Origin of the sequence: Streptomyces sp. CB01249, from assembly GCF_001905735.1 — a bacterium.
GTDB lineage: Bacteria > Actinomycetota > Actinomycetes > Streptomycetales > Streptomycetaceae > Streptomyces.
In genome coordinates this window covers 554740-612199 of sequence record NZ_LISW01000002.1, presented here as the reverse complement: position 1 = coordinate 612199, position 57460 = coordinate 554740, and the positions used below count along the sequence as shown (strand labels likewise).

At 72.2% G+C, this 57460-nt stretch carries 48 protein-coding genes and 1 riboswitch (2 of these 49 running past the window's edge); of the genes, 21 read left to right on the top strand and 27 right to left on the bottom strand.

The genetic code is table 11. The features are described 5' to 3' along the window. Window positions 1-235: the final stretch of a DUF5691 domain-containing protein gene (locus AMK18_RS11290; protein WP_073862687.1), read on the top strand. 1430 nt of this gene lie to the left of the window's left edge; the window shows 235 of its 1665 coding nt (coding positions 1431-1665); its start codon lies off the left edge, out of view; the stop codon is at window positions 233-235. A 574-nt stretch (window positions 236-809) separates the two neighbouring features. Here the strand turns inward: AMK18_RS11290 and AMK18_RS11285 are convergent. Continuing rightward, a complete protein-coding gene (locus AMK18_RS11285) occupies window positions 810-1223 on the bottom strand; it encodes a cobalamin B12-binding domain-containing protein (RefSeq protein WP_073862686.1) in 414 nt (137 codons plus the stop codon). 326 nt (window positions 1224-1549) lie between these two features. Between AMK18_RS11285 and AMK18_RS11280 the strand changes: the two genes are divergently transcribed. Continuing rightward, window positions 1550-2395 (top strand): esterase/lipase family protein, encoded by an 846-nt coding sequence (locus AMK18_RS11280; RefSeq protein WP_073862685.1) that lies wholly within the window; start codon window positions 1550-1552, stop codon window positions 2393-2395. Between the two features lie 199 nt (window positions 2396-2594). Beyond that, window positions 2595-4010, top strand: a complete 1416-nt coding sequence (locus AMK18_RS11275) for a M23 family metallopeptidase (RefSeq protein WP_073862684.1) — start codon at window positions 2595-2597, stop codon at window positions 4008-4010. 57 nt (window positions 4011-4067) lie between these two features. Here the strand turns inward: AMK18_RS11275 and pcrA are convergent, their stop codons facing one another. After that, window positions 4068-6506: a DNA helicase PcrA gene (pcrA, locus tag AMK18_RS11270; protein WP_073862683.1), complete on the bottom strand. Its 2439-nt coding sequence runs from the start codon at window positions 6504-6506 to the stop codon at window positions 4068-4070. 161 nt (window positions 6507-6667) lie between these two features. After that, window positions 6668-6818, top strand: a riboswitch (cyclic di-AMP (ydaO/yuaA leader). Here pcrA and AMK18_RS11265 point away from each other — a divergent pair. Further along, window positions 6817-7971: a C40 family peptidase gene (locus tag AMK18_RS11265; protein WP_073862682.1), complete on the top strand. Its 1155-nt coding sequence runs from the start codon at window positions 6817-6819 to the stop codon at window positions 7969-7971. Its footprint overlaps the riboswitch before it by 2 nt. Before the next feature lie 58 nt (window positions 7972-8029). Here the strand turns inward: AMK18_RS11265 and AMK18_RS11260 are convergent, their stop codons facing one another. Then, a complete protein-coding gene (locus tag AMK18_RS11260; RefSeq protein WP_073862681.1) occupies window positions 8030-8383 on the bottom strand; it encodes a hypothetical protein in 354 nt (117 codons plus the stop codon). Between the two features lie 309 nt (window positions 8384-8692). Between AMK18_RS11260 and AMK18_RS11255 the strand changes: the two genes are divergently transcribed. Beyond that, a complete protein-coding gene (locus AMK18_RS11255) occupies window positions 8693-9739 on the top strand; it encodes a C40 family peptidase (protein ID WP_018101138.1) in 1047 nt (348 codons plus the stop codon). 42 nt (window positions 9740-9781) lie between these two features. Continuing rightward, on the top strand, window positions 9782-10543 hold the full coding sequence (locus tag AMK18_RS11250; RefSeq protein WP_073862680.1) for a GNAT family N-acetyltransferase: 762 nt from the start codon (window positions 9782-9784) through the stop codon (window positions 10541-10543). A 13-nt stretch (window positions 10544-10556) separates the two neighbouring features. Here the strand turns inward: AMK18_RS11250 and AMK18_RS11245 are convergent, their stop codons facing one another. Together AMK18_RS11245 and AMK18_RS11240 are read right to left on the bottom strand one after the other, a co-directional pair. Further along, entirely contained in the window at window positions 10557-11261 is a 705-nt protein-coding gene (locus tag AMK18_RS11245) for a LuxR C-terminal-related transcriptional regulator (protein WP_018101140.1), read from the bottom strand. Continuing rightward, entirely contained in the window at window positions 11245-12543 is a 1299-nt protein-coding gene (locus AMK18_RS11240; protein WP_073862679.1) for an ATP-binding protein, read from the bottom strand. Before AMK18_RS11240 ends, AMK18_RS11245 begins: the two co-directional genes overlap by 17 nt. 198 nt (window positions 12544-12741) lie before the next feature. Here AMK18_RS11240 and AMK18_RS11235 point away from each other — a divergent pair, with 198 nt between their 5' ends. Together AMK18_RS11235 and AMK18_RS11230 are read left to right on the top strand one after the other, a co-directional pair. Next, window positions 12742-14052 (top strand): PspC domain-containing protein, encoded by a 1311-nt coding sequence (locus tag AMK18_RS11235; protein ID WP_073862678.1) that lies wholly within the window; start codon window positions 12742-12744, stop codon window positions 14050-14052. After that, window positions 14039-14302: a hypothetical protein gene (locus tag AMK18_RS11230; RefSeq protein WP_073862677.1), complete on the top strand. Its 264-nt coding sequence runs from the start codon at window positions 14039-14041 to the stop codon at window positions 14300-14302. Before AMK18_RS11235 ends, AMK18_RS11230 begins: the two co-directional genes overlap by 14 nt. Here AMK18_RS11230 and AMK18_RS11225 read toward each other — a convergent pair. From AMK18_RS11225 to guaA, 4 genes are all read right to left on the bottom strand, one after another. Next, window positions 14209-14730: a DoxX family protein gene (locus AMK18_RS11225; RefSeq protein ID WP_073862676.1), complete on the bottom strand. Its 522-nt coding sequence runs from the start codon at window positions 14728-14730 to the stop codon at window positions 14209-14211. The genes AMK18_RS11230 and AMK18_RS11225 overlap by 94 nt on opposite strands. Window positions 14731-14822: 92 nt before the next feature. Continuing rightward, window positions 14823-16088 carry a hypothetical protein gene (locus AMK18_RS11220; RefSeq protein WP_037785661.1) on the bottom strand — a complete coding sequence of 422 codons (1266 nt, stop codon included), beginning with the start codon at window positions 16086-16088 and terminating at the stop codon, window positions 14823-14825. Between the two features lie 146 nt (window positions 16089-16234). Then, window positions 16235-16990, bottom strand: a complete 756-nt coding sequence (locus AMK18_RS11215; protein WP_073862675.1) for an SAM-dependent methyltransferase — start codon at window positions 16988-16990, stop codon at window positions 16235-16237. A gap of 251 nt (window positions 16991-17241) precedes the next feature. After that, on the bottom strand, window positions 17242-18828 hold the full coding sequence (gene guaA, locus AMK18_RS11210; RefSeq protein WP_018101146.1) for a glutamine-hydrolyzing GMP synthase: 1587 nt from the start codon (window positions 18826-18828) through the stop codon (window positions 17242-17244). A gap of 336 nt (window positions 18829-19164) precedes the next feature. Here guaA and AMK18_RS11205 point away from each other — a divergent pair, with 336 nt between their 5' ends. Continuing rightward, window positions 19165-19455 carry a chorismate mutase gene (locus tag AMK18_RS11205; protein WP_073862674.1) on the top strand — a complete coding sequence of 97 codons (291 nt, stop codon included), beginning with the start codon at window positions 19165-19167 and terminating at the stop codon, window positions 19453-19455. Window positions 19456-19759: 304 nt separating this feature from the next. On the opposite strand, the gene AMK18_RS11200 is transcribed toward AMK18_RS11205, so the two are convergent. The 6 genes from AMK18_RS11200 to AMK18_RS11175 all read right to left on the bottom strand — a co-directional run bounded on the left by AMK18_RS11200 (window position 19760) and on the right by AMK18_RS11175 (window position 32221). Next, complete coding sequence (locus tag AMK18_RS11200; protein WP_073862673.1) at window positions 19760-21445, bottom strand: peptidase; 1686 nt, start codon at window positions 21443-21445, stop codon at window positions 19760-19762. A gap of 318 nt (window positions 21446-21763) precedes the next feature. After that, window positions 21764-23602, bottom strand: a complete 1839-nt coding sequence (locus AMK18_RS11195) for a GMC oxidoreductase (protein ID WP_073862672.1) — start codon at window positions 23600-23602, stop codon at window positions 21764-21766. A gap of 60 nt (window positions 23603-23662) precedes the next feature. Further along, window positions 23663-25291 (bottom strand): succinic semialdehyde dehydrogenase, encoded by a 1629-nt coding sequence (locus tag AMK18_RS11190; protein WP_073862671.1) that lies wholly within the window; start codon window positions 25289-25291, stop codon window positions 23663-23665. Window positions 25292-25457: 166 nt separating this feature from the next. After that, entirely contained in the window at window positions 25458-27095 is a 1638-nt protein-coding gene (locus AMK18_RS11185) for a serine/threonine-protein kinase (RefSeq protein ID WP_241836539.1), read from the bottom strand. A gap of 106 nt (window positions 27096-27201) precedes the next feature. After that, window positions 27202-30090 carry a protein kinase gene (locus AMK18_RS11180; protein ID WP_073863233.1) on the bottom strand — a complete coding sequence of 963 codons (2889 nt, stop codon included), beginning with the start codon at window positions 30088-30090 and terminating at the stop codon, window positions 27202-27204. Between the two features lie 199 nt (window positions 30091-30289). Next, window positions 30290-32221, bottom strand: coding sequence for a serine/threonine-protein kinase (locus AMK18_RS11175; protein ID WP_073862669.1), 1932 nt, complete (start codon window positions 32219-32221; stop codon window positions 30290-30292). Between the two features lie 143 nt (window positions 32222-32364). On the opposite strand from AMK18_RS11175, the gene AMK18_RS11170 reads away from it, so the two are divergent. Then, window positions 32365-33444 (top strand): serine hydrolase domain-containing protein, encoded by a 1080-nt coding sequence (locus AMK18_RS11170; RefSeq protein ID WP_073863232.1) that lies wholly within the window; start codon window positions 32365-32367, stop codon window positions 33442-33444. A gap of 7 nt (window positions 33445-33451) precedes the next feature. On the opposite strand, the gene AMK18_RS11165 is transcribed toward AMK18_RS11170, so the two are convergent. Continuing rightward, complete coding sequence (locus AMK18_RS11165; protein WP_026171272.1) at window positions 33452-35161, bottom strand: glycerol-3-phosphate dehydrogenase/oxidase; 1710 nt, start codon at window positions 35159-35161, stop codon at window positions 33452-33454. Window positions 35162-35407: 246 nt separating this feature from the next. Between AMK18_RS11165 and AMK18_RS11160 the strand changes: the two genes are divergently transcribed. Both AMK18_RS11160 and AMK18_RS11155 read left to right on the top strand, forming a co-directional pair. Next, on the top strand, window positions 35408-36670 hold the full coding sequence (locus AMK18_RS11160; protein ID WP_073862668.1) for a nucleotide sugar dehydrogenase: 1263 nt from the start codon (window positions 35408-35410) through the stop codon (window positions 36668-36670). 122 nt (window positions 36671-36792) lie between these two features. Continuing rightward, on the top strand, window positions 36793-37329 hold the full coding sequence (locus tag AMK18_RS11155) for a hypothetical protein (RefSeq protein ID WP_073862667.1): 537 nt from the start codon (window positions 36793-36795) through the stop codon (window positions 37327-37329). A gap of 103 nt (window positions 37330-37432) precedes the next feature. Here AMK18_RS11155 and AMK18_RS11150 read toward each other — a convergent pair whose 3' ends face one another. The 5 genes from AMK18_RS11150 to AMK18_RS11130 all read right to left on the bottom strand — a co-directional run bounded on the left by AMK18_RS11150 (window position 37433) and on the right by AMK18_RS11130 (window position 42578). Continuing rightward, a complete protein-coding gene (locus AMK18_RS11150) occupies window positions 37433-37831 on the bottom strand; it encodes a hypothetical protein (protein ID WP_073862666.1) in 399 nt (132 codons plus the stop codon). Window positions 37832-38258: 427 nt separating this feature from the next. Beyond that, window positions 38259-39383, bottom strand: coding sequence for a GuaB3 family IMP dehydrogenase-related protein (locus AMK18_RS11145; RefSeq protein ID WP_018101158.1), 1125 nt, complete (start codon window positions 39381-39383; stop codon window positions 38259-38261). Between the two features lie 106 nt (window positions 39384-39489). Then, window positions 39490-40992 carry an IMP dehydrogenase gene (gene guaB / locus AMK18_RS11140; RefSeq protein WP_026171273.1) on the bottom strand — a complete coding sequence of 501 codons (1503 nt, stop codon included), beginning with the start codon at window positions 40990-40992 and terminating at the stop codon, window positions 39490-39492. A 150-nt stretch (window positions 40993-41142) separates the two neighbouring features. Then, a complete protein-coding gene (locus tag AMK18_RS11135; RefSeq protein WP_018101160.1) occupies window positions 41143-41718 on the bottom strand; it encodes a sigma-70 family RNA polymerase sigma factor in 576 nt (191 codons plus the stop codon). 248 nt (window positions 41719-41966) lie between these two features. Then, a complete protein-coding gene (locus AMK18_RS11130) occupies window positions 41967-42578 on the bottom strand; it encodes a response regulator transcription factor (RefSeq protein ID WP_003948568.1) in 612 nt (203 codons plus the stop codon). Window positions 42579-43003: 425 nt separating this feature from the next. Here AMK18_RS11130 and AMK18_RS11125 point away from each other — a divergent pair, with 425 nt between their 5' ends. Further along, on the top strand, window positions 43004-43330 hold the full coding sequence (locus AMK18_RS11125) for a WhiB family transcriptional regulator (protein WP_018101161.1): 327 nt from the start codon (window positions 43004-43006) through the stop codon (window positions 43328-43330). Between the two features lie 51 nt (window positions 43331-43381). On the opposite strand, the gene AMK18_RS11120 is transcribed toward AMK18_RS11125, so the two are convergent. Beyond that, complete coding sequence (locus tag AMK18_RS11120) at window positions 43382-44311, bottom strand: LysR family transcriptional regulator (protein ID WP_073862665.1); 930 nt, start codon at window positions 44309-44311, stop codon at window positions 43382-43384. Between the two features lie 89 nt (window positions 44312-44400). Here AMK18_RS11120 and AMK18_RS11115 point away from each other — a divergent pair, with 89 nt between their 5' ends. Together AMK18_RS11115 and AMK18_RS11110 are read left to right on the top strand one after the other, a co-directional pair. Further along, window positions 44401-45072 (top strand): MOSC domain-containing protein, encoded by a 672-nt coding sequence (locus tag AMK18_RS11115; RefSeq protein ID WP_073863231.1) that lies wholly within the window; start codon window positions 44401-44403, stop codon window positions 45070-45072. A 52-nt stretch (window positions 45073-45124) separates the two neighbouring features. After that, a complete protein-coding gene (locus AMK18_RS11110; RefSeq protein WP_073862664.1) occupies window positions 45125-45898 on the top strand; it encodes an SDR family NAD(P)-dependent oxidoreductase in 774 nt (257 codons plus the stop codon). 19 nt (window positions 45899-45917) lie between these two features. On the opposite strand, the gene AMK18_RS11105 is transcribed toward AMK18_RS11110, so the two are convergent. Continuing rightward, a complete protein-coding gene (locus AMK18_RS11105; RefSeq protein WP_073862663.1) occupies window positions 45918-47681 on the bottom strand; it encodes a DUF2264 domain-containing protein in 1764 nt (587 codons plus the stop codon). A gap of 171 nt (window positions 47682-47852) precedes the next feature. Here AMK18_RS11105 and AMK18_RS11100 point away from each other — a divergent pair, with 171 nt between their 5' ends. The 5 genes from AMK18_RS11100 to AMK18_RS11080 all read left to right on the top strand — a co-directional run bounded on the left by AMK18_RS11100 (window position 47853) and on the right by AMK18_RS11080 (window position 53202). Then, window positions 47853-48965 carry a substrate-binding domain-containing protein gene (locus AMK18_RS11100; RefSeq protein ID WP_073862662.1) on the top strand — a complete coding sequence of 371 codons (1113 nt, stop codon included), beginning with the start codon at window positions 47853-47855 and terminating at the stop codon, window positions 48963-48965. A gap of 107 nt (window positions 48966-49072) precedes the next feature. Continuing rightward, the gene (locus AMK18_RS11095) at window positions 49073-50401 is read left to right on the top strand and encodes an ABC transporter substrate-binding protein (RefSeq protein ID WP_073862661.1); all 1329 of its coding nucleotides are present in this window, start codon (window positions 49073-49075) and stop codon (window positions 50399-50401) included. 4 nt (window positions 50402-50405) lie between these two features. Continuing rightward, entirely contained in the window at window positions 50406-51293 is an 888-nt protein-coding gene (locus AMK18_RS11090; RefSeq protein WP_018101168.1) for a carbohydrate ABC transporter permease, read from the top strand. Continuing rightward, complete coding sequence (locus AMK18_RS11085) at window positions 51290-52144, top strand: carbohydrate ABC transporter permease (protein WP_073862660.1); 855 nt, start codon at window positions 51290-51292, stop codon at window positions 52142-52144. Before AMK18_RS11090 ends, AMK18_RS11085 begins: the two co-directional genes overlap by 4 nt. Window positions 52145-52173: 29 nt before the next feature. Next, window positions 52174-53202: a hydroxyacid dehydrogenase gene (locus tag AMK18_RS11080; RefSeq protein WP_073862659.1), complete on the top strand. Its 1029-nt coding sequence runs from the start codon at window positions 52174-52176 to the stop codon at window positions 53200-53202. 60 nt (window positions 53203-53262) lie between these two features. Here AMK18_RS11080 and groL read toward each other — a convergent pair whose 3' ends face one another. Both groL and groES read right to left on the bottom strand, forming a co-directional pair. Continuing rightward, window positions 53263-54888, bottom strand: a complete 1626-nt coding sequence (groL, locus tag AMK18_RS11075) for a chaperonin GroEL (protein WP_018101171.1) — start codon at window positions 54886-54888, stop codon at window positions 53263-53265. A gap of 103 nt (window positions 54889-54991) precedes the next feature. After that, a complete protein-coding gene (groES, locus tag AMK18_RS11070; RefSeq protein WP_018101172.1) occupies window positions 54992-55300 on the bottom strand; it encodes a co-chaperone GroES in 309 nt (102 codons plus the stop codon). Between the two features lie 304 nt (window positions 55301-55604). Between groES and AMK18_RS11065 the strand changes: the two genes are divergently transcribed. Next, a complete protein-coding gene (locus AMK18_RS11065) occupies window positions 55605-56021 on the top strand; it encodes a DUF6234 family protein (RefSeq protein ID WP_241836537.1) in 417 nt (138 codons plus the stop codon). Here the strand turns inward: AMK18_RS11065 and AMK18_RS11060 are convergent. Together AMK18_RS11060 and AMK18_RS11055 are read right to left on the bottom strand one after the other, a co-directional pair. Next, on the bottom strand, window positions 56012-56986 hold the full coding sequence (locus AMK18_RS11060; RefSeq protein ID WP_443333219.1) for a polysaccharide deacetylase family protein: 975 nt from the start codon (window positions 56984-56986) through the stop codon (window positions 56012-56014). The two genes, AMK18_RS11065 and AMK18_RS11060, sit on opposite strands and share 10 nt — an antisense overlap. Window positions 56987-57120: 134 nt before the next feature. Then, window positions 57121-57460 carry the 3' portion of a hypothetical protein gene (locus tag AMK18_RS11055; RefSeq protein WP_073862656.1) on the bottom strand. It continues 326 nt past the right edge of the window, so only the last 340 of its 666 coding nucleotides appear in the window; its start codon lies off the right edge, out of view; it ends in the stop codon at window positions 57121-57123.

The window sequence follows — 57460 nt, the reverse complement described above, 5'->3', positions numbered from 1 at the left end:
GAGGGACGCGGGCAGCTACCCGTGGAGCTTCAGCGGCGTCATGGGGCTGGCCGAACGCTGCCTCGACCCGGCGGAGGCGGCCCGCCTGGAGGTCCTGACCACCACCCCGGCCGAACCCGCGGATGCCTCCCCCGGCGCGAACGGCTACTGGACGGAGGCGTTCCAGCGCCTGGTCTCCACGCTGCGCCTGCGCGCCACGATGGACAGCGAGCTGTCCGGGGTTCCGATGGGGTGACCCCGTGCCCGGGCGGCCCGCGCCGGCTCCGCCCGGGCACGGAGCCGACACGAACCGCCCGCGCGGCGCGGGGCGGCACGCCCGGCGCGGCACGCCCGGCGCGGGGCGCGGCACGTGCGGCCCGGGGTGGGTGCGACACACCCGGCAACCCGGGGCGGGCGCGACGCGCGTGGCAGGCCCGAACGCGGGGCGCGGCACGCGCGGCCCGGGGCGCCCGGGATGCGCGCGACGCGCCCGGCAACCCGGAACGCGCGGGCGCGGAGGTCGCGGCCCGGGGCGGGCCCGACGTGCCCCAACAGCCCGGGACGCACGGGCCCGGCCGGTCCCAGGACACCCCCGCGCGGCCCCGAGCCCGGGCTGCCCACCCGCTCAACCGGCGCCGACACCCCGCTCCGGCGACGGCGGCACCGACGCCCGGCGAGCCCGGACCAGCCCGCGCGCGCCGTGGCACGGGGTGCTCGGGCGGCCGCGCCCGGCGACCCCCGGCCGCCCCCGGACCCGGCGCGTCCGGCGACCCCCGGACCCGGCCGCCCCCAGAGCCCGGCGCCTCCGGCGCCCCGGCGCCCCCGGCGCCCTACGCCTCGGCCGGGTGGCGGACGTTCGCGTTGACCCAGTCGACGATCGCCGTCGTCGTCGCGCCCGGGGTGAAGATCTCCGCGACGCCCTGGTCCTTCAGGGGGGCGATGTCGTCCTCCGGGATGATGCCGCCGCCGAAGACCTTGATGTCCGCCGCGTCGCGGTCCTTCAGGAGTTCGATCACCTTGGCGAAGAGCGTGTTGTGCGCGCCGGAGAGGATCGAGAGGCCGATCGCGTCGGCGTCCTCCTGGATCGCCGTGTCCACGATCTGCTCGGGCGTCTGGTGCAGGCCGGTGTAGATGACCTCCATACCCGCGTCGCGCAGCGCCCGCGCGATCACCTTCGCCCCGCGGTCATGGCCGTCGAGGCCCGGCTTCGCCACCACCACACGGATCGGACCGGTCACACCCATCACTGCCTCCACATGCGTCTCCCGTGCCTGAAGGGCCGGGGATGTGAACGAACGTTATCCACAGCATCCCGCAAGCCGCCGTTTCGCGGTGAGCCGGGAGGGGGAAATCACACATGGGACATTGTTCACGGGCATCCACCCCTGACCCTCCGGCGGTTTCGCCGGGTGGGGCGGGCGCCCGGGGAGCCGCACCGGGTCGCCGTATCACCGCGCCGTCAGCCGCACGGCACGGTGGTACGGGCCTCCGTCCGCGCGGGTCGCCTCCGATACGGCGCTCCGCCCGGGCCTCCGTCGGCGCGGCGCCCGTCCGGAGCAGGAGGCCGACCATGAAGACCCCCAGCCTGCCGTTCCCCGCCCCGCCGACCGCACTGCTGAGAGCGACCGCGCTGGAGCTCTTCGTGCTCGCCGGGCACGCCCTGCTGTATCCGACCGGGATCGCCGGTGAACGCCACCCGGGCCGCGCCCCGGCGGACGAGGGCGCCGAGCCCGTCGACCGCCCGGACATCACGCCCACCGACCGGCCACCCGTCGTCTTTCTTCACGGTTTCATCGACAACCGCTCCGTCTTCGTCCTGCTGCGCCGCTCCCTGGCCCGGCACGGCTGGCTCCATCTGGAATCGCTCAACTACTCCCCGCTGACCAGCGACATCCGTACGGCCGCCGAGTTGCTGGACCGGCACATCGAGGAGATCTGCGCGCGCACCGGCCACCCCCGGGTGGACATCGTGGGCCACAGCCTGGGCGGCCTCATCGCCCGCTATTACGTACAGCGGCTGGCCGGTGACCGCCGGGTGCGGACCCTCGTCACGCTGGGCACGCCGCACTCCGGGACCGCCGTCGCCCCGCTGGCCGGGGCGCTGCCCATCGTGCGGCAGATGCGCCAGGGCTCGGCCCCCGTCGAGGAGCTGCGGCTGCCCGCGCCCGGCTGCCGTACCCGGTTCGTCAGCTTCTGGAGCGAACTCGACCGGGTGATCGTCCCCGCCGAGGCGGCCTGCGTCGACCACCCGGATCTGGACGCGGTCAACGTACGCGTCACCGGCATCGGCCACCTCGCGCTGCCGGTGCACCCGGCCGTGGCGGCGGCCGTGCGGCAGGCGCTGGACGAGGCGGAGCCCGCCCGGGAGGCCCCCGGGACCGCCCCCGGAACCACCCGCTCCACCCCCGCCGCCTAAACCGAACAAACTTCGAACATAGAGCCAAGGCTCTGTGCGGGCGCCGCCGAAAGACGGCCGATTGCCCGTTTTCCCGCGCGTCCCGGCGCCGTCGAAGATTGTCGATGGCGGATACCGCCGGGTACAGTCGCCGCCAGTTCTCCCGGGGTACCCCACGCCCCCGGAACCTGGTCCTGCTGCCGAGGCGAGAGAGAAGTTGGTGAACGACCAGCACCCCCACGCCGGGTATGCCGGATACGACGGCTACTCCACAGGCAGCCTCGACACGGGCAGCTTCGAAACGGACCCGCTCTTCGGCGCCCTCCCCGGCACCGGCGCCGGCTACGACGGCGCCTATGACGCCTCGTACGACACCTCACAGGGCTACGGCATCCCGTACACCGGCGGCGAGACCGCCTACGGCGCGTACGACACCACCCAGTGGGACACGGGCGCGCACCACGGCTACCAGGCCCAGCAGCACCCGCAGTACGAGACCGCGCAGTACGACACCACCACGGCCTGGCTGCCGGACGGCTACTCCTCCGGCCAGTGGGACACCACCACCTGGACCGCCGCCGCCCCCGCGTGGCCCTCGGACGACACGGGGACGTACGACACCGGCGTGTACGACGCCACCGCCTGGAACACCGGCGCCACGCCCGGGCACGAAGAGCAAAATGTGCAAAGCCCGGCCGCCTCGAACGAAGCCGAACAGCCGGAGCCCTCGGAGACGTACGAGACCTACGAGTCGTACGAGAACGGCGAGTCGTACGAGAACGGCGACTACGACCCGTACGAGCCCCACCGCCGCGCCGCCGACGGCACCGAGCCGGATGAGGCCCCCGAGCCGCACCCCGATCTCGCCCCCGCCGAGCCCCGCCGGGGCGGCCGCAGCCGCAGGCGTTCCCCCGCGAAGCGCTCCGCACTCCTCACCGTCGCTGTTCCCTCCGCCTGCGTGATGAGCGTGGCCGGGATCGCCGCCGCCTCCGTGAGCGGGATGGGCGGCGACGAGACGAAGAAGGACGCGACCACCACCATGGCCGCCGCCGACCCGGGCACGGTCAAGCCGGTCGCGGCCAACAACGAGCTGGACACCCAGCTCGCCAACCTCAGCGCCGACGCGGAGAACTTCGCGGACCGCGCCAGCCGCACCCAGGAACGCATCGACCTGAAGGAGCGGCAGGCCGCCGAGAAGAAGAAGCGCGAGGAGGAGGCGGCCCGCAAGGAGGCCCTGCGCCCCAAGTTCGTGATGCCGGTCAAGCAGCACGGGCTGAGCGCCTACTTCGGGCAGGCGGGCGTCAACTGGATGTCCGTGCACACGGGCATCGACTTCCCCGTCCAGTACGGCACCCCGGTGATGGCGGCGACCGACGGCACGGTCCGCACGCAGTACAACACCGCCTACGGCAACATGGCCATCGTGACCATGGCCGACGGCACGGAGACCTGGTACTGCCACCTCAGCAGCACCCGTATCCGCTCGGGCCCGGTCAAGGCCGGTGACGTCATCGCGTACTCGGGGAGCTCCGGGAACTCGACCGGCCCGCACATGCACTTCGAGGTGCGGCCGGGCGGCGGGGCGGCGATCGACCCGCTGCCGTGGCTGCGCAGCCACGGGATCAACCCGACCTGACCCGACACGACCGTCGTCACGGCCGGGGCCTCGGGGGCTCCGGCCGTGACGCGTGTCTCAGAGCTTCTGCACCGGCGCGTACCGCAGGAGCAGCTTCTTGGGGCGGTCGTCGCCGAAGTCGACCGTGGCCTTCGCCTGGTCGCCGACGCCCTCGACCGCCGTCACCGTGCCCAGACCGAACTGGTCGTGCGTGACCCGGTCGCCCGCCACCAGCGTGATCGTCGGCTTGTCCGAGGTCCGCCGGGTCGCGAAACCGGAGGGGCCGGAGCGGGCGCGGGAGGCGGAGAGCGACGAGGTGATGCCCGAGGTGGGGCCCGCCGGGGCGGCCATCGGACCCTTCCGCTTCCAGTCCAGGTGCTGGTCCGGGATCTCCTCCAGGAACCGCGACGGCGGGTTGTACGAGGGCTGGCCCCAGGCGCTGCGCATGGCAGCCCGGGTCAGATACAGCCGCTCGCGGGCGCGGGTGATGCCGACGTAGGCGAGGCGGCGCTCCTCCTCCAGCTCCTTGACCTGGCCGAGCGCCCGCATGTGCGGGAAGACGCCGTCCTCCATGCCGGTCAGGAAGACGACCGGGAATTCGAGGCCCTTCGCGGTGTGCAGGGTCATCAGCGTGATGACGCCGGAGCCGTCGGTGTCCTCGTCGGGGATCTGGTCGGAGTCGGCGACGAGCGCCACCTTCTCCAGGAACTCCGCGAGCGTGCCCGCGCCCTCCTCCTCGCCCCGGTCCTGCTCGAATTCGAGCGCGACGGCGGCGAGCTCCTGAAGGTTCTCGATGCGGGTCTCGTCCTGCGGGTCGGTGGACGCCTGGAGCTCGGCGAGATAGCCCGTACGCTCCAGGACCGCTTCCAGCACCACGGCGGGACCGGCGCCGGACTCCACGACCGTGCGCAGCTCCTCCATCAGCGTGTTGAACCGCTTGACGGCGTTGGCGGAGCGGGCGGCCATGCCGTACGCCTCGTCCACGCGGCGCAGCGCCTGCGGGAAGGTGATCTTCTCGCGCAGCGAGAGCGCGTCGATCATGGCCTCGGCGCGCTCGCCGATGCCGCGCTTGGGCACGTTGAGGATGCGGCGGAGCGGGACGGTGTCCTCGGGGTTGGCGAGGACCCGCAGGTAGGCCAGGACGTCCCGGACCTCCTTGCGCTCGTAGAAGCGGACGCCGCCGACGACCTTGTAGGGCAGGCCGACGCGGATGAAGATCTCCTCGAAGACACGGGACTGCGCGTTCGTCCGGTAGAAGACGGCGACGTCGCCGGCCTTGGCGTCGCCCGCGTCGGTGAGGCGGTCGATCTCCTCGGCGACGAACTGCGCCTCGTCGTGCTCGGTGTCCGCGACGTAGCCCGTGATGCGGGCGCCGGTGCCCGCGTTGGTCCAGAGGTTCTTGGGGCGGCGGCTCTCGTTGCGCTCGATGACCGCGTTGGCGGCGGACAGGATCGTCTGGGTGGAGCGGTAGTTCTGCTCCAGGAGGATCGTCGTCGCGTCCGGGTAGTCCTCCTCGAACTGGAGGATGTTGCGGATGGTCGCGCCCCGGAAGGCGTAGATCGACTGGTCGGCGTCACCCACGACGCACAGCTCGGCGGGCGCGTTCTCCGGACCGGCCGGGCCGACCAGCTCGCGTACCAGCGTGTACTGGGCGTGGTTGGTGTCCTGGTACTCGTCCACGAGGACGTGCCGGAAGCGGCGGCGGTAGTGCTCGGCGACGTCGGGGAACGCCTGGAGCAGGTGGACCGTCGTCATGATGATGTCGTCGAAGTCCAGCGCGTTGGCCTCGCGCAGCCGGGCCTGGTACATCGCGTACGCCTGGGCGAGCGTCTTCTCGAAGCCGTCCGAGGCCTGTCCGGCGAAGGTCTCCTCGTCGATGAGCTCGTTCTTGAGGTTGGAGACCTTGGCGGTGAAGGACTTCGGCGGGTAGCGCTTCGGGTCCAGCTCCAGATCGCGGCAGACCAGGGCCATGAGCCGCTTGGAGTCGGCCGCGTCGTAGATCGAGAACGAGGACGTGAAGCCGAGCTTCTTGGACTCGCGGCGCAGGATGCGGACGCAGGCGCTGTGGAAGGTCATGACCCACATCGCGTTGGCCCGGGGCCCGACCAGCTGCTCGACGCGCTCCTTCATCTCGCCGGCGGCCTTGTTGGTGAAGGTGATCGCCAGGATCTGGCCGGGGTGGACGCCCCGCTCGGCCAGCAGGTGGGCGATGCGGTGGGTGAGCACCCTGGTCTTGCCGGAACCGGCGCCGGCGACGATGAGCAGGGGCGACCCGGCGTGCACGACGGCGGCGCGCTGCTCGGTGTTCAGCCCGTCGAGCAGCGCCTCGGGGTCGATGACGGGGCGGTGCGCGCCGTCGCGGTAGTACGCGTCACGGGGCGGCGGGGGCCCGTCGAACACGCCCGCGAACAGGTCCTCCGGCACCGCTTCGGGTGCGGGGTCCTCGGGGGGCGGCGGGGCCGCGTCCTCCTCCTGCTGGAGGCCGGCCAGGAAACTGTCGTCAAAGAGGCTGCTCATCGCTGTCCGAGTCTAAGGCGCCCGACTGACACCCGGCCCCGCTCCGAAAAGGTCACGGAAATGTATCGGGCATATCGCACACCAACCTTCACAGCGGCCCCATGCGTTGGCTAGCGTGCACGTTCGGACGGCCCGTACCCCCAGAGGCGACCTACGCCGAGCGTGCCGCCACGCCGAATCCGGGCCCGCCCGGAACCGGGGACCCACACGCAGTACCGGGGTGAATCGGTCCTTCCCCACCGGACCGTAGGGCAGCCTTCCGTTCCGCCCGAACCCGACAGCTAACCCGGTAGGCGGTCCACGGAAGGAGATGCCGGCCTTGGCGTCGCATCGCAAACCGCGCCCCCGGGTGCGTTCCACCGTCCCCGCGGTCGGGCTGACCTCGGCCGCGCTGGCCTCGGTGACCCTGCTGTCCTCGCAGAGCGCGATGGCCGCGCCCGCGCCGAAGCCGAGCATCGAGGAAGTCCAGAAGAAGGTGGACGACCTCTACCGGCAGGCCGGCAACGCGACCCAGAAGTACAACCAGGCCAAGGAGGCCACGGACAAGCAGAAGTCCAAGGTCGACGCGCTCCTGGACGAGGTGGCCAAGCGCACGGAGAAGGTGAACGACGCCCGCAGGACGCTGGGGAACTACGCCGCCGCCCAGTACCGCAACGGCGGCCTCGCGCCGACCGCGACCTTCTTCCTGGCCGACGACCCGCAGTCGTTCTTCGACCAGACCCACCTCATGGACCGCATGGCCGAGCGCCAGCAGCAGGCGGTCGCGAACTTCCGTACGCAGCAGGCGAAGGTGTCCAAGCAGCGGGCCGAGGCCGTGGAGAGCCTGGAGACGCTGACCGAGTCCCAGGCCGCGCTGCGCACCAGCAAGCAGGACGTCCAGACAAAGCTGACCGAGGCCCGGACGCTGCTGTCGAAGTTGACCGCCGAGGAGAAGGCGCGCCTGGCGGAGCTGGAGCGGAAGAAGGAGGCGGAGGCCAAGCGGAAGGCGGCGGAGCTGGCGAAGAAGCAGGCCGCCGCCAAGAAGGAGGCCGAGCGGAAGGCCAAGGAGTCGGGCGGCAGCGGTACGGAGACGGGCTCGGGCTCCGGCTCCGGTACGGGGTCCGGCAGCAGCGCCTCCACGAAGGCGGAGAAGGTCCTCGCGTTCGCCCGCGCCCAGATCGGCAAGCCGTACGTCTGGGGGGCGACCGGCCCCGCCTCGTACGACTGCTCGGGGCTGACCCAGGCGGCCTGGAAGGCGGCGGGCGTCGACATCCCCCGTACGACCTGGGACCAGGTGAACGTCGGGACGCGGGTCGCCACGGCGGATCTGCAGCCGGGTGACCTGGTGTTCTTCTACGACGACATCAGCCACGTCGGGATCTACAAGGGCGACGGAATGATGATCCACGCGCCGAAGCCCGGGGCGAACGTGCGCGAGGAGTCGATCTACTACATGCCGATCTACGGGAGTGTGCGCCCCGCCTGACCGGGGAGGAGGGCCGGCCCGCGCGGGCCGGCCCCCGCTTTCGGGGCGCGTCCGCCGCTCAGGTCCAGAGCGTGGCGATGAAGATGTTCGCCAGGGTCAGCGCGCCGACCGCCGCGAAGACGCCCTTCTCGACCTTCTCCTCGTCCCGCTTGACGTAGACGAGCCCCAGGATCACGACGAGGAACAGCAGCTTGATGCCGATCTTGACGTTGTTCACGGGGTGGTCGTCGGCCTGGTCCAGGCCGACCAGGGCGACACCGGTGACGAGCATGGTCAGCGCGCCGTGCAGCATGCCGGGGACGAAGCGGGCGGTGCCGGCCTTCATCGCCTTCATCTGGCCGAGGAAGCCGCCGAGCAGGGCGGCGATGCCGATGATGTGCAGGGCGACGACGAAATCGATGAGTACGCGCATGGTTCCGCACCCTAGAACCCTCTCCCCGGACCGCTCCGGGCAGGGTGGGGCCTACGGGCCGCTTGAATGATGAATGCACTTTTTGCCTGATTCTGTAGCCCTTTTCCCGGTCACTCAGGCTTCATGTGCGGTCATTCACCGACAATGCCACGCCAAGAGCGGGCAATAACCGTCATAACGACACCTTCCCGTGACCTCGGATTAGCGTCCCTTCCCGGTGGCCGTGGCAGAGGAACCGTCCTCGCCGACCACCGGAGAAGCCCGCCGGTATACCCCGTCGGGCCGTCGCACGGAAGGACGCCCGCCCCCGTGGCAGCGCATCGCAAACCCAGGCAGCGCCTCACCACCGCCTCCGCGGCCCGCACCGCGGCGACCCTCGCCGTCGCCGGAGCCGCGACGGCCGCCGTGCTGCCCGGAGCCGCGCACGCGGACCCCGCGCCCACCGCGAAGCAGGTCAAGGCCCAGGTGGACCGGCTGTACCGGGAGGCGGAGGTCGCCACCGAGAAGTACAACGGCGCGAAGTCCGAGGCGACCGCCGCCGCCAAGTCGGTCGACGCCCTGCGCGACGAGGCCGCCCGCAGGACCGCCCGCCTCAACACCGCCCGCGACGTGCTCGGCGCGTACGCCGCCGCGCAGTACCGGTCCGGCGGGATCGACCCCTCCGTGCAGCTGGCGCTCTCCTCCGACCCGGACCAGTACCTGCGCCGCGCCACCTACGCGGAGCGGGCCGGTGAGCGCCGGGCCACCGAGGTGCGCTCGGTGCGCCGCCAGGTCGCGGAGATCGCCCAGGTACGCGCCGAGGCGGCCGGGAAGCTCACCGAGCTGGCCTCCCGGCAGGCCGCCCTGAAGGAGCACCGGGCGACCGTCCGCGCCAAGCTGGCCGAGGCCCGCCGCCTGCTCGCCCGCCTCACCCCGGCCGAGCGCGCCTCCTACGACGCCTCCGAGGACGGGCGCGGGGCCGGTCACGCGGACCGCGGCGCGCCCCGCGCCGCCGTCGCCGCGCCCAACGCGCGCGCCGCCCAGGCGGTCGCCTTCGCGTACAACTCCCTGGGCAAGCCGTACGTGTGGGGCGCGACCGGGCCCAACTCCTTCGACTGTTCCGGGCTGACCCAGGCCGCCTGGCGCGCCGCCGGGGTCTCGCTGCCCCGGACCACGTACACGCAGATCAACGCCGGGCAGCGGGTGCCGCGCTCCCAGCTGGCCCCCGGGGACCTGGTGTTCTTCTACTCGGGCATCAGCCATGTCGGCCTGTACATCGGGAACGGCCGGATGATCCACGCGCCGCGTCCCGGGGCGCCGGTCCGGATCGCGCCCATCGACGAAATGCCTTTCGCGGGGGCGACCCGGGTGGCATAGGCTCCGGCCCTCCGAAGCCAACGGCCCGAAGGACACCCGCACATGCCGATGGACGCCGACGTCCAGACCCATGCCCGTACGCTCACGCTGCGCTCCCCGGACCACGTCCGGGTGGGGCCGTTCGTGATCCGCTACAACCCGAACTGGTCGCTGAAGTACGCCAACTACGCGATCCCGGACCAGGACGCGGAGCCGACGCCCGGCGAACTCGACGCGCTGATAGCGGCGTTCCGCGAGCGGGACCGGATGCCCCGCCTGGAGTTCCTGCCCGGCTGGGCGCCCGCCGTCGAACCGGCGCTGCTCGCCGCCGGGTTCACCGTCGAGAACCGGGCGCCGATCCTCGCCTGCGCCCCCGGCGACCTGACCGACCCGAAGCCGGTCGCGGACCTAGTCATGGCCGAGCCCGCCACCGACCCGGAGTTCGCGGCCGCCGCGCTCGTCCAGCACCTGGGCTACGGCGGGGAGGGCGAGCCCGAGGACGGCACGGTCGAGTGGCTGCGCAACGCGGTGGCCGGCGGCGGGGTCGCCGCGCTCGCGACGGTCGGCGGCGTACCCGCGGGCGCGGGCGGCTGCTCGGTCCCGGTGGACGGGCTCAGCGAACTGGCGGGCCTGGCGGTCGGCGCGGACTTCCGCCGCCGGGGCATCGGCGCCGCGCTCTCCGCCCATCTGACGCGCACCGCGTTCGACCGGGGCTGCCGGGTGGTGTGGCTGGAGCCGGGCGACGCCGACGTGGAGCGGATCTACGCCTCCATCGGGTACCGCAGGATCGGCGAGAAGCTGAACATCTCGCTCGACCCGTCCTGATCCGAAAAAGCCCTCAGACCAGCCGTCGCGCCGTCGCCCAGCGGGTCAGTTCGTGGCGGTTGGAGAGCTGGAGCTTGCGCAGCACCGCCGAAACGTGGGACTCGACCGTCTTCACCGAGATGAACAGCTGCTTCGCGATCTCCTTGTACGCGTAGCCCCGGGCGATCAGGCGCAGCACCTCGCGCTCGCGCTGGGTCAGCCGGTCCAGGTCCTCATCGACCGGGGGCGCGTCCGTCGAGGCGAAGGCGTCGAGGACGAAGCCGGCCAGGCGGGGAGAGAAGACGGCGTCGCCGTCCTGGACCCGGAAGACCGAATCGACCAGGTCGGTGCCGGTGATCGTCTTGGTGACGTATCCCCGGGCGCCGCCGCGGATGACACCGATGACGTCCTCGGCGGCGTCCGACACGGAGAGCGCGAGGAAGCGCACCGGGTTCTCGGCGGCGCCCATCAGGGGCGCGCAGCGGCGCAGCACCTCGACGCCGCCGCCACCGGGGAGGTGGACGTCGAGGAGGACGACCTCGGGGCGGGTCGCCGTGATGACGGTGACCGCCTGGTCGACGTCGGCCGCCTCGCCGACGACCTCGACGCCGGTCTCCTCGGTGCGGCCGATCTCGGCCTGTACGCCGGTGCGGAACATCCGGTGGTCGTCGACGAGCACGACTCGTACCCGGCGCTCCGGGTTCTCCTGGCCCCCGGTCGCCTCACTGGTCCCGTTCATCGCTCGTCCTCTCCATCTCAAGCTCGACCTCGGTGCCCCCGCCGGGCACCGAACGCAGCCGGGCCGTGCCGCCGTTGCGCTGCATCCGGCCGATGATCGATTCTCGTACGCCCATTCTGTCCCCCGGTACGGAGTCCAGGTCGAATCCCGGGCCCCGGTCGCGCACGGAGACGAAGACCGTGCGGCCCTCGACCTCCGCGTAGACCTGGACGGCGCCTCCCTCGCCACCGTACTTGGCGGCGTTGACCATCGCCTCGCGTGCGGCCTGCATCTGCGCGGCCAGCTTCTCGTCCAGCGGGCAGTCGCCGACGACGACGACCTCCAGAGGGACGCCGTGCTTGTCCTCGACCTCGGCGGCGGCCCGTTTGACGGCCTCGGCCAGGGTCTCCGGCTCGTCGTCCTCGTCCTTGCCGGTGCCCTCGGGGTTGTACAGCCAGTTGCGCAGCTCGCGTTCCTGGGCGCGGGCGAGCCTGCGGACCTCCCCGGCGTCGTCGGCGTTGCGCTGGATCAGGGTGAGGGTGTGCAGGACGGAGTCGTGGACGTGGGCGGCGACCTCGGCGCGCTCCTGGGCCCGGATGCGCATGAGGCGTTCCTCGGAGAGGTCCTGCGTCATGCGGACGAGGTAGGGGCCGGCGAGGAGCGCGATGCCGGTGAGCACGGCGATGGCGGCGGTGATGACGTTGCCGAGCTGGGCGGCGGAGCCGCGTACGACCATGAAGACGGCGAGGCCGAGGCCGACGAGGGCGACTCCGGCCAGGGCGCGGGCCAGTTGCAGGACCCGGCGGCGGCGGCCGACCTCCATCCAGCGGGCGCGGCGGGCGTTGTCGGCCTGGCGCCAGACCAGGACGGAGCCCGCGCCGATGAGGAGGCTGGGCCAGATGTAGCGGTCGGCCTTGCTGCCCATGTCGACGTTGCCGACGAAGATGAAGGCGCCGACGAGCAGCGCGATGAGGGCGAAGAGCTGGCCCTTGTCGGGTTTGCGGAGGCGGCGGGTGCCGTCGGGGGCGGTCTCGAAGACGGATCGGGGGCCGTCCACACCGCCGACGCCGAGCGGGACCACGATCCAGAACACCGCGTAGAGCAGGGCGCCGAGGCCGTCCGCGAAGAACAGACCGAGGAAGACGAACCGGAGCCAGGCGACCGGGAGTCCGAGGTGTCCCGCGAGCCCGCGCGCCACTCCGCCGAGGAGCCGGCCGTCGGCGCTGCGGTACAGCTTGCGCAGCGGAGGCTCCTCCGGGTCGGGGGCGTGGGAGCTTGCGGCTCGGGTGGTGGCGGCTGGCATGGTCCGATCGTCACATGCCCGTACGGACGAGGGCATCAGGGTCGGCCCCCACTTCGACCCTGAGACGGCCGGGACGCGAGGCAGGGTGAGGGCCCGAGGCGGGGTCCGGCATCCCTGAGAGGCGGGCGGGGCAATATCAGGGACCGGCCAGGGTCGGGGCGGGTGCCGGTGGGGCGCGGGGGCCGTCACCATGGAGTCATGACCGTTCCCCAGGACGCGCCGCCCGGCGCCGCACCTCCCCCGGACCCCGCTCCGCGCCTGCACCGCAGCCCGCGGCACAAGGTGGTGGCCGGGGTGTGCGGCGGGATGGGCCGGTACTGCGACGTCGATCCGGTGATCTTCCGGATCGTGCTCGGGGTGCTGTCGGTGACCGGCGGTTTCGGGCTGATCTTCTACGGCTTCGCCTGGCTGCTGATCCCGGCGGAGGGCGAGGAGGAGAACGAGGCGCGGCGGCTGCTGTCGGGCCGGGTCGAGCTGGCGTCGCTGAGCGCGGTGCTGTGCGCGCTGATCGGCTGCGGTCTCTTCCTGTCGATGCTTGGCAACGGCGGCACGCTGGCGTTCTCCGCGATGCTGTCGCTCGCGGTCGTCGGCTTCTCCATGTGGACGCAGGCGCGCAAGAGGGCCGATCCGGAGGACCCGCTGCACCAGGCGGCCGCGCAGGCGGCGTCGGAGGCGCCGCCCGAGGTGAAGGCGCCGCCGGTGCTGTCGTGGCCGTCGTGGTGGCGCGACCCCATAGTCAAGGACGGCTCGACCGGGAAGGTGGCGATCGGCTACCTGTGGGGACCGCACGACGCGGCGGTCCTCGGCGAGCCGCGCGGGGCGACGCCGGACGCGCCGTTCCGCCCACCGCCGCCCCGGTCTCGGGAGGTGCGGGGGCCGCGGTCCCTCGCGGGCCCGGCGTTCCTCGGCGCGCTGCTCGCGGGCGGTCTCGGTACGGGGCTGACCTGGGGGTCCGAGCCGATGGGCACGAGCCTGGAGGTCGGGTTCGCCGCCGCGCTCGGGGTGTTCGGGCTGGCGATCCTGATCAGCGCGTTCATCGGGCGGACCGGGTTCGGCACCCTGCTGCTGGCGATGATCACGTCCGGGCTGCTGGTGGGCGCCGCCTCGCTGCCCAAGGACATCGGCACGCACTGGGTGCGCGAGGAGTGGCGCCCGGCGTCCGTGGCCGCGGTCGAGCCGTTGTACGCGATCGGCTCGGGCCAGGCCGAGCTGGACCTGACACGGATCACGGTGCCGAAGGGCAAGACCGTGAGGACCCGGGTGGAGGCCCGGGCGGGCCGGGTGCTCGTGCACGTCCCGCCGGAGGTCACCGTCCGGGTGCACGCGCGGACCCGGTTCGGCGCGCTCGTGGTGGTGGACGGCCACCGCAAGGGCGATCTGGACATCCGCGCCACGCAGGACCAGCGCAAGACGCTGTCACCGGCCGAGGGCAGCACCCCGGGCGGCACGATCGACCTGGATCTGGAAGTGGACTACGGACAGGTGGAGGTCAACCGTGCCGCGTCATGAGTTCCGGCCGGGGCGGGCCGTCTCCGGCCTGGTGATGCTGGCCCTGGCCGCCGGATACGCGGCGGACGCGGCGGGCGCCTGGGACGCCCCGCCGCAGTTCTTCATCGTGCTGTTCTCCGGCGGGCTGTGGACGGCCGCGTGGGTGACCTGGATCGGCTACCGGATCCGTCGGCGGCGCGCGGTGAGGAGCGCGTCCAGCGAGAGCGACGGAGCCCCGCCCAGCAGCAGCGGCAGCCATGCCATGAGGTAGATCAGGTCGTTGCCGAGGTAGTACGGCGAGACCTGCCAGCTGACGGTGAGCCACAGGCTCAGCGAGATGAGGGCGCCGCCGAGCGCGGCGATCCTCGCCCACAGGCCGAGGAGGGTGCCGATGCCGACGGCCAGCTCGCCGAACGCGATCGCGTAACCGAAGCCGGACGGGCTGTGCAGCGCCAGGTCGACCAGGCCCGGGATCGCGGCGGAGTCGCGGACGGCGTGCATCTGCTCGCCGATCGACCCGGGCCCGGTGGCGTGGAAGAAGGCGCTGTCGGTGAGCTTGTCGAGCCCGGCGTACACAAAGGTGACGCCGAGGAAGATCCGCAGCGGCAGCAGGGCGTGCTCCCGCGCGAGGTCCCGCAGGCTGCTGCCCTCGCCCTGGACGCGCCCCAGGCCCCGCCCGTTACCGCCGTACCCGTACATGCTGCTCCCGCCTTCCGCGGCCGTGCGTCGCCGGACCGTACGGCCCGTCACCCGACCTTACGTACGAACGGAGCGGAGGGCTCCGGAAGGGGTCAGTCCGTGACGTCGATGGCGACCGGGGCCGTCTCCGTGCCCGCGGCCGTCACCACCTGCACCTCGACCACGCCCGGCTCCACCTCGACCGGCACCGGCACGGTCAGCAGCGTGTCGGAGGGATTCGCGAAGCCACCGGGGACCGGCACCAGCGGGACATGGACGTGCACGGTCCCGATCCGCACCACGACCCGGGCCAGCCGGTCCGGGGCCCCCGCGCCCGGCGGCACGAATCCGGCACCCCGGATCTCGATGTCGTCCCCGGTCCGGATCGGCGCGTCCAGGTCGCCCGCCTCGCGGGACCGGACGACCGAGAGCACGACGGGCCGGCCGCCCTCGCCGAACTTCCCGGTGAAGTAGACGGCCGCCGAAACGGCCACCAGGAGGGCGAGGCCCCACGGCAGGTCGGGCAGCTGCTCGGGCCTGCGGGCCAGGCGGACGGCGGCGAACACCACGGCGACCGTGGACACCAGCACGTACTGCACGTCCGTGAAGCCGCCGCGCCCCGAGTCGTCGGTGAGCAGGTCCGCCGCGCGCGGCCGGTCGGCGCGGAGCTTCTGGAGCCGCCCGGACAGCACCCGTACGCTCACCACCCGGCGCACGGCGACCGCCACGGCGCACACCAGCGCGAGCACCGCCACGATCCCGGCGCCGCGCGCCAGGTCCAGGCCGTCGATCAGCTCGTCGCGGCGGGCGTGCCCGGAGGCGGCGGCCAGTTCCAGGGCGAGGACGAGCACGGAGAACACGGCGAGCAGCACCCAGGACGCGGCGACCGCGCGGGAGGTGGAGAGCCGGTTGTCCTCGCCGATCAGCGGGGCGAGGAGGCCGCCGCGGGCCCGGTGGACGTGCGCGGCGGCGGTCAGCAACCCGGCGGTGACCAGGCCGGCGACGAGTCCGGCGGTACGGGCATGGGTCCAGCCCGCCCCGATCGCGGTGGCGGCCTCGGCGAGGGCGAGGACGGCGAGGCCGCCCCAGACGACGACCAGGGTGCGCTGCCACACCCGGTACAGCCAAGCGTCCCCGGCCTCGCGGCCCCGGTCGGCCACCTCGCGCGCGGACTCGGTCAGCTCGTCGGAGACCCACTGCCGGGTCGCGGACGCCGACTGGGCGACCCCGGCGGGCAGCCCCTGTCCGGCGGCGAACTCGTCGCGCTTGGCCAGGAAGGCGGCCACCGCGCGCCGGTGTCCCTGGCGCGCCCCGTGCGGGCAGTCCCCGCAGGTGCAGCCGCCGCCGTGCGCGCCCTGTCGTGCCTCGTCCAACGCCACGGAGAACGCCGCCCTTTCCCGCCCCTGTTGCCGCCGTCGGCGGGTCAACTCGTCTGTGAACGCTGCGAATTGTGCCGTACGGGGTGGAGGGGTGCCGCATCGGGGCGCACCGGAGGGGTGCCTTCGTCAGCGTGTTCGATACCCGCTCAGGTGCTGAGCACGAGGTAGGCCAGGCCGAACGTGCCCCGGTAGCCGCCGTAGTAGCCGGTGCGCCGCTCGTCCACGGCGGCGACGACCCCGTCGCGCAGGGGGTGTTCCGGGTGGGCCAGGGCCCAGCGCTCGCCCCGGCCGATGTTGGCGTGCGACTCGAAGAGGTCCCATTCCCGCTGGTCGGCGGCGGTCACCTGAAGTGCCCGCAGCCCGGCCGCCTCGGCCTGCCGGATCAGGTCGAGCAGCGAGCCGAAGTCCTCGCGTTCGGCGCCGAGCCCGGCGAGCGCGGCGTCGTCCGGCTCCCGTTCCCAGAAGCCCTCGCCGAACAGAACCCGGCCGCCGGGCCGTACGGATGCCCGCAGCGCGGCCAGGGCCTCGGGGGTGCCGCCGGGCCAGGCGTGCGAGGCGCCGATGGACACCGCGAGGTCGTAGTCCTTCTCCGGCCACTCGGCGGCGGGGACCTCGTGGAACCGTACGCGCTCCGCGAGGCCGCGGTCCGCCGCGAGTGCGCGGCCGCGGGCGGTGGCCTCCGGGTCGGTCTCGACTCCGTCGCCGGTGCTGCCGGGGGCGGACTCCACGAGGCGCATCAGTAGTTCGCCCCAGCCGCTGCCGAGGTCGGCGATGCGGGCGGTGGGGGGTGGGGCGCAGGCGGTGATCAGGTGGGTGGCGTGGTGGGTGGAGAGGGGGGTGTTCCAGGTCAGGTGGGTGTTGTGGGGGGCGGACATCAGGGGGCGGATTTCTTCTGCGGACATGGGGGCGGAGCCTGTCATGGGCGGTCCGTGGCCGCCACGCGTTTTCAGGGTGCGCGGGTGGGGGGGTGCGCCTGCGGCGGGCCTGTTCCCCTACCCGCCCCTTCCCGAAACCGGGGCGCTGCCCCGGGCCCCGCTCCTCAAGCGCCGGAGGGGCTGGGTTGTGCGGCGGAGTGGGTTTCCGCGGGCCGGATACGGCGATGCCGCCGCCCGGTTCGTCGGGCGGCGGCATCGTCACGGAGTCTCGGGGAGGGTTACTCCCACTCGATCGTCCCCGGCGGCTTGCTCGTCACGTCGAGTACCACGCGGTTGACGTCGGCGACCTCGTTCGTGATGCGGGTGGAGATCTTCGCCAGGGTCTCGTACGGGAGCCGGGACCAGTCGGCGGTCATGGCGTCCTCGGAGGAGACCGGGCGCAGCACGATCGGGTGGCCGTAGGTGCGGCCGTCGCCCTGGACGCCGACGCTGCGGACGTCCGCGAGCAGGACCACCGGGCACTGCCAGATGTCGCGGTCCAGGCCGGCCGCGGTCAGCTCCTCGCGGGCGATGGCGTCGGCCTCGCGGAGCAGGTCGAGGCGGTCCTTGGTGACCTCGCCGACGATGCGGATGCCGAGGCCGGGGCCGGGGAAGGGCTGGCGCTGGACGATCTCGTCCGGCAGGCCGAGCTCCTGGCCGACCATCCGGACCTCGTCCTTGAACAGCTGGCGCAGCGGCTCGACGAGCTCGAACTCGATGTCCTCGGGGAGGCCGCCCACGTTGTGGTGGGACTTGATGTTGGCGGTGCCGGTGCCGCCGCCGGACTCCACGACGTCCGGGTAGAGCGTGCCCTGGACGAGGAAGGCGACCTCGGGGCCGTCCTCCTGGAGGATCTCCAGCTGGGCCTGCTCGAAGACGCGGATGAACTCGCGGCCGATGATCTTCCGCTTCTGCTCCGGGTCGGAGACTCCCGCCAGCGCGTCCAGGAAGCGCTTCTCGGCGTCGACCACCTTGAGCTTGGCGCCGGTCGCGGCGACGAAGTCCTTCTCGACCTGCTCGGTCTCGCCCTGGCGCATCAGGCCGTGGTCGACGTACACGCAGGTGAGCTGGGAGCCGATGGCCTTCTGGACGAGGGCGGCGGCGACGGCGGAGTCCACGCCGCCGGACAGGCCGCAGATGGCGCGCTTGTCGCCGACCTGGGCGCGGATCGCGGCGACCTGCTCCTCGATCACGTTGCCCGTGGTCCAGGTGGGCTCGATGCCCGCGCCCCGGTACAGGAAGTGCTCCAGGACCTGCTGGCCGTGCGTGGAGTGCATGACCTCGGGGTGGTACTGGACGCCGTAGAGCTTCTTCTCGTCGTTCTCGAAGGCGGCGACCGGGACGACGTCCGTGGACGCGGTGACGGTGAAGCCCTCGGGGGCGGCGGAGCAGGCGTCGCCGTGCGACATCCACACCGACTGCTCGTCCGGGGTGCCCTCGAAGAGGGTGGAGCCGGACTTGGAGACGGTCAGCGGGGTGCGGCCGTACTCGCGGGCGCCGTTGTCGTCCACGGTGCCGCCGAGCGTGGTCGCCATCAGCTGGAAGCCGTAGCACATGCCGAAGACGGGGACCCCGGCCTCGAAGAGCGCGCGGTCGAGCGAGGGCGCGCCCTCGGCGTAGACGGAGGAGGGGCCGCCGGAGAGGATGATCGCGCGTGGGTTCTTGGCCAGCATCTCGGCCACCGGCATCGTCGACGGCACGATCTCGCTGTAGACCCGGGCCTCACGGACGCGGCGGGCGATGAGCTGGGCGTACTGCGCGCCGAAGTCGACAACCAGGACCACGTCGGTGGCGGTGTCGGGGGCGGCGGGGGGTGCTGCTGGCACGGGCGGCCTTCCGGCGGTGGAGAGGGGTCGGTCCTCCCAATTCTACCGGCGGCCGGAAGTGGCCCGGCCCGGTCAGGGGCCGCCGCCCCGGGGTGTGCGCCGTCTCACGATCCGGGCCGGGTGTGGGCGGCCGGGGGCGCGGGGGCCATACTGTCCGCATGCGTCAGCACACGACCTTCGTCTTTACCTATGGCATCCGGCCCGCCGGCTGCCATGGTCGTGCTGCTTGAGCAACTGACAAGCAACGTTCCAGGTGCCCCGGGCCGACAGGCCCGGGGCGTTCTGCGTTCCGGGCCCGTCCGGCCCCGGGGTGCCGCATCTCACCGGGAGACCGTCATGAGCAGCACCACCGGCACCGACATCACCGGCGCCCGCACCGCCGAGGCCGCGTCCCTGATCGGCGACGCCCGCACCCGTATCGATTCCCTGGACGACCGGATCATCGGACTCGTCCAGGAGCGGATGGCGGTCTCGGCGGTGATCCAGGAGGCCCGGATGACCTCGGGCGGCCGCCGGGTCAACCTGTCCCGCGAGACGGAGATCCTGGTCCGCTACCGCGAGGCGCTGGGCAAGCCGGGCACCCCGCTGGCGATGACGCTCCTGGAGCTGTGCCGGGGCCGGGTCTGAACGGCGCTCCCCCGCCGTATCCCAGTTCGGGCGGAGTCTCACCCGTACGGCGCGTGACCGGGTCCGGCGCGGCTTCGTTGGTCCCGGTGTCCGTGCCGGCCAGGTACGGATCTTCAGGGGAACCACACGTGGCTCCGCCGGGGTGTGTGGCGTACCGCGTGTACGCCGTGGGACCACGCACCGGCGTGCGTGACCGGTCGGCAGGGGACAGCAGCCCGGTCACTCGGAGGGACCGTCAGGTCGCTCCAGGGAAACGGCCGGCTCCGGGGACGCCCGGGGCCGGCCGTTTCTCCGTGTACGGGGGTCAGCGCGTCGCGCGCCGCCGGGACACCGTGAACAGCACGCCGCCCGCGAGCAGCGCGACCACGGCCGCGCCGGACGCGGCGAGCGCGACGGTGCCGGTGGAGGCGAGCGCGCCGCCGCCCGAGCCGGACGAACCGGAGGTGCCCGTGCCGCCGTGCGCGCCGCTGGTGCCGGACGAAGACGATCCGGAGCCGCTCGTCCCGCTCGTCCCGCTCGTGCCCGACGAGGACGAACCGCCCGTGGCCGTCGAGCCGCCGTTGCCGGAGCCGCCCGTCGTGGTGTCCGGGTCCTCGCCGTTGAGCTCCACCCATGCCGCGTTGTTGGCGGGCTTCGGGTCGAAGGGCAGCGGGGGCGCCTGAAGGTGGGTGTTGCGGACGACGACCGCGCCCTTGCTGCCCGGGTCGGCCGAGTCGAGCTTCAGCCGGAAGGGCAGGGCGAAGTCGGCGTCCTCCAGGACGGACATGGGCGTGGAGCAGAAGTAGCGCGGGGCCTTCTCCTGGTTCTCGCGGTACTCACCGGCCGCGGTCACGCCCCGGCAGATGTCCGGCTTGGAGACGACGTGGCTGCCGGGGGGCACGGTGAAGTCGACGGTGGCGACGGGCTCGCCGGAGCGGATGTACCCGACCCAGGCGGGGCCCTTGTTGCGGAAGCCCAGGGTCACGTCGACGGTGTCGCCCGGCTTGCCCGCGGCCCGGTCGCCGTAGGCCGCGAAGTCGGCGGTGTTGGTGGTCCGGAAGTCGGCTTCCTGCTGGTTGTCCGACGGGTCCAGGTCGGCCGAGCGGACGGCCGGGGCCTCGCGCAGGGCCAGCTTCGCGCCCTTGCCGGGGCTGAAGCGGGCGCCGGAGCGCAGCGCCGTACGGGCGTCGGTGCCGTCCTCGTTGATCCGGTAGAGGAAGCTGTCGTAGAAGGCGCGCTCGGTGGCCCGCAGGGTGGGCGGCACTTCCAGCGTGTACGTGGCGCCGGGCTCGAAGCTGCCGGGGAAGCTGCAGAGCGCGGTGGACCAGGTGCCGGGGCCCATGCCCAGGTCCTCCTCGCTGTACTCGCAGTTCTGGTAGCGCTCGGCGAATTCCAGACCGCGCGTGTTGCGCAGGGTGAGCAGGACGCCCTGGGCGGCGCGGGTGCCGTTGTTGGTGAAGGTGACCGGGACCGGCTGGCTGTCGCCGGGCTCGAGGTCCGTCTTCAGCGGCAGCGGCTTCATCGACAGGTCGGGCCCGCCGATCGACACCCGCGCGGTGAACGGCCGGAAGGTGGCGCCCTCCGCCTCGGCGGTGACCTCGATGGTGCCGGAGTCGCCGTCCTCGCTGCCTTGGGCGGCGCTGACCTGGAGTTCGGCGAGGGTCCGCAGGCCGGCCCCGATCCCGTAGTCGCGGCAGACGGCGGTGGTCCCGGTCCGCTCGCAGTCCAGGCTGCCCTCCTTGTCGAAGGACACGTCCGCGACGCCCGCCAGCTTCCCGAAGTCGAAGCGGACGGTGTAGTAGCCCTGGAAAGCGCCGTTCTCCACGTCCTCGGAGGGGTTGTCGAGCGTGATGTCAAGGCTCGCCTTCTGCGGGGAGCCCGTGGCCGGATACGGGTGCAGGGCGGTCTCGGCGGGGCCGCCGATCGTGAACTCCGGGTCGGCAGCCTGCGCGGGACCGGCCGCCGTGAGCGTTCCGGCGGCCAGCAGACCGGCCGAGGCCAGGACGCCCATCGCACGGCGGAACGGAATCGTGCTTCTCATCTCGGGGCCTTCGGGGTCGTCGGGAGCTGTGTGACCGCTGGGGCGGCGACAGGGGGTACGACCGGGGGCCACCGGGAAAAGTTGCCCGAAATCAGATCACGGATCGGGCACGAGAAGCGGAGTGATCCACCTCACATAAGGATTTCATCAGTACGAGGACAACCATCCGGGGGTCCGGCAGGTCATGCATGCGGAACACCGGTTGTCGGTTGTTGAACGACGGACCGGTTACAGCGTGAGGGGCTGCACTGGGAGGGGGGTGCAGCCCCTTCTGCTGTTCCCGAGCCCTCAGGGCCTGTCCGGCGCCTTCTCCTTCGGCGGCACCGCCGGCATCCCCAGGAACGGCAGCCTGAGCGCGCCGAACGCCTCCTTCGGGACCGCCGGTGCCTGCGGCTCCACCGCCGCCAGCCGCTCGTACGCCTCACCCTGCGCCGGGCGCCGGTCCGGCTCGCCCTTGTTAGGCCAGAACGACATCGCGCGCTCCGCCTGGGCGGTGATCGTCAGCGACGGGTTGACGCCGAGGTTCGCGGAGACCGCGGAGCCGTCGACCACCGAGATGCCCGGGTGCCCGAAGAGCCGGTGGTACGGGTCGATGACGCCCTCGTCGGCGGTGGCGCCGATCGGGCAGCCGCCGAGAAAGTGGGCGGTGAGCGGGGTGCCCATCAGCTCGCCGATGTTGGACCCGGGGAAGCCGTTGATCTCCTCGGCGAGCAGCGTCGCGCTCTGCGTCGCCTCGGCGATCTGCGTGGGGTTGGGCGCGCCGTGGCCCTGGCGGGCGGTGAGCAGGCCCTTGCCGATGCCGCTCGGCTTGCGGTAGGCGGTCAGGGAGTTGTCGAGCGACTGCATGACGAGCCCGATGATGACGCGCTCCGACCAGCGCCGGTTGGAGAGCGAGCGGGCGGCGATCGTGGGGTGCTTGACCAGGTTGGCGAGCCAGGCGCGGACCCGGTGGGCGCTGTAGGGGACCTGGACGATGGTCATGCCGCCCATGGCGTTGGAGCCCTTGCCGTAGCGGACGGGCTCGATGTGGGTGTTGGCGTCCGGGTGGATGGACGAGGTGATGGCGACGCCCTTGGTGAAGTCGGGCTTCGTCCCGTGCTTCTTGCGGTAGCGCCGGTCGGAGGTCTGGGCGCCGACCAGGCCCTCGGAGTTGGTACGGGTCAGCTCGCCGAGCCGCGCGGAGAGCCGGGGCAGCAGCCCCTTGTCCTTCATCGTGTGCAGCAGGGTCTGCGTTCCGTACGTGCCCGCCGCGACGACCACCTTGCGGGCGCGCAGGGCCGTGGGCTTCGCCTTCCGGCGGCGGTCGGTGGGCACGGTGGCGACGCGGTAGCCGCCCTCCGGGTGCTCGGTGACGCCGACGACGGAGGTCATGGGGTGGATGACCGCTCCGGCCTTCTCGGCGAGGTGGAGGTAGTTCTCGTTGAGGGTGTTCTTCGCGCCGTGCCGGCAGCCGGTCATGCACTCGCCGCACTCGGTGCACGCCTTGCGCGCCGGGCCCGCCCCGCCGAAGTACGGGTCCGCGACCGTCCCGCCGGGCTTCGCGCGCGCGGTGCCGTCCGCGTCCTCCCCGTCGCCGAAGAAGACGCCGACCGGGGCGAGGTGGAAGGTGTCGCCGACGCCCATGGCCTCGGCGGTCGCCTTGAGGTGCACGTCGGAGGGGGTCGTCGTGGGGTTGAGCCTGACCCCGAGCATCCGCTTGGCCTGGTCGTAGTACGGCTTCAGCTCGTCCTGCCAGTCCGTGATGTGCGCCCACTGCCGGTCCTCGAAGAACGGCGCGGGCGGCACGTACAGCGTGTTGGCGTAGTTCAGCGAGCCACCGCCCACCCCGGCACCGGCCAGCACCATCACCTTGCCGAGCAGGTGCACGCGCTGGATGCCGAAGAGGCCGAGGGCGGGCGCCCAGAGGTAGTTCTTCAGGTCCCAGGAGTTCTTCGGCAGGGTGCCCGGGGTGAAGCGGCGCCCGGCCTCCAGGACGCCGACCCGGTACCCCTTCTCGGTCAGCCGCAGCGCCGAGACCGCACCGCCGAAGCCGGACCCGACGACGATCACGTCGTAGTCGTACGCGGCGTCGTCGTCGGCCGCACCGGCCGGCCGGTCCTGATTCTGGGCAGGGCTGTCCTGGGACATGGCACTCCTCGGTACGAAAAGGACAGAAGTGGTGCGGGGGCGCTCCCAAAAAAGGGGGGCTCAGCGCAGGCGGAACGCCTTCATCGCCTTCAGGCTGCGGGTCATGAACGCGGCGTACTTCTCGTCGTCCATCCCGAAGGACGGGGCGAGCGGGATCAGCCGCTGCTGGGCGACGGTCTGGGCCTCGGTGTACTTGAGGATGCCCTCGGAGCCGTGGCGCCGGCCGAGACCGGAGTCCTTCATGCCGCCCATCGGGGACTGCACGCTGCCGTACGCGGGGGCGTACCCCTCGTTGATGTTGACGGTGCCGGTGTGCAGCCGGGCGGCGACGCGGTGGCCGCGCTTCGAGTCCTTGGTCCAGACACTGGAGTTCAGGCCGTACGGGGTGGCGTTGGCCAGCTCCACGACCTCGTCCTCGTCACGGAAGCGGTAGATCGAGACGACCGGGCCGAAGGTCTCCTCGGTGCACACGGCCATGGGCGCCTCGACGCCGTCCAGGATCGTCGGCTCGTAGAAGAGCGGGCCGATGTCCGGGCGGGCGACCCCGCCGGCGACCAGCTTGGCGCCCTTCTCGACGGCCTCGGCGACATGCCGGCTGACGGTCTCCAGCTGCCGTTCGCCGACCAGCGAACCCATGTCGGCGCCGTACGCGAGCGAGCTGCCGAGCCGCATCGCCTTCGTGCGGGCGGCGAACCGCTCCACGAAGTCGTCGGCGACCGACTCGTGGACGTACAGCCGCTCGATGGAGATGCAGAGCTGGCCGGCCGAGGAGAAGCAGGCGCGGACGGCGCCGGCGGCGGCCTTCTCCACGTCGGCGTCGGCCAGGACCAACATCGCGTTCTTGCCGCCGAGCTCCAGCGAGACGCCGACGAGCCGGGCCGCCGCGCCCTGGGCGACCTCGCGGCCGGTGCGGGTGGAGCCGGTGAACGAGACGTAGTCGGCGTGCTTGACGACCTCCGGGCCGACGACCGGTCCGTCCCCCAGGACGACCTGGAAGACCTCGGCCGGGAGCCCCGCCTCGATCAGCAGGTCGCGGGCCCACAGGGCGGTGAGCGCGGTCTCGGTGTCGGGCTTCATCACCACGGCGTTGCCGGAGACGAAGGCGGGCAGCGCGTCGCCGACGGACAGCTCCAGCGGGTAGTTCCAGGGGGCGATCTGGCCGACGACACCGCGCGGCTGACGGAGCTCGGTGACCTTGGTGAGCGTCGGCACGACCCCGGTGTGCCGCTTCGGCTTCAGATACGCGGCCGCCCTGCGGCCGTAGTGCCGGGCGGCGACGGCGACCGCCTGGACCTCCTCGTGGGCGTGCAGGCGGGCCTTGCCGGTCTCCAGCTGGACGAGGTCGAGGATCTCGGACTGACGGTCCATGAGCAGGTCGTGGAAGCGCAGGAGCACCGAGGCCCTGGTGCGGACCGGCAGGGCGGCCCAGGCGGGCTGGGCGGCGCGGGCGTGCGCGAAGGCGGTGGCCACGTCCTCGGGGGTGGACTCCGGCAGGTCGGCCAGCTTCTCGCCGGTGAACGGCGTGTGGTTGGCGGTGCGGCCGGAGCCGGTGACGCCGCGTGTCAGCCGGGCGACGACCTCGGGCGTCACGACATCGGCGGCCGTGCGCACGCCCGCGGGGGCGGCAGCCACGGGGTTGGTGCCGGCCGTGGCGGCGGCGGGGGACGTGGAGGCCTGCGAGTCCGTCATGAGGGCGAGAGTACGTCGGCGGGAAGGCTTTGGGTACCCGTGGGTAACACCTTTTCACCGTCTCTCCCGGAGTCCCGCCACAGCCCCGTCGACCCAGCCAGTGATCACTGGCGGCATAAGCCCTGATCAGGGGCTATTGCTCGACTCGGAGGTCACTTCCCGGCGGCTACTGCTCGGCCGGAGGGCGCCAGCTGCGGAGGATCGCGTTGAACCGGTCTCGGGTGTTGTCCCAGTCGTCCGCCGGGCCCGTCATGTAGAGCGCGTACTCCGGACCGCCGTCCTTCTCGAAGTACATCTGGTCGATCGCGTGCCGCGCCTCGCCGTTCTTCTCGGTCCAGGTGAACTCCCAGATGGAACCGGTGTAGTCGCGATAGACGTTGCTGTTCAGCTCGATCCGGTGGTACTCCGGCAGCCGGACGCTCAGCCCCTTCTCCAGCCCGATCATGTGGTCGTACGGGTGGTCGAAGTCGGGGGACGGGTCGGTGCTGACCCGGAGGTAGTGCACGCCGTCGTCGGGGGTGTAGTCGATGTTGTTGTCGGTGACCTTGCGCTCCCAGCCCTCCGGCAGCAGCACGCTGAACCCGGTCGGGTCCACCACCCGCCGCCAGCCGTCCGGCACGTCCTGCGTCACGGTGCCCGAGGGGCTCGGCGTGGGCGTCGGCTTCGGCGTGACCGGCCCCGGGGTGCGGGTGCCGTGCGCGCTCGTGCCGCCGTCCGTACTGCCGGCCGCGTCCGTGCGGTGCGCGTACAGCATCGCGGCGATCCCCGCGCCACCGCCGATCACCGCGGCCAGGGCGATGACCAGGATCCTCGTACGCCACCGGCTGCGGCGGGGGGCCGGGGCGGGGGCCGGGACCGGGGCGGGCTGCACGACGGGGCCGGGGTGGGGCAGCACCGCCGTACCCCCGCGCAGCATCTCCTCGGAGACCTGCTGCGTCGGGACGAACGCCTGGGCGCTCCTCGGCGCGCGGCCCTCCATGGCTTCCAGGAGCATCCGCTCGGTCTCGGCGGCCGACGGGCGGTGCTCCGGCTCCTTACGCAGCAGCGCGGTGATCACGGGGGCGAGCGCCCCGGCCCGGGCGGGCGGCGGCGGTTCCTCGGTGACGACGGCCTGCATGGTCGATATGGGGGACATCCGGCGGAACGGCGAGCGCCCCTCGACGGCCGTGTACAGCGTGGCGCCCAGGGACCAGAGGTCGGAGGCGGGGCCGGGGTCGCCGCCGCGTACCCGCTCGGGCGCCAGATAGTCGATGGAGCCCACGAGTTCACCGGTCCTGGTGATGGTGGAGTCGCCCTCGATCGCGGCGATCCCGAAGTCGGTGAGCAGGACCCGGCCGTCCCGGGCGAGCAGTACGTTGCCCGGCTTCACGTCCCGGTGCAGCACCCCGGCCCCGTGCGCGGCGCGCAGCGCGCCCAGCACGTGCAGCCCTATGCGGGCGGCCTCGCGGGGATCGATCTCGCCGCCGGACTCCTTCGCCCGGTCGGCGAGCGACGGCCCGTCCACGTACTGCATGACGATCCACGGCCGGTTGTCGTACTCGACCACGTCATGGACGGTGACGACGCCGGGGTGGGTGATCCGGGCGGCCGCGCGGGCCTCCTTCTGCGTGCGCTGGTGCAGCACGATCCGGTCCGACTCGGCCACGTAGAGACCGGCGGTCAGCTCCTTGACGGCGACCGTGCGGTGCAGCACCTCGTCGTGGGCGCGCCACACCTTGCCCATGCCGCCGCGTCCGAGGACGTCGCCCAGCCGGTACCTCCCGGCCAGCAACAGCCCCGCTTCCGTGCCCTGTGAACGATCCACCTGTGTCCCCGCCCCCGTTGCTTCGGATGACAGGTTACGGAGGGGACGCGCGGCCACGGAACCTCGCATCGCCCACGAGACCGCACTGTGATGCGAATCCCGCGCTTCAGCCCGTCACACGGTAGGAAAGACTGGCCTGTTGGTAGATCTCGGTGATCCGGTCGCGCTCGTCCTCGGGGCCGATGACCTGGAGGATGTGGTACCGCCCGCCGACGAGCATGACGAGGTTGCGGACGTAGACCTCGCGGCCGTTGCTGTCCTGCCAGGTGAACTGGCCCTCGGCCATGGCCTGTCGGCCGACGTCCGTACGCCGCAGGCCACTCGCCGTCGACCAGCTGGAGTCCCGGAAGGGCTTCAGCTCCGGCTCCTTGTCCCGCTGGTAGTCGAGCGGGTCGCTGCCGTTGGCCTTGGCGGTGTCGCGGCCGGGGACGATGAGCACGCTGAACCCGTCGCTGCCGTAGTGGATCTGACGCTCCGCGTTGGCGGGGCTGCGCTGCCAGCCCTTGGGCAGCCCGACCTCGAAGCCCTCGGCGTCCTTGCGCAGGGTGTATCCGGGCGCGAGCGCGGCGGCGGACCGGCTGGTCTGCGGCTTCTGCGCCCCGGAGGAGGCGGACGCGGACGGCTTCCGCGACGCGCCCGTCGTGGGTGCGGGCGTCGTGGCGGCGGGGGGTGCGGACGCGGTACGGGAAGGAGCGGGACCGGCCCCCTTGTCGTCCTCCTCACCGGACTTGGGCATGAACATCACCGCGTACACGATGGCCGCGACGAGCGCCAGCATGATGAGGACGAGCAGCGTCCGGCCGAGGCGGCGCGGCTGGTCGCCGTCCCGCAGCGCGCGGGGTTCCCGGGGCGCACGGGGCTCGCGGGGCGGCTTGAGGCGTGGCTCGTGGTGGGTGACGGCGGTGCGGTCCACGGCGTCCCGGTTCTGCCGGTGCCGGGCGTGCGTCCCTCCGCCGCGCCGGGAGCGCCGCTTGCGGACGAGCTCGCCGCGCCTGCGGACGACGGGGAGCCGGGTGGCGTCCTCGGCGGGCAGCGGCACGACGTCGAACCCGGCCTCCGGCTCCGGCGCCGACCGTACGAGGGAGCGCAGCCAGCCGCTCAGCTCCTCCACGTCGGGCCGTTCGGTGGGGTCCTGCCGCAGCAGCGACTCCACGACCGGGCGCAGCGGCCCGCACTCCTCGGCGAACGCGGGCGGTTCGCCGCACACCATCTGGACCAGCTCGGCCGCGCTGTCCTCGGGGTAGGGCGCGTGCCCCTGGACGGCGCGGAAGAGCAGCGCGCCGAGGGCCCACAGGTCGGTGGCGGGCCCGATGGGCGGCGCCAGCTGCCAGTTGCCGCGCACCGGTCCGGCCTGCTCGGGCGCCCACCGCTCGGTGACCGCGCCGACCACGGCGATGCGCGCCTGCCGCGCCCGCTCGGCGGCGAGCGCGGTGGCGGGGCCCCGGTACCCGGCCGCGCCGGTCTCCTCGGGGTCCTCGTCGTCCCAGCGGCCGGAGGGGCCGTCGGGGCCCGGGGCGTCGGGGCCGTACGCGTCGTAGGGGTCGCGGCCTCGCGCCTCGGGGGCGTACGGCCCGCGGCCCCGCCGCTCCGCGTCCCGGTCCGGCGGGGGCAGTTCGGCGCGGGCGCCCGGGTGCGTGCCGCGGCGGGCGGCGTCGGCGCGGAGCGCGTCCTCGCGGGAGCCGCCCGCGGGCACGGGGCGCCCGGCGGCGGGCCCGTCGTCCCAGGTGCCGGTGAGGTGGAGGCGGCGGGGCGGCGGGCCGTCGTCCTCGTCCTCGTCGTCCTCCTCGTCGTCGTAGCGGGGGGCGTCGTACGGCCCCGGCGCGTCCGGGCCCCGCACCCAGCCCCCGGGCAGCTGCGGCAGCTCGGGGCGGGGGCGCGGCGGGGTACCGGGACGCGGCTGGTCGGGGGCGTCGCCGTACGCGTCGTCGCCGTACGCGTCATCGTCGTCGTACGCCTCGTCCCGGGCCGGCGGCAGGGCGCTCCAGGGCCCGGCCTCGTCGTCCCGGGGGCGGCCCGGCGCACCGGGGCCCGATGGCGCGGTGTCCCGCGCCCACGCGTCCCGGTCCGGCGGTGCCTCCCGCCGGGCGGCGGCGCGGGTGCCCGCGCGGTACGCGGCGATCGCACCGGCCCGGGCGCGCGCCGCGCTGTCCGCCCCGGCTGCGGGCACGGGCAGCCCGGCGGGCGGCACCGGCCGGGGCGCGTGGCCGTCGGCGGGGCCGTCAGCGTGGTCTTCAGCGGGCTCCTCGGCCGGGGCCTCCGCGTAGCCCTCCCCGGAGTCGTACGGGCGGCCGGGCTCTATCGCCGCCGGGCCCCGGGAGGCGGGCAGCATGCCGGTGGGCGGCACATACGGGCCGGTCGGGCCGGTCTCGACGGCGGGACCGCCGAAGCCCTCCTCGTCCGGCTCCTCGTCGTCGGGGTTCGGCACCGGGCTGTAGCCGCACAGCGCCTCCTCGGCGGCCCCGGCGGCGAGGCCGGTGAGGACGACGCGTCCGTCGTCGCAGACGAGCACCGTGCGCACGGTGATGTTGCGGTGGGTCCAGCCGTGCGCGTGCAGCACGCGCAGCGCGGTCAGCACGTCGGAGCCGATCTCGGCGGCCCGGTAGGGATTCAGCGGGCGCTCCGCGAGCAGCGCGGCGAGCGGGCGGGACGCCACGAGTTCGCTCACTATCCAGAGCGAGCCCGCCTCCGCGAACACGTCGAAGACCTGGTCCAGGCGCGGGTGGTCGGGCACCTGGGCCGCCGCCTGGGCGGCCTCGATGGCGCGCCGCACGGCCGGATCGGCGGGCCGCCTGGAGGTGCGCGGGGCGGCGGAGGCCCGGCCGTCGCCCTCCACGAACTCCGCGTCCACGATCTCGGGCAGCGGCACCTGACGGACCAGGACCTCCTGCCCGCTGTAGGTGTCGAAGGCCCGTGTCTCCACGAGTTCGTACGCGTCGGACGGGGGCAGCGGAAGGCGGTAGCGGTCGGCGAGCACCCGACCCGCGTAGTCGTCCACGACGCCTCCCCAGAGCGCGCTGTCCCCCGGCACGGAGACCGCGCCGAATCGGTCAATCACAGTCGCTTGCGGTGCAATTGACTGCGTGTTCCGGCTGCGTACGGTCTCCGGACTCTCACCATACGTGGCATGCGGCGGCCACGCGGCAGGTCGGCCCAACCAGCCGCGCCCGCCGCGTCGAATCGCGCCGCCTACCGGCTCAGTCGACCGGCTTGAACGACGCGAACGCCGCCTTCCGCAGCTCCCGGCACTCCTTGCCGTCCCACTCGTCGGCCTTGCAGCTGATCATGATCGCGTAGCCGTGGTCGCTGTCTGCCTTGAAGCCCCGGTTGAGCACCCGGACCCGCTGGCCCTGCTGCGTACGCTCGAACTGCCAGTCGGCGACGGTCGGATAGCCGTTGTACTCCACCTTCTTGATGCCCAGGTGGTGGTAGTTGGTGCTGGTGGCGGCGACCCCGCCGCGGGCGGAGTTCCAGGAGGCGGCGGCGTCGTTGCCGGGCGAGGAGGTGTAGTCGACCTGGAGGCGGGGAAAGCCGCCGTCCTCGTTGTAGATCGCACCGGCGCCCTGGCCGGAGTTGGTGTCGAAGCGGAAGTCCTTGGGCATCGCGATCGAGAAGTGGAACCGCTTGTTGGTCACCGTGTGGTAGCCGGCGGGCACGGCGTCCTCGGTCTTGCCGCCCTTCTTCCCGTCCTCGCCCTGCTGACCGGCCGCGTCGTCGTCCTGGCCCTTGCTCTTGTCCTGACCCTTGTCCTCGCCCTGCCCGGCGTCCTGCTCCTTGCCGCTGTCGCCCTGGGGGGCGTCGGACGAGCCGGACGGGGCGTCGGCGCTCGGGGCCCCGGCGGGGGCGGAGGCGCCGGTGCTCTTCTTACCGGAGTCGTCGGGCTTGTCGTCGCCGCCGCCGAGGGTGAGCGCCAGCACGGTGCCGAGGACCGCGAGCACGATCACGGCCGCGATGATCGCGAGGGTGCGGCGCGGGACCACGTCCGTGAGGGACGCCCGGGGCGGGGTGACCGGCGAGGAGGCCGGGCGCTGCGGCGGTACGGCCCCGGAGGGGGACGCGGCGCCGGGCGCGGAGGTCGGCCGGGCCGGGACGGGCGGTGCGGTGACGGGGGCGGCGGCCGCACCGGCGGCGGGCGTCTTGGCGTTGCGCACGGAGCGCAGCGCGCCGCGCAGCCTGTCCCGGGTGCCCTCGCCCGCCTCCGCGTCGGCGACGCCCTTGGGCAGCGCCATGACCTGGGTGGCGTCGGCGGGCGGAGGGACGGGGCGCTCCGGCTGCTCGAAGGAGGCGATGACGTCGTTGAGCAGGGCGCGTGCCCCGGCGTCGTCCAGCCGCTGTTCGGGGTCCCGGGTGAGCAGCCCGTAGATGACCTCCTCCAGCGGGCCCGCGTTCTTCGGCGGGTCCAGCGGCTCGGTCATGACGGCGGTCAGGGTCGCGATGGCGGAGCCCTTGTCGTACGGCGGGGAGCCCTCGACGCTCGCGTACAGCAGGCCGCCGAGCGACCAGAGGTCGGCGGGCGGTCCCGGCTTGTGGCCGCGCGCCCGCTCCGGCGAGATGTAGGAGGGGGCGCCGACGAGCATGCCGGTGGAGGTGACCGAGGGGTCGCCCTCGACCTGGGCGATCCCGAAGTCGGTCAGCACGACCCGGCCGTCCTCGGCGATCAGCACGTTGGACGGCTTCACGTCGCGGTGCAGGATGCCCTCGCGGTGCGCGGAGCGCAGCACGTCGAGGAGGGCGAGGCCGATCTCGGCGGCCCTCTTCGGCGGCAGGACCCCGTCCTCGCGGACCGCCTCGGCCAGCGACTTGCCCTCGATGAGCTCCATGACGATCCACGGCCGGTCGTCCTCGTCCACGACGTCGTAGACCGTGACCGCGCCGTTGTTGCGGATGCGCGCGATCGCCTTGGCCTCGCGCAGCGTACGCGTGATGAGGCGGCGCTTCTCGTCCTCGTCGATGGCCGACGGGAAGCGCAGTTCCTTGACCGCGACCGTGCGGCCCAGGGTCTCGTCAACGGCACGCCAGACCGTGCCCATACCGCCCCGGCCGAGCACCTCCCCCAGCCGGTACCGCCCCGCCAGGAGACGTCCGTCCGTGTCCCCTTGGGGCTCCCGTGCCTGCTCCGCCTCCGACATGCGTCCCCTCTGCGATCAACCCGCCCTGGCAGAGCGTTCATTGTCCCTCACCCCGGGACCGGTCCCGGTGCCGGGTCCTGGTGCCGCTTCCGGCGTGGTTTCCGGCTCGGTCATGATGGGGCCCGATGAAGGGACATACCGTCATGCCGGTGGTCAGGGCCGTGCTCGTCACCCTGGTGGTGCTTGCGCTGTGCGGCCTCGGAACGGCGCGCGTGTCCAGCGAATCACACCTCTCTCCCGCCGCCGCCTACCTCCCCCGGTTCACCGGCCCGGGGGGCGCCCCCGACGCGGCGCTGCTGGCGCACGATCCGGCCCGCTCGCCCCGGGACACCTTCCGTTCGACGGGGCCCGGCATCCGTTACGCGGACCGCTTCCGGGCAGGCAGCGTCACCAAGTCGTTCGTCGCGGTCGTCGTCCTCCAGCTCGCGGCCGAGAAGCGGCTCCGGCTCTCGGACCCGGTCGAGCGCCACCTCCCCGGGCTGATCCGGGGTCACGGCAACGACGGCCGCCGCATCACCCTGCGCGCCCTGCTCGGCCACACCAGCGGCCTGTACGACTACACCGACGACACCACCGCACTCCCCCTCTCCGCCGCGGCGGCCGTCCGCACCGCGACCGCCCACCGCCCCGCGGCCGCCCCGGGCACCTACGCGTACTCCAACACCGACTACGCCGTCCTCGGCCTCGTCGTCCGCCACGTCACCGGCCGCTCCTACGCGACGGAGATCCGCCGCCGGATCATCGCCCCCCTCGGTCTCACCGGCACCTCCCTCCCCGGCAGCCGCACCACCCTTCCCGCCCCGCACGGCCGGGCCTACTCCCGCCCGGCGTCGGGCGGCGGCCTCACCGACGTCACCGAACTGGACCCGCGTCCGGCCGGTGCGGCGGGCGAGCTGATCTCGACGCTCGCCGACCTCAACCGCTTCTACACCGCCCTGCTGGACGGGCGGTTGCTGAGACCGGCTCAGCTCGCCGCGCTGCTCAACACCTCCGCCACGGACGGGGTCTACGGCCTCGGCGTCTACCCGGAGCGACTGTCCTGCGGGGTCACCGTCTGGGGCCACAACGGCCGCATCGCGGGCAGTTACGTCCGCACCGCCACCACCCGCGACGGCCGCCACACGCTGACCTACCGCATCGACACGGAGACCCTGGCCGGGGCGGACACCCTGGAACCGGGCCTCCTGGAGGCGGAGTTCTGCCCGGAACCGGGCCAGGGCTGAGGCGAGGTCACAGCAGCGGCACGATGTCCGGTGCCCCCAGCCTCGCCGCGTCCGCCGTCAGGTCGTCCGGCTGGCGCTGCGACTCGCGTTCCGCCTCGACCCGCTTCTCGTAGTGCTCGGTCTCCCGGTCGATCCGTTCGGCGTCCCAGCCGAGGACCGGTGCCATCAGCTCGGCGCAGAGCCGGGCGGAGCGGGTGCCCCGGTCGAAGGTCTCGATGGAGATGCGGGTGCGCCGGGTCAGTACGTCGTCCAGGTGACGCGCGCCCTCGTGCGAGGCGGCGTACACGATCTCGGCCTTCAGATAGTCGTCGGCGGCGGGCAGCGGTTCGCCCAGCGTGGGATCGGCGACGATCAGCTCGAGGAGCTCCTCGGTCATCGAGCCGTACCGGTTGAGCAGATGCTCCACCCGGGCGACGTGGAGGCCGGTGCGGGCGGCGATCCTGGCGCGCGCGTTCCACAGGGCGCGGTAGCCCTCGGCGCCCAGCAGCGGGACGTCCTCGGTGACGCAGTCGGCGACCCGCTGGTCGAGGGCGTGCACCGCCTCGTCCACGGCGTCCTTCGCCATCACCCGGTACGTCGTGTACTTGCCGCCCGCGACGACGACGAGGCCCGGCACCGGGTGGGCGACGGTGTGCTCGCGCGACAGCTTGCTGGTGGCGTCCGACTCCCCGGCCAGCAGGGGCCGCAGGCCCGCGTACACGCCCTCGACGTCGTCCCTGGTCAGGGGCGTCGACAGAACCGCGTTCACATGTTCGAGCAGGTAGTCGATGTCGGCGCTGGAGGCGGCCGGGTGCGCCTTGTCCAGGTCCCAGTCGGTGTCCGTGGTGCCGACGATCCAGTGCCGGCCCCAGGGGATGACGAAGAGCACGGACTTCTCGGTGCGCAGGATCAGGCCGGTCGAGGAGTGGATGCGGTCCTTGGGGACGACCAGGTGGATGCCCTTGGAGGCCCGGACGTGGAACTGGCCGCGCTCGCCGATCAGCGACTGGGTGTCGTCCGTCCACACCCCGGTCGCGTTGACCACCTGTTTGGCCCTGACCTCGTACGCGCCGCCCGCCTCGACGTCCTCCACGCGGGCGCCGACGACGCGTTCGCCCTCCCGGAGGAAGCCGGTGACCCGCGCCCGGTTCGCCACCTGCGCGCCGTACGCGGACGCGGTGCGCACCAGCGTGGCGACATAGCGGGCGTCGTCCATCTGGGCGTCGTAGTACTGCAGGGCCCCCACCAGGGCGTCCCGCTTCAGGGCCGGGGCGACGCGCAGGGCCCGTCGGCGGGAGAGGTGGCGGTGCATGGGCAGGCCCCGGCCGTGCCCGGAGGAGACCGACATCGCGTCGTACAGCGCGACGCCGGAACCGGCGTACAGCCGCTCCCAGCCCTTGTGCTGCAAGGGGTAGAGGAAGGGCACCGGCTTCACCAGGTGCGGGGCGAGCCGTTCGAGGAGCAGCCCGCGCTCCTTCAGCGCCTCCCTGACCAGGGCGAAGTCGAGCATTTCCAGATAGCGCAGGCCGCCGTGGATCAGCTTGCTCGACCTGCTCGACGTGCCGGACGCCCAGTCGCGCGCCTCGACCAGACCGGTCGAGAGCCCTCTGGTGACCGCGTCCAGCGCCGTCCCGGCGCCGACCACGCCCGCTCCCACGACCAGCACGTCCAGTTCGCGCTCGGCCATGGCGGCGAGCGCCTCGGCGCGCTCCGCGGGTCCCAGTGTCGCTGTCCTCACCGCTGCCTCCCGGTTGCTCGGGGTGTCCGGCACGGTTCGCGGCCCCGACCATGCGTTCGGTGCCCGTGCCCACAGATCGATTCTGTCCGCGCTGCGCGACTTCAGCCACCGCCTGTGGACAACACCCGGACGACAAGGGCTCCGCAATGCGACATGTCGGTCATATTTACGCCTAACCTGACATAGCGCTGTCCACAGCGGTTGCGCTTTCTGCCTCCTGGTCTTATGGGAAGGACGGCCCACCCCGTGCCTGCAGACCTCGCCGTCATCGGACTCGGTCACCTCGGCCTGCCCCTGGCCCAGGCCGCCGTCCACGCCGGCATCCAGACGATCGGCTACGACACCGACCCCCGGGCCTTCGCGGAGGTCGCCGCGGGCCGTGCCCCGGTCGAGGGATCGCTGCCGGCCTCCGACATCCGCCGCATGCTCTCGCTGGGCTTCCGACCCACCACCGACCAGGCCGAGCTGGGCCGGGTCCGCACCGCCGTGATCTGCGCGCCGACCCCGCTCGGCCCCGACCGCACCCTCGACCTGAGCGCCGTCGCCGACGCCGCCCGCGCCCTGGCCGCCCGGCTGCGCCCGCACACCACCGTGCTCCTGGAATCGTCCGTGCCCCCCGGCACCACGGAGGGCTTCCTGCTCCCGATCCTGGAGGAGGGCTCGGGCCTGCGCGGCGGGCGCGACTTCCACCTCGCGCACTCCCCCAGCCGGCTCGACCCGGGCAACCGCAGCCACGTCTACGCCAACACCCCCAAGGTCATCGGCGGCCTCACCCCCGCCTGCACCGAATCCGCCGCCGCCTTCTACGGCCGCCTCACCGACAAGGTGGTCCGGGCCCGGGGCACCCGCGAGGCCGAGATGACGAAGGTCCTGGAGACCAACTTCCGGTACGTCAACATCGCCCTGGTCAACGAGATGGCGGTGCTCTGCCACGATCTGGGCGTCGACCTCTGGGACGTCATCCGGTGCGCCGAGACCAAGCCCTTCGGCTTCCAGCCCTTCCGCCCCGGCCCCGGCGTCGGAGGCCACGGCGCCCCGGTCGACCCGGGCCATCTCCCGTACCACCACCGCACCCCAGGCCCCCCGCTGCGGATGGTCTCGCTGGCGCAGGAGATCAACGAGCGGATGCCGCAGTACGTGATCCAGCGCTGCGCCACCCTTCTCAACGAACACGGGAAAGCGGTGCGCGGCGCGAGAATTCTTCTGCTGGGCGTCACCTACAAGCCCGACCTCGCCGACCAGGAGGCGTCGCCCGCCCGCGAGATCGCCACCCGGCTGATGGACATGGGCGCCCAGATCGGCTTCCACGACCCGCACGTCCTGGACTGGCGCGTCCGCCAACTCCCCGTCCCCCGCGCCGATTCGCTCTATGAGGCGGCCGCGGGCGCGGACCTCACGGTGCTGCTCCAGCAGCACCGTACGTACGACCTCCAGGGCCTCGCCGTGAAGGCGCAGCTCCTCCTGGACACCCGTGGCGCGACCCCCGCCGGAGCCGCCCACCGGCTGTGATGACGGGCCCTCAGCCCAGTCCCCCCAAGGATTCCGGTGGGCCGATGTCGGAACCGGCTGCTAGCCTGCGGCGTCACTCCTCGCACAGCAGTGCGTAGACGTCCCCAGGGGGAGAACCCAGCATGAGCCAGCCCGTACCACCGCCGAACCAGCCCTACGGCCAGCCCCAGGGCGGCAACCCGTTCGCCGGCGGCCAGCAGCAGCCCGGCGCCCCGTTCGGCGGCGGCCCCGCGCCCTTCACCCCGGCGCCCCCGGCTCGGAACAATGTCGCGCTCGGTGTCGTCGCGGCCGTGGTCTCGGCCGTCGTCGCCGCAGCGATCTACGGCGCGATCATCGGCGCCACCAAGCACGAGATCGGCTACGCGGCTGTGGGTGTCGGCTTCATCGTCGGCTTCGCCTCGGGCAAGCTCGGCGGCCGGAATCCGGTCCTCCCTGTCCTGAGCGCCGTCCTCTCGCTGGTCGCCGTCTACTTCGGCCAACTGCTCGGCGAGGCGATGATCGCGGCCAAGGAGACCCCGCTCACGGTCTCCGAGATCTTCTTCGACCACTTCAGCCTGCTGAACGAGGCATGGAAGACCGACGCGGACTTCCTGACGTACGTCTTCTTCGTCATCGCGGCGATCGCCGCGTTCTCGGGCGCCAAGAAGGCGGCAGAATAGGGCCCGTCACCCGAAGCCGGCGGGCGGCGCCACCTTTCCAGAAGGTGACGCCGCCCGCTTTTCGTCCCGGCACCCCATCAATAACCCGCCACGCAAAAGTCCCCTATTTTGCAGAGTGCGTGTAGTGGTAGCCGATGGCCTTTCGAGCCACACCCTTGCCTACATACTTTCCGTCGAGCTTGCTGTAGGCCGAGAAGGAGTACGCCTTGTAGACCGGGTACGCCTTGAGGGTGCCCATCTTCCCCTTCGGAACGGCCCAGGTGCCGGACATGCTCTTCGTTCGTGACTTGGTGACATCGAAGCCGACCGCCACCGATACCGCTCCAGCGGTGACATCGAACTTGGAGCTCTTGGTGTTGCTCACGGTCTCGGTGCTCGAAAGCCTCAGGGTCATGGGACCACGCCCTCGCACGAGGGCGATGTAGTTCTTGCCCGTCTGAAGGCCGAGGTACTTGACATTCTTGATTTTGCAGAACTCATAGGTCTTGCCGTTGCTACGCACGGTACAACTCTTCAGTGCAGCCGCCGAGCTGGTTTCGGCTGCCACTCCCAAAGTTCCGGCCACCAAAGCGAGAACCACAACGGAACTACGGCCCGCACGGACCCATGAAAATGCGTTCCTGGACAAAAATCCCCCTCGTTTTCCATCGCTTCACCGACGGAGCCGGCAGACACGACTCAGGAATTGGTCGAAAACGACCAAGTCTCGTGTTCCCCCACGAACGTTGGTCGTTCTATGCAGATCAAAGCTAACAGCGCTCGTCCGAGGGGCACCGCCCAAGCGCGCAAACTTGATCCAAATCTGAGCCTTCGGAATTCCCGGCCACCGCCAACCCGGACAACTGCCGTTCCATGCCGGGCAGCAGAACACGGAACGGGGCCTGAAGCACCTGACGGCGCTTCAGGCCCCAAAAAGGGCAGAGATGTTGTCAGCGGCGGTGCTGGGAGTCCGCGACCGTCACCTCGACGCGCTGGAACTCCTTGAGGTCGCTGTAGCCCGTGGTGGCCATCGCGCGGCGCAGGGCGCCGAAGATGTTCATCGAGCCGTCCGGGGTGTGCGAGGGGCCGGTCAGGACCTCCTCGGTCGTGCCGACCGAGCCCAGGTCCACCAGCTTGCCGCGCGGCACGTCCTCGTGGACGGCCTCCATGCCCCAGTGCCGGCCGCGGCCGGGCGCGTCCGTCGCGCGGGCCAGTGGGGAGCCCATCATCACGGCGTCCGCACCGCAGGCGATGGCCTTCGGCAGGTCGCCGGACCAGCCGACGCCGCCGTCCGCGATGACGTGCACGTAACGGCCGCCGGACTCGTCCATGTAGTCGCGGCGGGCACCGGCCACGTCGGCGACGGCGGTCGCCATCGGGACCTGGATGCCGAACACGTTGCGCGTGGTGTGCGCGGCACCGCCGCCGAAGCCGACGAGGACACCGGCCGCACCCGTACGCATCAGGTGCAGGGCCGCGGTGTACGTGGCGCAGCCGCCGACGATCACCGGGACGTCCAGCTCGTAGATGAACTGCTTCAGGTTCAGCGGCTCGGCCGCGCCCGAGACGTGCTCGGCGGAGACCGTGGTGCCCCGGATGACGAAGATGTCCACACCCGCGTCGACCACGGCCTTGGAGAACTGCGCGGTGCGCTGCGGGGAGAGCGCGGCGGCGGTGACGACGCCGGAGTCGCGCACCTCCTTGATGCGCTGCCCGATCAGCTCCTCCTGGATGGGGGCGGAGTAGATCTCCTGGAGCCGGCGGGTCGCCGTCTCGACGGGCATCTCGGCGATCTCGTCGAGGAGCGGCTGCGGGTCCTCGTGCCGCGTCCACAGCCCTTCCAGGTTGAGGACGCCGAGGCCGCCGAGCTCGCCGATGCGGATGGCGTGCTGCGGGGACACCACGGAGTCCATGGGGGCGGCCAGGAACGGCAGCTCGAAGCGGTAGGCGTCGATCTGCCAGGCGATCGAGACCTCCTTCGGGTCGCGGGTCCGGCGGCTCGGGACGACGGCGATGTCGTCGAATGCGTATGCCCGGCGGCCGCGCTTGCCGCGCCCGATCTCGATCTCAGTCACGATGATGTGGCCTTTCCCTCTGCGTCTGCGCTGTCCAGTATCCCCGACACGCGCCGAAGGGGCGGTCCGGGAACCCCCGGGCCGCCCCTCGTGCTCGCGTGGCGCGTTACTTCTTGCTGTAGTTCGGTGCTTCGACCGTCATCTGGATGTCGTGCGGGTGGCTCTCCTTGAGGCCCGCCGAGGTGATCCGCACGAAGCGGCCCTTGCTCTCCATCTCGTCCACGGTCGCGGCGCCCACGTAGCCCATGGTCTGGCGGAGGCCGCCGACGAGCTGGTGCAGCACGTTGGCGAGGGGGCCGCGGTAGGGCACCTGGCCCTCGATGCCCTCGGGGACGAGCTTGTCGTCCGAGGCCACCTCGGCCTGGAAGTACCGGTCCTTGGAGTAGGAACGGCCCTGGCCGCGGGACTGCATCGCGCCCAGCGAGCCCATGCCCCGGTACGACTTGAACTGCTTGCCGTTGATGAACATCAGCTCGCCCGGGGACTCCTCGCAGCCCGCGAGGAGCGAGCCCAGCATCACGCTGTCGGCACCGGCCGCGAGCGCCTTGCCGATGTCGCCCGAATACTGCAGGCCGCCGTCGCCGATGACCGGGACGCCCGCCGCGCGGGCGGCCAGCGCGGCCTCGTAGATCGCGGTGACCTGCGGGACGCCGATGCCGGCGACGACGCGGGTCGTACAGATGGAGCCGGGGCCGACGCCGACCTTGACGCCATCCACACCGGCGTCGATCAGGGCCTGGGCACCGTCGCGGGTCGCCACGTTGCCGCCGATCACGTCGACGTTCACGGCCGACTTGATCTTGGCCATCCAGTTCAGCGCGTTGCTGTTGTGGCCGTGCGAGGTGTCCACGATGAGGAAGTCGACGCCCGCCTCGGCCAGCGCCTGGGCGCGGTCCAGCGCCTCGGGGCTGGCGCCCACGGCGGCACCGACGAGCAGCCGGCCCTCGGCGTCCTTGGCCGCGTTCGGGTACTGCTCGGCCTTCTTGAAGTCCTTGACCGTGATGAGGCCCTTGAGGAGGCCCGCCTCGTCCACCAGCGGCAGCTTCTCGATCTTGTGGCGGCGCAGCAGCTCCATGGCGTCCACGCCGGAGATGCCGACCTTGCCCGTGACGAGCGGCATCGGCGTCATGACCTCGCGCACCTGGCGCGAGCGGTCCGACTCGAAGGCCATGTCGCGGTTGGTGACGATGCCGAGCAGCTTGCCCGCCTGGTCGGTGACCGGGACACCGCTGATGCGGAACTTGGCGCAGAGCGCGTCCGCCTCGGCGAGGGTGGCGTCCGGGCCGACCGTGATCGGGTCGGTGACCATGCCGGACTCGGACCGCTTGACCAGGTCGACCTGGTTGACCTGGTCCTCGACCGACAGGTTGCGGTGCAGCACGCCGACGCCGCCCTGACGGGCCATCGCGATGGCCATGCGGGCCTCGGTGACCTTGTCCATGGCGGCGGACAGCAGCGGGATGTTGACGCGGACGTTGCGCGAGATGAGCGTCGAGGTGTCGACCGCGTTGGGCAGCACTTCGGATGCGCCCGGCAGCAGCAGCACGTCGTCGTATGTCAGCCCGAGCGTCGCGAATTTCTCGGGCACTCCGTCGACGTTTGCAGTCATGACACCTTCCCCAAATGGCCTTGATCGGTGCGGATGTCCATGCTAACGGCCTCGGGAGGCGTCTCATTCCACGAGCAAGATCACCCGCGGTTTCTGTAGCTTTCTACGGCTGTGGCGTACGTCTCCGAGGGGCCCGGCCTCCCGCTCGGCTCACTGTTCCGCAAGGGCTCGGAGGCGGCTGAGCGCCCGGTGCTGGGCGACCCGGACGGCGCCCGGGGACATGCCGAGCATCTGGCCGGTCTCCTCGGCGGTCAGCCCGACGGCGACGCGCAGCACGAGCAGTTCGCGCTGGTTCTCCGGAAGGTTGGCCAGGAGCTTCTTGGCCCAGGCGGCATCGCTGCTGAGCAGTGCGCGCTCCTCGGGACCGAGCGAGTCGTCGGGGCGCTCCGGCATCTCGTCGGAGGGCACGGCGGTCGAGCCGGGGTGCCGCATCGCGGCGCGCTGGAGGTCGGCCACCTTGTGACCGGCGATGGCGAAGACGAAGGCTTCGAAGGGCCTGCCCGTGTCCTTGTAGCGCGGCAGCGCCATGAGCACGGCGACGCAGACCTCCTGCGCCAGGTCCTCCACGAAGTGGCGGGCGTCACCGGGCAGCCGGTTCAGCCGGGACCGGCAGTAGCGCAGGGCGAGCGGGTGGACGTGGGCGAGCAGGTCGTGCGTAGCCTGCGCGTCGCCCTCGACGGCGCGGTGCACCAGGGCACCGATCACCGTCGTCCCGTCGTCGCGCATCGAACCATGGTGCCCCGGCCCCGCTTCATCCGCGGCACCGCCTCCGTAGTTGTGCACCGAAGCGTTATGAGCGGGTGCGCCGGAAGTCATGTCCTGCGCCCTCCCCTTCCGCTCGACCGAATCGTTCCCGAGGAACTCCACGTCTCAAGGATGCGGCATCGGCCGGGAAGCGTCACATACCGCCGGATCGGCGGGGTACGGCGGCTTGCGCCGCACCCCTGCCCGGGCCCGTCGGGCCCGGCCGACTGTCAGCGCACCAGGCCCCACCGGAAGCCCAGGGCCACCGCGTGGGCGCGGTCCGAGGCGCCGAGCTTCTTGAAGAGCCGCCGGGCGTGCGTCTTCACCGTGTCCTCGGAGAGGAACAGCTCACGGCCGATCTCCGCGTTGGAGCGGCCGTGGCTCATCCCCTCCAGCACCTGGATCTCGCGCGCCGTGAGCGTGGGCGCCGCACCCATCTCGGCCGACCGCAGCCGACGCGGGGCGAGCCGCCACGTCGGGTCGGCCAGCGCCTGGGTGACGGTCGCCCGGAGCTCGGCCCGGGAGGCGTCCTTGTGCAGATAGCCGCGGGCACCGGCGGCGACCGCGAGCGCGACGCCGTCCAGGTCCTCGGCGACGGTCAGCATGATGATCCGGGCGCCGGGATCGGCGGAGAGCAGCCGGCGGACCGTCTCCACCCCCCCGAGCCCGGGCATGCGTACGTCCATGAGAATCAGATCCGAACGGTCGGCACCCCAGCGGCGGAGGACTTCCTCGCCGTTGGCGGCCGTCGTCACCCGCTCGACGCCGGGCACGGTCGCGACCGCGCGACGGAGCGCTTCTCGGGCAAGCGGGGAGTCGTCGCAGACGAGGACGGAAGTCATGACCGCCCTCCGCAGCTGATGCGCGTCACCTTGAGCCTCCAGGCTGTTACAAGTCGTCACCTGTGCGGTTGACGCTCTCGGACATCTGCCCGATCGCTCTTTCTGCCAACCGCCTCCGCACTCTCAACGATGGTCACTCGAAAGAGTTACGGGTCGGAAGACCGAGTTCGGCACTCTACGTGAGTACGCGCTCACGGAGGAGAGCGCCACGGGTCGTCCAGTCGTCAACCGAAACTTTTGGCGGCCCTGTGCCCCATTTAGCGGGATTTCTTCCCTTTTGGTGGTGTCTGTGGCTAGATTCGCAATCAGTCATATTTACATCTACTAACACCGTAGATGTACGGTCTTGTACACGGTCATCGACAAGCACCCACCCACGACGCACACGACGCTTCCGACTCAGCACGGTTTCGAGGGGACAAGCAATGGCCGATTTCTCCCGACTTCCCGGACCCAACGCCGATCTGTGGGACTGGCAGCTGCTGGCGGCCTGCCGCGGGGTCGACAGCTCGCTCTTCTTCCATCCCGAGGGGGAACGCGGTGCGGCTCGGAGCGCGCGCGAGACCTCCGCGAAGGAGGTCTGCATGCGGTGCCCCGTACGCGCGGAGTGCGCGGCGCATGCCTTGGCCGTTCGTGAGCCCTATGGGGTGTGGGGTGGGCTCACCGAGGACGAGCGTGAGGAGTTGATGGGGCGTGCGCGCAATCGGTTGATCACCGCTGCGGCGCCGGCGTCTCCGCCTGGGCACGGGTGACCGTTGCTGCGCGCACCGAGGGAGAAACGTTTCTGCACCCCACCCCGCGCCTCAAACGCCGGCGGGGCTGGATTTGGCGCCGGTGGGGCTGGAATGGCGTGCTGTCAGCGCCAGCTGGTCCAGGGTGGCCGCTACCGCCGGGACTCTGGCCAGGTCGGGCAGGGTCAGGGCGACGATCTCGCGTTCGATGGCCGGGGCCACTGTGAGGGTCCTGGCACCTCGGGGGCGTACCGACTCGATGGCCAGGGCGGGCAGGACGGCGACGCCCAGGCCCGCGCCGACCAGGCCGATCACCGCCGGGTAGTCGTCGGTGGCGAAGTCGATGCGCGGGGTGAAGCCGGACTCCTCGCACACCTCCACGAGCTGCCTGCGGCACCGGGGGCACCCGGCGATCCAGGACTCGCCGGCCAGCTCCGCGATGCCGACCTCGTCCCGGTCCGCCAGCGCGTGGCCCTCGGGGACCAGGCCCGTGAGGCGGTCGGTGAGCAGGGGGCGGACCACCAGGTCGTCCCATTCCGCGCCCGGCTCCCCGTAGCGGAAGGCGAGGGCGATGTCGCAGTCGCCGTCGCGCAGCATCTCGACCGACCGGGGCGGCTCGGCCTCCACGAGGGAGACCCGGGTGCCGGGGTGGGCGGCGCGCAGGGCGGCGAGGGCGCCCGGGACCAGCGAGGAGCTGCCGCTCGGGAACGAGACGAGCCGGACCCGGCCCGCCCGCAGTCCGGCGATCGCGGCGACCTCCTCCTCGGCGGCGGTGAGCCCGGCGAGGATGCCGGAGGCGTGCCGCACCAGCGCCTCGCCCGCCTGGGTCAGCCGCATCTCGCGGCCGGTCCGGATGAGCAGCGTGGTCCCGGCCGAGGACTCCAGGGCCTTCATCTGCTGGCTGACGGCGGGCTGGGTGCAGCCCAGCTCCCGGGCGGCGGCGGAGAAGGAGCCGGTGGCGGCGACGGCGCGCAGGACGCGGAGGTGGCGGGCTTCGATCACCCCTCCAGCATAAGCAATGCTTGGGGCGGTCGCAGGATATCCGTGTGTGACTTTGAGTCCGCCTTGGATACCGTTCCGGTATGACCGCGATGACTGTGCTGACCGTGAACGCGGGGCGTCCCACGGCGGCGTCCTACACCGACGCCCCCGGCGGCAGGACCGGGATCGACAAGCACCCCGTGGACGGCCCGGTGCGGGTGTCGGACCCCGGCCCCAAGGGCGAGGGCGGCAGCGGTGTCGCCGGGGACGCGGTGTGCGACCTGCGCCACCACGGCGGCTCGAACCAGGCGGTGTACGCGTTCGCCCGCGAGGACCTGGACGCCTGGGAGCGGGAGCTGGGCCGCACGCTGCGCAACGGCTCGTTCGGCGAGAACCTGACCACGGCGGGGCTGCGGGTCGGCGAGGCCCTGATCGGCGAGCGCTGGCGGATCGGCGGGGAGCTGGTCCTGGAGGTCGCCTCGGGCCGCATCCCGTGCCGCACGTTCCAGGGCCACCTGGACGAGGCCCGCTGGGTGAAGCGGTTCACGCAGGCGGCGGCCCCGGGGGCGTATCTGCGGGTGATCACACCGGGGTCCGTCCGCGCGGGCGACCCGGTCGAGATCGTGCACCGGCCGGACCACGAGGTGACCGTGGAGCTCCAGTTCCGGGCCGTCACCACCCGGCGCGACCTGCTGCCGCTGCTCCTCCCGGCGGGCGAGGCGCTGTCCCCGTCGACGCTGCGGAAGGCGCGCGCGTACGCGGCGGAGCTCACCGCCTCCTGAGGCCGCGGGAGCCCCCGGAGGCGCCGTTCCGGGATGCTCTAACGTGCCGCGTATGACGACTGCACTGATCACGGGCGCGACGGCGGGTATCGGTGCCGCCTTCGCCCGGCGGCTCGCCGCCGACGGGTACGACCTGGTCCTGGTGGCCCGGGACGCGGAGCGGCTGCGCGAGCAGGCGACCGAGCTGCACGACCGGCACGGCATCGAGGCGGAGGTGCTGCGGGCCGACCTGTCCGAGGACAAGGGCATCCGCGCGGTCGAGGAACGCCTCGGTGACGCCCGGCACCCGGTCGACCTGCTGGTGAACAACGCGGGCTTCGGGAACAAGGGGCGCTATCTGGAGGTCCCGATGGCCGACGAGCTGACGATGCTCAAGGTGCACTGCGAGGCGGTGCTGCGGCTGACCTCGGCGGCGGCGGCCCCGATGCGGGAGCGCGGCCGGGGCGGCATCGTCAACGTGGCCTCGGTCGCGGCGTTCGTCCCGCGCGGCACGTACGGGGCTTCGAAGGCGTGGGTCGTGCAGTTCAGCCAGGGCGCGGCGAAGGACCTGGCCGGGTCCGGGGTGCGGCTGATGGCGCTGTGCCCGGGCTTCGTGCGGACGGAATTCCACCAGCGGGCCGGGATGGGCACGGGCAACATCCCGGGCTGGATGTGGCTCGACGCGGACAAGCTGGTGACGGCCGCGCTCGCGGACCTGGCGCGCGGGAAGCCGGTGTCGATCCCGGACCCGCGCTACAAGGTACTGATGGGCGCGGTGAAGCTGGCCCCGCGCGGCCTGCTCGGCGGGCTGACCTCGCGGACGGGCCGCAAGTACGGGCCGCAGTAGAGCCCGCAGCAGGGAGCCTTCACTCCGCCGGGAGGCGGAGTACGGCGGTGCTGCCGTCCTGCCAGGTCACCCGGATCTCGTGGGGGCTCTGTACGCGGATCCCGGCGAGGGTGCCGACGGGCGCCGGATCCGCCTCACCGGTGAGCGAGGCGAGCGCGACGAACAGGGACCGGGGTCCGGCGGTCGTGCCCTCGACGGCCAGGAGCCGGGAGGTCTCGCCGAACATGGTGTCCCCGCCGGGCAGTTCGCGGACCCCGCCCGCGTAGCCGTGGACCGGGTGGAGCTGGGCGGTGAGCGTTCCGTCGTCCCCGGTCGCCCACCCCGTCTGGCGGACGGGCGTGCCGTCGGGCGCGCCCGTGACCAGATGCGCGCGGACCTCGGCGCGGCCGTGGGCGAGGACGGCGGAGACGACGCGGACGCCGGGGAGCGGGGTGTGCGCGGAGGCGGCGGGGCCGAGCGGGTCCGCGGTGAGGCGGGCGGTCGGCTTCCCCTCGGGGAGCAGCGCGAAGTGGTTGTCGCGCTCGGCGTCCCCGTGCGTGGGGCCGGTCCGGGTGGAGTACGCGAAGCGGGCGTAGCCGGGGTCCTCCTCGTCGCCCACGTGGTTCGAGCCGTGGTTGTGGAGCCGGACGAGGCCGTCCGCGGCGGTGGACTGGAGGAGCATCCCGGTCGGGCCGAGGACGGTCACCGCGTCGGCGGTCTCGGCGGGCAGCGGCTCCTCGGTGGCGGTCCAGACGGGGTGGTCCGGGGGCATCAGGAGTCCGAGGAAGCCCTTGGAGGCCCAGTACGGGGAGGCCGGGCCGGAGTAGGTCTGGAGCATGGGCGCGTACGGGCGGTGCCAGCCGAGGGTGAGGAGGCCGTCCCGGTCGGTGGCGCCGCGGTCCAGGAAGTGGCGGAGGGCGCCGGAGGCGAGGCGGCGGGTCGCGCCCGGGGTGAGCGGGGTGTGGCCGGTCATCGCGCCGAGCCAGGGGGCGGCCGCGGCGGCGAAGCGGTAGATGAGGGAGCGGCCGAAGGGCATGGGGGCGCCGTCCGCGCCGAACATCCGGGTGTAGTCGTCCAGCTGGCGGTGCAGGCGGGGGCCGTAGCGGTCCAGGAGGTCCCGGTCGCCTCCGAGGTGGGCGTGCAGGACCGGGTAGAAGTGCATCGCCCAGGCGTTGTAGTGGTCGAAGGAGCGGTTCGGGCCGTCGCTGTACCAGCCGTCGCCCAGGTACCAGTCCTCGACGTGTTCCAGCGCGCGGTCGATGGTCTTCCGGGCGCGGTCGGTCTCGATGCCGGCGTCCTGGAGGAAGCCGCCGACGGTGAGCCCGAAGAACCACCAGTTGTTGTTCACCGGGGGCGCGTCGAGGGCGGGGAGGAGCCAGTCGACGGCGCGCTGCCGGGTGGCGTCGTCCAGGGTGTCCCAGAGCCAGGGCCGGGTGAGGCGCAGGCCCAGGGCGATGGACGCGGATTCCACGATGGCCTGGGGGACGTCCGCGATGCGGGGCCAGGCGTCGGGGCTGCCCGCCGGGTCCGACGTACCGGCGGCGAGCCCTTCGGCGTACCGGCCGAGGAAGCCGTGCGGGTCCTCGCCGTGCGCTCCGGCGGTCCGCAGCGCGGCGAGCAGCCAGGTGCGGGCGTAGCCCTCCAGGCCGTCGGAGAGGGGCCCGGACCAGCTCGGCCGGGGGCCGGGGAGGTCGATGCGGCCGTGGCGGGGCGAGGCGTAGGGGCGTACCGCGAGCAGCAGTCGGTCGGCCGCGCGCTCCCAATCGGCACGGGTGTACCCCGTGTACGGACTGGTCGTGGGCATGATGCTCCCAGGGGAGGCGGACTTCGGCGTCGCAGGGAATCCTGAACCGCGGGTTGATCGAACGTCAAGGGATGACGTTGCGAATGATCGAAACTTCCATCAATCGATCACAGTGGATTAGGGTCTGGCGAGCCGAGCCACCACATCGCGATCAACAAGGGGACTGCCGCCGTGCGCGAGAGTGCAGCTGAACGTCACGACCGACTTCTGGCCCTGGTACGGGAGCGCGGCTCGGCCCGTGTCTCGGACCTGGCCGGCCTGCTGGGGGTCTCCCCCGTCACGGCGCGCCGCGACGCCGAGGCGCTGGCCGAGCGCGGGCTGCTGGACCGGGTCCACGGCTCGGTCTCCTGGCCCCGGGACGCCGCGACGCCCGCCGGTCCCGGCCCCGGCGGCGGCCCGGTGCTCGGGCTGATCGCCCCCTCCGCGACGTACTACTTCGCCGAGGTCATCCGGGGCGCGCAGGAGGCGGCCGCGCGCGCCGGGGGCCGCCTGGTGCTGCGGATCTCGGACTACCGGCCCGAGGGCGACCGGGCGCGCGCCGAGGGGCTGCTCGCCTCCGGGGCCGACGGGCTGCTCATCGCCCCGGCCTGGCGGGGCGCCGAGGACCAGGCGGCGTACGGGGACTGGATGGCCGGTCTTCCGGTGCCCGCCGTGCTCCTGGAGCGCACCCCGGCGCCCGGATCGCCGCTGGACGGCCTGGACCGGGTCTGCTCGGACCACCGCCACGGGGTGCTGCTCGCCGTGCGCCATCTGATCGGCCTCGGCCACGCCACCCCGCTCCTGGTGGCCCGCGCCGACAGCCCGACCGCGCTCGCGGTGCGCTCCGGCTACGAGGACGCGCTCGCGGTGCTGGGCCTCGCCGAGGGCGCGCCCGCGATGATCGGGACGTCCGGGCCCGAGGTGGACCCGGGCCGCTTCGAGGAGGCGGTGGGCGAGGTGCGCGACGCGGTGGCCTCCGGCCGGGCCACGTCGGTGCTGGTGCACAACGACGTGGACGCGATCCACCTGGTGCAGCGCCTGTCGGAGCTGGGCGTGCGGGTGCCGGAGGACCTGGCGGTGATCGCGTACGACGACGAGGTCGCGGCGCTGGGCGACATCCCGCTCACCGCGGTCAGCCCGCCCAAGCGGCACGTCGGGCGGTACGCGACGGAGCTGCTGATCGGGCGGCTCGCGGCCGGGCGGGACGGGGCCGGGCGGGACGGTTCGGGGGCCGACGAGGAGGAGCCGGGCAGGCACCTGGCGCTGCTGCCGCGGCTGCGGGTGCGGGCCTCGACCGCTCGATAACGTTCTGATCTTTTCTCGATCAATCAATCTTTCGCTCTTGACTTCGGTCATCGGTGGACCAAGGATCACGCCCAACGTCCCTGTCACCGTCGACTCAGGAGCCCGCCGTGAACCGCAGTTGGAGCAGAACGACTCTTTCCATAGCCGGAGCCGTCACCGCCCTCGCCGTCGTCACGGCCTGCGGCGGGAGCGGGGACGACTCCGGGGGCGGCGGCACCGGCACCGCCGCCAAGCCCGTGACCATCACCTTCTGGGGCTGGGCCAAGGGCACCAAGGAGGTCGTGGACGCGTTCAACGCCTCGCACAAGAACATCCAGGTGAAGTTCGAGGAGACCCCCTCCGGGAACGCCGGCGGCTACGCGAAGATCTCCAACGCGATCAAGGCGGGCAACGCCCCCGACCTGGTCTCCGTCGAGTACCCGCAGCTCCCCGAGTACGTCAGCCAGGGCGGATTCCAGGACATCGGGAAGTACCTCACGGACGACGTGAAGAAGAAGTTCCTCCCGCAGGCGATCGAGCAGACCACGCTCGGCGGCAAGAGCTGGGCAGTCCCCTTCGACGCCGCGCCGCAGGCGTTCTTCTACCGCAAGGACCTCTTCACCAAGTACGGCATCGACGTCCCCAAGACCTGGGCCGAGTTCAAGTCCGCCGCCGAGAAGGTGAAGAAGGCCGACTCCAAGGCCCGCATCGGCACCTTCTTCCCGGACGACCCGACCACCTTCGAGGCGATGGTCTGGCAGGCCGGCGCCCAGTGGTTCAAGGCCGAGGGCGACACCTGGAAGGTCGACACCACCGACGCCGCCACCACCAAGGTCGCCGACTACTGGCAGGGCCTGGTGAAGGACGGCCTGGTCCGCACCGACGCCTCCTTCTCGCCCGCCTGGACCAACTCCCTGAAGACCGGCGGCACCATCGGCTACCTCGGCGCCTCCTGGGGCGGCGGCGTCCTCGGCGGCACCCTGCCCGAGCAGAGCGGCAAGTGGGCCGTCGCCCCGATCCCGACCTGGGACGGCAAGCCCGCGGGCGGCATGCTCGGCGGGACCACCTTCGCGGTGCCGAAGAACAGCGGGAAGGCCGCCGCGGCCGTCGAGTTCGCGACCTGGATGACCACCACGGAGGACGGCATCAAGGCCCGTATCTCCTCCGGCACCTCCAGCGCGTTCCCGGCCGCGCTCGCCCTGCGCCCGGCGGCCAAGAAGGCGTTCGACACCAAGTTCTACGGCGGCCAGGACATCTACCAGGTCTTCGAGGACGGCGGCGCCGCGATCAAGCAGGGCTGGACCTGGGGCCCGGCGATGGGCACCACCAACACCACGCTCAAGGACCGCTTCGGCAAGCTCGCCGGGGGCGGCACCACCATCCCCGACGCCGTGAAGGCCGCCCACGACGCGACGGTCGCGGAGCTGTCCAAGCGCGGCCTGAAGGTCGAGGGCTGACCGGATGAAAGCCCGCACCCGCGCCGCCGCGACCCTGCTGACCCCGTTCTTCGTCCTGTTCACCGCCGTGATGCTGATCCCGATCGGTTACGCGGTCTGGCTCAGCCTCTTCACCGAACAGCAGTCGGGGCTCGGCTTCGGCGGATCCGAGACGGTCTTCACCGGACTCGGCAACTACACGGCGGCGCTGGGTGACCGGGTCTTCCGCGACGGCTTCCTCGTCCTCCTCGGCTACTGCGCCGTCTACATCCCGCTGATGGTCGGCGGCGCCCTCGGACTCGCCCTGCTGCTCGACTCGGCGCTCGCCCGCGCCCGGCGCTTCTTCCAGCTCGCGCTGTTCCTGCCGCACGCCGTGCCCGGCATCATCGCCGCGATGATCTGGCTGTACCTCTACACGCCCGGCCTCAGCCCCGTCGTCTCCGCGATGCACTCCGGCGGCATCGGCTTCGACTTCTTCTCGCCGAGCGGCGCGCTGCCCTCCGTCGTGAACATCGCGCTGTGGGAGTGGCTCGGCTACAACATGGTGATCTTCTACGCCGCCCTCCAGGCCATCGACCGCTCGGTGCTCGAAGCGGCCACGGTGGACGGGGCGAGCGGCGGGCGCATCGCGTTCAGCATCAAGCTCCCGCTGATCCGGTCCTCGGTCGTGATGGTCGTGCTCTTCACGATCATCGGCTCGCTCCAGCTCTTCACCGAGCCGCTGATCCTCAACACCGGCTCCGGGTCCGCCGTCTCCTCCTCCTGGACACCGAACATGTACGCCTACACCGCGGCCTTCGCCCGCAACGACTTCGGACTCGCGGCCGCCGCCTCCGTACTCCTGGCGCTCACCGCCGCCCTGCTGTCCTTCGTCGTCACCCGCCTCACCGGCCGGAAGGGCGCGCGCGCATGAGCACCACGACCCGCAAGAACCCCTGGCTGTCCAAGGCGGCCGTCAACGGAGCGCTGCTCCTGGCCGTCCTCTACATGCTCTTCCCGCTCGTCTGGCTGGTCACCGCCGCCACCAAGGACACCGGCTCGCTGCTCGCCGGCGACACCTTCTCCTTCAAGGGCTTCGACCTCTCGAAGAACCTCTCCGACATCGCCTCGTACGGGGACGGCGTCTACTTCCGGTGGTACGGGAACAGCCTGCTGTACGCGGGAGTGGGCGCCGCGGTCTGCTCGCTGATCTGCGTCGCCGCCGGGTACGCCTTCGACAAGTACGAGTTCCGGGGCAAGGAGAAGCTGTTCGGGCTCGTCCTGCTCGGGGTGCTCGTCCCGACGACCGCGCTGGCCCTGCCGATGTACCTGCTGGCCAGCAAGCTCGGCCTCGTCAACACGTACTGGTCGGTGCTGATCCCGGTCCTGGTGAACCCCTTCGGCGTCTATCTCGCCCGGGTGTTCTCCGCCGGGTACATCCCGGGCGAGGCGCTGGAGGCCGCGCGCATCGACGGGGCGGGCGAGCTGCGGACCTTCTTCTCCATCGGGCTGCCGATGATGATGCCGGGGTTCGTGACCGTCTTCCTCTTCCAGTTCACCGCGATCTGGAACAACTTCTTCCTTCCGCTGGTGATGCTCTCGGACCGCAAGCTCTTCCCGCTGAGCCTCGGCCTGTACTCCTGGAACACCAACACCCACAGCGAGCCGGGCTTCTACCCGCTCGTCGTCACCGGGTCGCTCCTCGCCGTCATCCCGCTGATCGTCGCCTTCGTCTCCCTGCAACGGCACTGGAAGGCCGGACTCACCGCCGGCAGCGTCAAGTAGCCCCCACCCCAAGGGAGTCGTTCACCCCCATGCAGTCCACCACTGACCCCCGGCCGTCCGTCCTGCTCGCCATGGGCCCGGACATCTACGAGCGCCTCTTCGAACCCCGCCACCGCGCCCGGCTCGCCGCCCTCGCCCGTACGGACCCGGCCCTCGTCGCCCACGACCTGGCCGACCCGGACCCGCGCGTCGCCGCCGCCCTCGCCGAGGCGGAGGTCCTGTTCACCTGCTGGGGCGCCACCCCGCTCACCCCCCGGGTCCTGGCCGCCGCGCCCCGCCTCAAGGCGGTCGTCCACGCGGCCGGCTCCGTCAAGCACCACATCACCGACGCCTGCTGGGAGCGCGGCCTCGCCGTCTCCTCGGCGGCCGGGGCCAACGCCCTGCCGGTGGCCGAATACACCCTGGCCACGATCCTGCTGGCCAACAAGCGCGTCGCGCACTCCGCCCACGTCTACCGCGAGCTCCGCGCCGACCACGACTGGCGCGCCGAGCTGGACGGGGCCGGCAACTACCGCCGCACGGTGGGCATCATCGGCGCCTCCCGCATCGGCCGCCGCGTCATCGAGCTGCTCCGCCCCTTCGACCTGGCGGTCCTGCTGTACGACCCGTACGTCACCGAGGCCGAGGCGGCCCGGCTGGGCGCCGAACCAGTCCCCCTGGACGAACTGTGCGCCCGCGCCGACGTCGTCTCCGTGCACGCCCCCCAACTCCCCGAGACCCACCACATGATCGGCGCCCGCCAACTCGCCCTGATGCGGACCGGCTCGACGCTGATCAACACGGCCCGGGGCTCCCTGATCGACGAGGCGTCCCTGCTCCGCGAACTGATCCCGGGCCGCCTGCACGCCGTACTCGACGTAACAGACCCCGAACTCCCCCCCACCGACTCCCCGCTGTACAACCTCCCCAACGTCCTCCTGACCCCGCACGTGGCCGGCTCCCTCGGCAACGAACTCCACCGCATGACCGACCACGCCCTGGACGAACTGGAGCGGTACGCCCAGGGCCGGCCGTTCGCGGAGCCGGTGCATCCGGCGGCGCTGGACCGGTCGGCGTAGAACGTGGAACAACGCGAAGGCCCGGCCCCCCGCAGGGGACCGGGCCTTCGTGGCTGACCGCTAGTGCGAGTGGCCGTGGCCGTGGCCCGCGGCCTCCGGCTCTTCCTCGGCCGGCTTCTCGACGACCAGGGTCTCGGTCGTGAGCAGCAGCGACGCGATGGACGCGGCGTTCTCCAGGGCGGAGCGGGTGACCTTGACCGGGTCGATGACGCCGGCCTTGACCAGGTCGCCGTACTCGCCGGTGGCGGCGTTGAAGCCCTGGCCCTTGTCGAGCTCGGAGACCTTGGAGGTGATGACGTAGCCCTCCAGGCCGGCGTTCTCGGCGATCCAGCGCAGCGGCTCGACGGCGGCGCGGCGGACGACCGCGACACCGGTGGCCTCGTCGCCGGTCTTGCCGAGGTTGCCCTCGAGGACCTTGACGGCGTGGACGATGGCGGAGCCACCACCGGAGACGATGCCCTCCTCGACCGCGGCGCGGGTCGCGGAGATGGCGTCCTCCAGACGGTGCTTCTTCTCCTTGAGCTCGACCTCGGTGGCCGCACCGACGCGGATCACGCAGACCCCGCCGGCCAGCTTCGCCAGGCGCTCCTGGAGCTTCTCGCGGTCCCAGTCGGAGTCCGTGGCCTCGATCTCGGCCTTGATCTGGTTGACGCGGCCGGCGACCTCGTCGGACTTGCCGCCACCGTCGACGATGGTGGTGTCGTCCTTGGTGACGGTCACGCGGCGGGCGGTGCCCAGCACGTCCAGACCGGCCTGGTCGAGCTTGAGGCCGACCTCCTCGGCGATGACGGTCGCACCGGTGAGGGTGGCGATGTCGCCGAGCATGGCCTTGCGGCGGTCACCGAAGCCCGGCGCCTTGACGGCGACGGCGTTGAACGTGCCGCGGATCTTGTTGACGACCAGGGTCGACAGGGCCTCGCCCTCGACGTCCTCGGCGATGATCAGCAGCGGCTTGGAGCCACCGGACTGGATGACCTTCTCCAGGAGCGGCAGCAGCTCCTGGATCGAGCCGATCTTGCCCTGGTGGATCAGGATGTACGGGTCGTCGAGGACGGCCTCCATACGCTCCTGGTCGGTCACCATGTACGGGGACAGGTAGCCCTTGTCGAAGGCCATGCCCTCGGTGAAGTCGAGGTCCAGACCGAAGGTGTTGGACTCCTCGACGGTGATGACACCGTCCTTGCCGACCTTGTCCATCGCGTCCGCGATGAGCTCGCCGACCTGCGGGTCCTGCGCGGAGAGCGCGGCGACGGCGGCGATGTCGGACTTGTCGTCGATCGGGCGGGCGGTCGCGAGGAGCTCCTCGGACACGGCCTTGACCGCGGCGTCGATGCCCTTCTTCAGGGCGGCCGGGGAGGCGCCGGCGGCGACGTTGCGCAGACCCTCGCGGACGAGCGCCTGGGCCAGGACGGTGGCGGTGGTGGTGCCGTCACCCGCGACGTCGTTCGTCTTGGTGGCGACCTCCTTCACCAGCTGGGCGCCGAGGTTCTCGTACGGGTCGTCCAGCTCGACCTCGCGCGCGATGGTGACACCGTCGTTGGTGATGGTGGGGGCACCGAACTTCTTGTCGATGACGACGTTGCGGCCCTTGGGGCCGATCGTCACCTTGACCGTGTCGGCAAGCTTGTTGACGCCGCGCTCAAGGGCGCGACGGGCGTCCTCGTCGAACTTCAGGATCTTCGCCATGGAGCTGAACTGTTCCTCTCAAAAACAAGAACTGCGCCCCTGCCGCCCGGCTAGTTATGTCGCAGGGGGCCAGGGGCGCAGAACAGAAGCAAACGTGGGTGAATTACTTCTCGATGATCGCGAGGACGTCGCGCGCCGAGAGGACGAGGTACTCCTCGCCGTTGTACTTCACCTCGGTGCCGCCGTACTTGCTGTACAGCACGACATCGCCGGTCTTGACGTCGAGCGGCAGGCGCTCGCCGTTCTCGAAGCGGCCCGGGCCCACGGCCAGGACGACGCCCTCCTGGGGCTTCTCCTTGGCGGTGTCCGGGATAACCAGGCCGGAGGCCGTGGTCTGCTCGGCGTCGAGCGGCTGGACCACAATGCGGTCCTCGAGCGGCTTGATCGCAACCTTGGAGCTGGCGGTCGACACGATCCGGTCTCCCCCTTCGGAGATCTCACGGGGTTTAACAGTCTTTGGGTCGGCGACCAGGTGGCCCGTCGTCGCGGGTGCCGGACCTGCCGGTCGCACAGTACTGCTGGCACTCTCCAGTGGGGAGTGCCAGCACTGAGACTATGACCGTGATTAGCACTCGGTCAAGCGGAGTGCCAATTCACGCCCCTCGTGGCGTACGTGGGACCCGCCCGCCTCCTTACGGCTGCGGCTCTGCAACGTTCCGGACACCTTAGGGACAACGCGGGGGCCGCCCCGGACCGTTCCGGTGGACGGTGGCGGCATGCGGATACGAACCTCCGGCGCGGACCGCCCGGCCGCCGCCCGCCCGGGACCGGTGATGACCGGCTGCCTCGACGCGCTGCTCGGCCTGCTGATCGTCGCGCTGGAGATGCTGGTCAGCTCGGTCCTCTTCTACGCGTACACGGGCTCCGATCCCCGACCGCCGGGCCCGGACATGACGGAGGCCGGACCGCCCGGGATGGACTGGTCCGGCACTCTCGTCCTGGCCGCCATCACGGCGGTGGCCTGCCTGATCGGCGGGGTGCTGCTGCGTCAGAGGCTTCCGATCGCGGGCACCGTCCAGCTGATCGGCGCATGCCTGCTGCTGGTCCTCACGCTGACGGCCTGGCACAGCGCCTACGAGGACGCGCGCCCGGAGCCCGGGGACGCCCGCGCGTACGCCGCCTCCTATACGTAGTCCTCCAGGCGGGCCACCGAGTAGCCCTGGTCCGTGATGACCTTCATGACGGACCGGACCAGGTCGGGCATGCTCCCCTTCCAGTCCGCCTTGCCCCGGAAGTGCGTGAGGATGATGTCGCCGGGGTGCAGCTTCTGGTCCTCCTCGCGCCACTCCATGTGGTCGGGGAACGCCTCCGCCTCCCACAGCGGCACGGCGGTGACGCCGCAGGACTTGGCGATCTTCAGCGTGTCGGTGTTGTAGTTGCCGTACGGCGGCCGGAAGAGCCGGGGCCGCTTGCCGAACTGCTTCTCGAGGATGTCCTGCTGGCCGCAGATCTCACGCTTCTGCTCGTCGTGCGAAAGGCCCGGCAGGTAGCGGTGGTTGAGCGTGTGGTTGCCGATCACGGTCCCCCGGGACTGGGCGTCCTCGAAGTACGTGTAGTCGTCGCGCACCAGGTAGTCGGTGAGGAAGGCGCTGTACGGGATGTTCAGCTCCGACATCATCTTCAGCAGCTCGGGGTCCTTGTCGTCCCCGTCGTCCATGGTCAGGAAGACGACCTTGTCCGTGGTGGGGACCCGGGTGAAGACCGGCGGCAGCGAGTCGTCCTGGCCCGAGACCTCGAAGCCCTTGCGGGTGGTGATGTGCGGCTTCTTCGCGGGCGGTACGGGCGCCGCGAGCGGCGTGGCCGCCAGGTCCCACTTCTTGGCGGCGACCGCGCGGGCGGCCTGCGCGAGCCTGGCCCGTTCCGCCTGCGCCGCGCGGGTGCCGAGCGCCCCGGCCGCCGGTTCCGCCTGCGGGCCCGCTTGGCCGACCTGGGCCTTCGCGCTCCGGACCGCGGCGCCCGAGTCGTCCCCGGCCGCGCAGCCGGACGCGGCGGCGGCGACCAGGAGCGCGGCGAGGACCGCGTAACCCGGTCTGCGCCGCAGGCGACTCCGTACCCGCTGCCGCCCGCCCGTCACCGGACCCGTTTCACGCCCATTCATGGCCAATTTGTCCTTTTGTCGTACTGGCTGCATGGCGCCGGATCCTGCCAGTACGTGACGGGGCATCGGCTACGACACCGCCGCCGGGCACGCGCGGTCCCCCGGGTGGCTCACACGGAGGGGCCGAAAAGGCTTCAGCGGTGGACGCCGCCGCTCCGGGACACCAGGGGCGGCGGCGCGGTCGCCCCGGCCAGCGTCCGCACGATCCAGCGCCGGTGCCAGAACGCCTTGAAGACGCCGACGAGCCCGACGAACCAGGCCAGCAGCCCCAGCCCCATGATCAGCGCCATCAGCCCGTACGTGTCCTCGCCCCGGACCGCCCCCGCAGGCACGACGACGCAGAGGTAGAGGCCCAGCGCGCCGAGCGCGAAGGAGGGCAGCAGCCACCCCAGACTCGTGCCGGGGAGCCGGAGTCCGGCGTCGCGGGCGGGGTCGCGGTCCAGCTCGCCCCACTGCGTGAGCAGCCGGCGCAGC

Coding starts and splice junctions, on each gene's coding strand:
- AMK18_RS11285 (WP_073862686.1), bottom strand. CDS start 1,223: ATGGGTGTGACCGGTCCGATCCGTGTGGTGGTGGCGAAGCCGGGCCTC.
- AMK18_RS11280 (WP_073862685.1), top strand. CDS start 1,550: ATGAAGACCCCCAGCCTGCCGTTCCCCGCCCCGCCGACCGCACTGCTG.
- pcrA (WP_073862683.1), bottom strand. CDS start 6,506: ATGAGCAGCCTCTTTGACGACAGTTTCCTGGCCGGCCTCCAGCAGGAG.
- AMK18_RS11265 (WP_073862682.1), top strand. CDS start 6,817: ATGCCGGCCTTGGCGTCGCATCGCAAACCGCGCCCCCGGGTGCGTTCC.
- AMK18_RS11260 (WP_073862681.1), bottom strand. CDS start 8,383: ATGCGCGTACTCATCGATTTCGTCGTCGCCCTGCACATCATCGGCATC.
- AMK18_RS11250 (WP_073862680.1), top strand. CDS start 9,782: ATGCCGATGGACGCCGACGTCCAGACCCATGCCCGTACGCTCACGCTG.
- AMK18_RS11245 (WP_018101140.1), bottom strand. CDS start 11,261: ATGAACGGGACCAGTGAGGCGACCGGGGGCCAGGAGAACCCGGAGCGC.
- AMK18_RS11240 (WP_073862679.1), bottom strand. CDS start 12,543: ATGCCAGCCGCCACCACCCGAGCCGCAAGCTCCCACGCCCCCGACCCG.
- AMK18_RS11235 (WP_073862678.1), top strand. CDS start 12,742: ATGACCGTTCCCCAGGACGCGCCGCCCGGCGCCGCACCTCCCCCGGAC.
- AMK18_RS11225 (WP_073862676.1), bottom strand. CDS start 14,730: ATGTACGGGTACGGCGGTAACGGGCGGGGCCTGGGGCGCGTCCAGGGC.
- AMK18_RS11215 (WP_073862675.1), bottom strand. CDS start 16,990: ATGTCCGCAGAAGAAATCCGCCCCCTGATGTCCGCCCCCCACAACACC.
- AMK18_RS11205 (WP_073862674.1), top strand. CDS start 19,165: ATGAGCAGCACCACCGGCACCGACATCACCGGCGCCCGCACCGCCGAG.
- AMK18_RS11200 (WP_073862673.1), bottom strand. CDS start 21,445: ATGGGCGTCCTGGCCTCGGCCGGTCTGCTGGCCGCCGGAACGCTCACG.
- AMK18_RS11195 (WP_073862672.1), bottom strand. CDS start 23,602: ATGTCCCAGGACAGCCCTGCCCAGAATCAGGACCGGCCGGCCGGTGCG.
- AMK18_RS11190 (WP_073862671.1), bottom strand. CDS start 25,291: ATGACGGACTCGCAGGCCTCCACGTCCCCCGCCGCCGCCACGGCCGGC.
- AMK18_RS11175 (WP_073862669.1), bottom strand. CDS start 32,221: ATGTCGGAGGCGGAGCAGGCACGGGAGCCCCAAGGGGACACGGACGGA.
- AMK18_RS11170 (WP_073863232.1), top strand. CDS start 32,365: ATGCCGGTGGTCAGGGCCGTGCTCGTCACCCTGGTGGTGCTTGCGCTG.
- AMK18_RS11155 (WP_073862667.1), top strand. CDS start 36,793: ATGAGCCAGCCCGTACCACCGCCGAACCAGCCCTACGGCCAGCCCCAG.
- guaB (WP_026171273.1), bottom strand. CDS start 40,992: ATGACTGCAAACGTCGACGGAGTGCCCGAGAAATTCGCGACGCTCGGG.
- AMK18_RS11135 (WP_018101160.1), bottom strand. CDS start 41,718: ATGCGCGACGACGGGACGACGGTGATCGGTGCCCTGGTGCACCGCGCC.
- AMK18_RS11130 (WP_003948568.1), bottom strand. CDS start 42,578: ATGACTTCCGTCCTCGTCTGCGACGACTCCCCGCTTGCCCGAGAAGCG.
- AMK18_RS11125 (WP_018101161.1), top strand. CDS start 43,004: ATGGCCGATTTCTCCCGACTTCCCGGACCCAACGCCGATCTGTGGGAC.
- AMK18_RS11115 (WP_073863231.1), top strand. CDS start 44,401: ATGACTGTGCTGACCGTGAACGCGGGGCGTCCCACGGCGGCGTCCTAC.
- AMK18_RS11110 (WP_073862664.1), top strand. CDS start 45,125: ATGACGACTGCACTGATCACGGGCGCGACGGCGGGTATCGGTGCCGCC.
- AMK18_RS11105 (WP_073862663.1), bottom strand. CDS start 47,681: ATGCCCACGACCAGTCCGTACACGGGGTACACCCGTGCCGATTGGGAG.
- AMK18_RS11090 (WP_018101168.1), top strand. CDS start 50,406: ATGAAAGCCCGCACCCGCGCCGCCGCGACCCTGCTGACCCCGTTCTTC.
- AMK18_RS11085 (WP_073862660.1), top strand. CDS start 51,290: ATGAGCACCACGACCCGCAAGAACCCCTGGCTGTCCAAGGCGGCCGTC.
- AMK18_RS11080 (WP_073862659.1), top strand. CDS start 52,174: ATGCAGTCCACCACTGACCCCCGGCCGTCCGTCCTGCTCGCCATGGGC.
- groL (WP_018101171.1), bottom strand. CDS start 54,888: ATGGCGAAGATCCTGAAGTTCGACGAGGACGCCCGTCGCGCCCTTGAG.
- AMK18_RS11065 (WP_241836537.1), top strand. CDS start 55,605: ATGCGGATACGAACCTCCGGCGCGGACCGCCCGGCCGCCGCCCGCCCG.
- AMK18_RS11060 (WP_443333219.1), bottom strand. CDS start 56,986: ATGAATGGGCGTGAAACGGGTCCGGTGACGGGCGGGCGGCAGCGGGTA.